The following is a 56,767-nucleotide window of genomic DNA, read 5'->3' as shown; positions in this document are numbered from 1 at the left end:
AGGCAATGACGCCAAGCTTGGCGAAGCGCGGTATGTCGGCGGCGGTGACCACCTCGATATGCTCGACCCGGTGCCGGCTGTCACGCTTGCCGTTTTGTTTCTGCGCCGCCTCGTAGCCGTCGAGCACGGCGCGCACGGCGCCGTCGCCAATCGAGTGCACCGCCATCTGCAGCCCGCGCCTGTCGACGGCCACGGCAATGTCGATGAATTGCTGCGGCGTGAACAGCGGCTCGCCCAGCCAATCCGGACGGTCCGCATAGGGCTCGACCATCACCGCAGTCCAAGAATCGAGCACCCCGTCGTAAAACACCTTGACCATGCCCGACGACAGCCATTCGCCATTGTAGCGCTCAGCCATATCAGAGGCTTTGTCGAGCATGTCGAGCGTCATGAAATTCTTGTAGTGAAACGGCACCTGCACCCGGCACAGCAAGTCGCCCTCGGCTTCGATCTCGGACAGGAGTTCGAGCTGGTGCAGATTGCCGTCCATGTTCTGGATCGAGGTGATGCCGTGCCTGGCGCACCATTCCAGACCGCGGCGCATGATCGCCCGGTCGGAGGCCTGCTCCGCCGGCGTCGGCTTCGGGTCCGGCTCGCCGCCGGTGGCCAGGCCGAGCCGCACACGCTCCTCGCCGGCCAGAGCGATCAGCGGCCCAAAAGCCTCGCCCTCGCGCAATTCGCCACCGGCCAACCCGTCGTCGCCCATGACGATCTCATTGCCGGGACCAAGCCGCTTGCCTCTCAGCAGGCCGGCCAGTTCCAGCGCCTTGGTGTTCGCCCACATGGTGTGGTGGTCGGGAGCCGCCATGACGAAGGGCCGGTCCGGCAGGATGCGGTCGAGGTGATGGCGGCTGACCCGCTCCGTCGCCGACAGATGGTATAGTCGGCGCCTTGCGCCTGCAGGACGGACAGGTCCGGCCGCTTTGCGGCATAGTTGCGCACAGCATCGCAAAGCGCATCGAAACCGTGGACGCCCATCAGTTGGAGGTGATCGAGCTCGGCCGCGCCGGCGAAAAGATGCATATGCGCTTCGTTGAAACCAGGCACGACCGAGCCGCGCTCGGCGTCGATGACGCGCGTGCCGGGTCCCTTGTGCTCCAGCACGGTCGCGCGATCTGCGATGGCAATGATTTCGCCGTCCTTGATGGCTATGGCTTCGGCGCGGGGAGTATCGGGATCCATCGTCAATATGCTGGCGTTCTCGACGATCAGATCGGCCGATGGCGGCATAATTTTCTCCCGTTTGAGCTTAGGCTAGCAGAGTATTGGCGTCTGGCAAGCCGCCGCTGCCACTCGCAACAACGATCCGGGAAAGCCACTTGGCGGCGCTGAAACTCTCTGCCACAAAGCAATCCGTCAATGACGGATACGCAACCCGCAGAGCGAGCCGGCCGCCAAAATGAAGACTGTCTTCTCCCCTCTTCACGCCGGTCATGCCGGCAATTTCGAGCTGATTTCGGGGGCTATCGTGCCGGCCTTCGAGAAGCCCTCGCGCGCCGAGTTCATCAAGGCGAGGGTGGAGAGCGAAAAACTCGGCCCGGTGCTGCCGCCCGACACGCACGACCTCGCTGCCGCCAGGCAGGTGCATACCAGCGACTTCATCGATTTCCTGCCGACTGCATGGCCGCTCTGGGAAGCGTCGGGCCGGACGGGCTCGGCCCTCCCCTTCACCTGGCCGACGCGCGGCCTGCGCGGCGATGTGCGGCCCCAAACCATCGATGCGCTGCTTGGCTTTTACTCCTTCGACGGCGGCGCCACCTTCGTCAAAGGCACCTGGGAGGCGATCAAGTCGTCCTATGACGTGGCGCTGACCGCAGCCGCCCTGGTCAAGGACGGCGAGATATCAGCCTTCGCGCTCTGCCGCCCGCCCGGCCATCATGCCGGAGCTGCGTTCATGGGCGGCTATTGCTACATCAACAACGCCGCGGTTGCCGCGCAATGGTTACGCGACCAGGGCGCCAGGCGTGTCTCTATCCTGGATGTCGATTACCATCACGGCAACGGCACGCAGGAGATCTTTTACAGCCGCAGCGACGTGCAGGTGCTGAACTTGCATGGCGACCCGATGACCGAATATCCGTTCTTCCTCGGCCATGCCGACGAGCGCGGCGCCGGACCCGGCGAAGGCTTCAATGTCAACTACCCCATGCCGTTCGGCACCGCATGGGATGCCTGGAATGCTTCGCTGGAGGATGCCTGCGGAAAACTTGTGGCTTACGCTCCCGAAGTCGTTGTCGTCTCGCTCGGCGTCGACACGTTCGAGAAGGACCCGATCAGCAAGTTCAAGCTGAAAACCGCCGACTATCCCAGGATTGGCCGCCGCATTGCCAAGCTCGGCCTGCCGACGCTTTTCGTCATGGAAGGCGGCTATGCCGTCGAGGAAATCGGCATCAACGCCGTCGGCGTGCTGACCGGATTTGAAGATCGGTAATGCATGTCGCCCAAAGGCTGGCCCGGGCGTTCGAGCCGAAGAGCGCAGCGGTGATGGCAGCTACGCCCCTTGGCCGATCGTCTGGAGCGCGCTTCCCGGGCCCTCTCATTTCGACAAGCCTGGTTGACGCGAAAGAGTGGATCGATCGTCATTGTCTGCTCTCCGGCGCGTAATGGAGGATGACAACACCTGACTTGAGCGTCTTCGTCTCGAGATGCTTCAGGGGTATCCGGTTCGGGCCGCCCTTGAAGAGCGGCGTGCCTCTCCCGAGAATGACCGGGTTGATCCCGAGGTGATACTCGTCGATCAGGCCGTGCTCCATCAGGGTCGCCGTGAGGTCGGCGCTACCGAATACGAAGATGTCTCCGCCGTCCCTGGTCTTCAGTTTGGAGACTTCTTCTGCGACATTGCCGTTGAAGAGCTTCGTGTTGTTCCAGTCGGCGCTTTTCAGCGTGCGCGAGAAGACCACCTTCTCGATGTTGTTCATGAAATCCGCGATCCAGCCTTGCTCGGACGGCCAATAGGCCGCCATGAGCTCGTAGGTCACGCGGCCGAAGATCAGCGTGTCGGCGTTTTCCTGGGTCTCACGAATGTAGTTCTCGAGCTCTTCTTCGAAGACGAACCAGCTGATGTCCCTGTCAGGACCTTCGAAGAAGCCGTCGACGGTCACCATGTCCCATATGATCAGTTTTCTCATAGAACCCTCCTCTTCGTGTATCCCTTTATGAATTCTCGGCCTATCCAGCGAAGCGGAAGCGCATGTTCTGCCCCGCTTCGGAGACCTCGGTCTTCTCCAACCTGACCGGCTCATCCCTCTGGCTGAAGCGGCCGATGCCGTCGCCGATGAGGATGGGCGCGACATGACGAGGACCTCGTCCACAGGCCCCGATTCGGGCCGACGGGAAGTCGCAGCATTTCAGCGGGACGCGACGAAGCGTTCCAGTTTGCCGAGAGTTTGCAGTCCCAGTTCCACGGCACCGAAGCCCTTCGCCTCCTGGAACTCGGCAGCCGTGCTGAATACCATGCCCAGCGTTACCTTCGTTGCCCCGTCCTGATCCTCGAACGAGGCCCAGGCGTCGGCATGTTTCGGCCCGTTTTCGCCCCAATGCAGCGTATAGCCGATCCTCTCCTCGGGCCGGACCTCGTTATATCGATGGTGGTTCGGGTAGACCGTGCCGTCGGGCCCGACCATGTCGAATACCCACTCGCCGCCCGCTCGCAAGTCGATCCTCTTGGTTCGACAGGAAAAACCTTCCGGCCCCCACCATTGCGGCAGCGTCTCGGGGTTCATCCAGCTGTGCCAGACGGCGGTTCGCGGCGCCTGTATGACCCGCTGCAGCACCATGGTTCGTTCGGCAACTCCGGCGAGATTGTTCAGTCCTGCATCGAAGCCCGCCCGATAGCCGGCCGCCATATCCTGCGCCAGCGAGGAAAGTTGCACCGTTACGACCAACCGGCTGCGCTTGTCGGTGCCTGACAACTCAGCCGTCACCAGCGCCGCTGATTGCGTCATACCACCGGAGGAGACCACCTCGTAGTTCACGCTGCGGACACCCGGCTGCAACGCCAGCCAGCCGCACTCGCAGCGGATGTCCGGATGGCCCTCTAGCTTGCAAAGGGAAACCTCGCGCCCACCCACTTTGGTGTCGACCTCCAGGAACTCCACGGTGACCGAGGTCGATGGCGCAGCCCAGATCGCCCGCGCGGCCGGGGCCGTCCATGCCTGCCACAGCACGGCCAATGGCGCGGCCACGTCCCGTTCGAAGGTGAGCGTCGCAAAGCGGTCCTTCCTGTCATCAGGCGTCGTACGGGCCGTGCTGCTTGAATCCAGGTTCAGTGTCATTCTGCGCGTTCCTTCATCACATTCATCACAAATGCATCCAACCGGTCGAGGCGGGCTTCCCAGATGGCCCGCTGCTCATCGAGCCACGTCCGCACCGGATCCAGGGCCTCGGGCACGATGGCGCAGGTGCGTATCCGCCCGTCCTTGGACGTGGTGATCAACCCTGCCTCCTCCAGCACGGAAAGGTGCCGCATCACCGTGGGCAGCCGCAGCCCAGTCGGCCCAGCCAGATCCGTTACCCGCGCAGGTGTTTCGGCAAGCCGGGTCAGGATCGACCGGCGGGTCGGATCAGCGAGCGCGTGGAAGAGCAGCGAGAGAGCAGGATCATGCTTAGCCATATCGCTAACTATCCCCCAATTTCCCGGTGGCGCAAGCGAAAACTTCGTCAAGTTGCTAAGTATTTTTTTGCCCAACCGCCGAGTTCCTGGAGCCAGCGGCTTCTGTCGCGCTTGCAGGAATGGCCGCTGACCTGTTCCAGCTACCGCTATCTCTTTGTTGGACCATGATCTTCTTTGAAAAGGCGTTCGCCCTTTGCGAAGTCATGCTCTACTTCTAAGAGACCGCATGAGGGCACCGATTCTGGAAAACCGTAGCATTTGAAGTCGGGGAAGCATCCATGATCGACGACGAGCCGGACAGCGAACGCGTCTCGGCGCTGGCGCCGTTTCGGCACGGCATTTTCCGCGCCGTATGGTCCGCGAGCCTGGTTTCGAATTTCGGTGGCTTGATCCAGGGCGTCGGCGCCGCCTGGATGATGACCACGATCGCCACTTCGTCCTATCAGGTTGCGCTGGTCCAGGCGTCGACCACTTTGCCGATCATGCTGTTTGCGCTCGTTGCCGGCGCGATCGCCGACAGCTTCAACCGGCGCAAGGTCATGCTGATTGCCCAGATCTTCATGCTGGTCGTCTCGGTTCTGCTGACCGTGTTCACCTATCTTGGCTTGATGACACCGTGGACGCTGCTCGCCTTCGCCTTCCTGATCAACAGCGGCACGGCGCTTTACAACCCGTCATGGCAGGCTTCTGTCGGCGACATGGTGCCGCGCGCCAAACTGCCGGCTGCCGTCGCACTCAACTCGTTGGGCTTCAACCTGACGCGCAGCATCGGTCCGGCGATCGGCGGCATCATCGTTGCCGCCGCAGGTGCTGCAGCGGCCTTTGCCGCCAACGCATTGAGCTATGCCGGGCTGATCATCGTGCTGGCCCGCTGGAAGCCGGAATTGCCGGCCTCGACACTGCCGCGCGAGACGCTTGGCGCGGCGATGGGGGCTGGCCTGCGCTATGTCGCCATGTCGCCCAATATCGGCAAGGTGCTGGTAAGGGGTGCGGCTTTCGGCTTCAGCGCCGGTGCGGTCCTGGCGCTGCTGCCACTGGTGGCGCGCGATGTCGTCAAGGGCGATGCCTTGACCTACGGCATCATGCTCGGCGCTTTTGGCATCGGTGCCGTCGGCGGCGCGCTGATCAGCGTCCGGCTGAGGCAGATCCTGTCAAGCGAGGCGATGGTGCGCATGGCATTCGCCGGTTTCGCGCTCTGCGCCTTCAATGCCGCCGTCAGCGATCAGGCCTGGCAAACGTCGCTCGGACTGCTCATCGGCGGCGCCTGCTGGGTGGTCGCGCTCTCGCATTTCAACGTCACGGTGCAGATGTCGACGCCGCGCTGGGTGGTCGGCCGGGTGCTCTCGGTCTATCAGACGGCGACTTTCGGCGGCATCGCGCTCGGCAGCTGGGTCTGGGGTGTCGTCGCTGATGCGCAAGGCGCCGAGTTCGCGCTGACTGCGGCCGCCGTCACGATGCTGGCGGGCGGCGCGATCGGCCTGTTGCTGCCCTTGCCGCAGCAGGCGGTGGTCAACCTCGATCCGCTGAACCGTTTCAAGGAGCCGCATCTTGCGCTCGACCTGAAACTGCGCAGCGGCCCGATCGCCATCATGATCGAGTACATCATCCGCGAGGAGGACGTGCCGGAATTCCTCGCCACCATGGCCGAACGCGGCCGCATCCGCCGCCGTGACGGCGCCCGCAACTGGACGCTGGCGCGCGATCTCGAAAATCCCGCAATATGGATCGAGCACTATCACACGCCGACATGGCTCGAATACATCCGCCACAACAAGCGGGCCACCCATGCCGACGCCGTTGTCGGCGAGCGCCTGCGGGCACTGCACAGCGGTGACGAGCCGCCGCGCGTCCGCCGCATGATCGAGCGTCCGACAACCGCCGGCACCGCGATCGTCATGCCAAAAGGACCAATCGAGCATTAATGCATGTCGCGCGTAATCAACCTAAAGTTGCACAGAGAAGCGGACGCGGTCGCCTGAAGCATTGCAGAGCTATTTCACCTTGATGACAACCTTGCCCTTGGCGCGGCCCTGCTCGATGTAGGCCAAGGCCTCATTGGTCTGCTCAAACGGAAAGACACGATCTACCACCGGGCGGATGACGCCCGTTTCGATGAGCGACGTGATTTTTGTCAACTGCTCGCCATTGGCCGCCATGAACAGGAACGAATATCGGACATCTGCGCGTTTTGCCCGTCTCCTGATGCCTGCGCTCAAAATGCGCATGATCAGGTTCAACACCCAGCTCAGCCCCTTCTCGCTGGCAAACCCAGGATCGGGCGGACCGGAGATCGAAACGGCGACGCCACCTGGCTTCAACACACACAGGGACTTTTCGAGGGTTTTGTTGCCCTGGCTGTTCAGGACGACGTCGTAGCCCGAAAGGACTTTCTCGAAGTCATCCTTCTTGTAGTCGACAATGACATCGGCGCCCAGCTTCCTGACCATATCCATGTTCGACGCGCTTGTTGTCGTGGCGACCGTCGCGCCGAGGTGCTTTGCCAATTGAATGGCGAATGTCCCCACTCCGCCGGAGCCGGCCTGAATAAAGACCTTCTGTCCTTTCTTCAGCTTCGCCCTTTCAACCAGCGCCTGCCAGGCGGTCAGCCCCACCAGGGGAATCGACGCAGCCTCTTCCATGCTGAGGTTTTTCGGCTTCAGGGCCAAATCCGCATCATTAATGGCGATGTACTCGGCGAACGCTCCGATCCGACCGTCGCGCGCTCGCGCATAGACCTCGTCGCCCGGTTTGAACTGTCGGACTTTCGCGCCGACGCGAATGACCGTTCCGGCCACGTCATGGCCTGCAACGAAGGGCCGGCGATAGGGCAGGATGAGTTTGAACTCTCCATCCCTGATCTTGGAGTCCAGCAGATTGACGCTGGCGGCCTGGATCTGCACCAGCACGTCATTTTGCCCGACTTCCGGCTCCGGAGCCTCTCCAAGCCGAAGAGGAGCTTTCTTTGCATATCGATCGACGATGAAGGCCTTCATTGTAGCTTTCCCAAATTGAGGAGACCTGGAGCGCCCGATCGATATCTCCGATGCCTCGCCCTATTGCATTATGATCGTTTAGTGATAGTATGATCATAATGCAATAGCTGATTGAAGGAGAAAAACATGCGCTACGAGAAAGGCAGGAGGGAAGCATCCCGGCAGCGGATCATCGATGTGGCGACCGAACGGTTTCGCTCCGACGGCATCGCCGCATCAGGACTCGCCGGCATCATGGGCGAGGCGGGACTGACCAATGGAGCTTTCTATCCCCATTTTCCGTCCAAGGCGGCGCTTGTGCGCGAGAGTTTGGCGGCCGCCCTGGACGTTCAGGCGACCCAGATCCAGGAACTGTTGGCCGCCGGCGGCCCGTCACTGGCCATCGATGCGTATTTGTCGGCGGAACACCGAGACAATCCAGGCAATGGTTGCGCTTCAGCCGCGCTGTTGCCCGAAATTGCGCGTGAGCCGGTCGAGACGCGCCAAGTTTACGCCGAACACCTGCTCAAGCTCGTACGCCAGGTGGCGGCCGGGCTTACGCCCGACGTCCGCGACCCCGAGACAGTCGCGTTCGGTGTCTTCGCGACCCTGATAGGCACGCTTGAGCTGTCCCGGGCGGTGAACGGAACCGAACTGTCCGATCGCATTCTTGAGGCTGGCGCGGTGGCGGCGAAGGCGCTGCTCCAGCCCAGCCACAACGACAAGCCAGAAGAAAGAAAACCATCATGAACGTGCATCATCTGTCGCGAACTGCCGCGATCGTCAAACACAGGGACGTGCCGACGAAAACCGTCGACGTCGGCGGTACGGAATTCGCCTATCGGGAACTCGGACCCGCAACCGGGGTACCGGTGATCTTTCTTACCCATCTAAGTGCGGTTCTCGACAATTGGGATCCCCGGGTCGTCGATGGTATCGCCGCAAAACGGCGTGTTATCACCTTCGACAACCGTGGTGTTGGTGCATCAGGCGGCTCCACTCCCAACACGGTGGAGGCGATGGCCCGCGACGCGATCGCCTTCATCCGGGCTCTCGGCTTCGAGCAGGTCGACCTGCTCGGCCTATCTCTTGGCGGCTTCATCGCCCAGGCGATTGTTCAGCTGGAGCCTGATCTGGTTCGCAAGATCATCCTTGCGGGAACCGGCCCAGCCGGGGGTACCGGCATCGACAGGGTGACGTTCGTCACCATCTTCGACATGATCCGCGCCGCGTTGACCATCAAGGACCCAAAGAACTACCTCTTCTTCACCCAAAGCCCCAACGGCAAAAAGGCGGCGCGCGAGTTTCTGCAGCGCTTGAAGGAACGGACCAATGACCGCGACAAGCCCATCGCGCTCGGCGCTTTCAGCCAGCAGCTCAAGGCAGTCCGGGCCTTTGGCCTTGAGCGCCCTGCCGACCTATCGCGTATCCGGCACCCGGTCCTCGTGGTGAATGGCGATCACGACAGAATGGTGCCCACCAGCAACTCCGTCGACCTGGCACGGCGCTTTCCCAATGCCGAACTGGTCCTGTACGAAGACGGCGGGCATACGGCAATTTTCCAGTATCACGGCGCCTTTGTGGAAAAGGCCCTGGACTTCCTCAATGCCTGATCAGGCGGTGCCAGTGTGTCGAGTTGGCGAGCAAATGACACTTCGATCCATGCGCTAACCTGACGGGCAACACCGTACACTAGATCGGGGAAGCCCTGAGGAAGGAAGCGCACGCAAGCCAGTTCGCCGAGTCTGCGTTACCTCGACAACGGACCTTCAGTCTGTTCCCGTAGCAAACAAGACTGCGAAGTGTAGACACCCGCGCGTCAGGATGCGGCGCGCAGGCTCGTACGCACGCGCCGCCTGCTTGTGGCACGGGACTTCTCCGCCACGACACCGGTGATCTCGACCACGCCGTTCTCATGTGGCTTGGCGTTTGTCACCTTGTGGAGGCGCTCATAGGGCAAAAGTTCCTTGACCCGGGCATCGAGCAACGCGACTTCGGCTCGCAGATCCTCGCATTCCTGCCTCTGGACATCGAGCTGTATCTGTTCGGACGCCTGCTGCAGAGAAAGCTGCGAAAAATTCGCGCTCACGGTCGAGAGGTGGATCTTGTCGTTCTCGTTCTCCTTTCTGAGAACGGACAACCTTTCCTCCGCAATTTGCTTTTCGGCGACCGCGTCGCTCCATTGAGCCTTGAGATTGGCGATCTCGCTCGCGGCTTGATTGTTCTCGTTCGAGGCGGCTTCCAATCGTGATTGGAGGTTGCGAATTTCAGAACGCAGGCCGCCGATCTCCGTGAAACTACGCGCACGCTCGGCTTCCCTGTCACCTTCCAAGATACGGGCCGCTTCCGTCATTTCCGACAGCTTCGCTTGCGCGATATCGAGCGATTTCTGCAGCCGCATCTCCTCTTGTTCGCTCTTGCCGAGCGCAGCCAGCAGTTCCGAAACTCGCGCCGCGTCGCTGGCATGAATCGTCGAGAGCTCGTCCAGCCTGTGCCGCGCCTCAGCTTCGCGTTTCAGCGCCTTGTCGAAGTCGATCGACAGGCTGACATGCTTTTCCCGCAGTATCTCGTTCTCGCGCGCGCATCGGTTGGCCTCGGCCGTTCTGGCCGAAAGCGTTTTGACGAGGTCGCCGAACTCCGCTTCGCGTTCTGCGCTCGCATTGCCTGCCACGACGAGTTCCAGCCTTGCCGCAGCCAGCGCACTGCGAAGTGCCTCCTTGTCCTCGGTCAGGCTTATCTCGCGCTGCTGCAGGGCCTCGACGGCGCTTTCACGCTCGCGCTGCTTTCTGGTCGCATCGTGGAACTGCTCCGACAGCACTCTTTGCTGCGTGGTCAGGCTGACATTTGCCAGTTCCAGTTCGTTGGCGCGAAGAATGTCCCCGTGAAGCAGCTTTAGGAATTCGCCTGTCAGGTGATGCGAGGTCGCGATCTCCGACAGTTTCGTGTTGATCTCATCCAGATACTCGCGCGCATCGTCAAACAGCCCCTCAACGGCATCCAGCGCAGCCAGGCGGGTTTGTGTGTGGGAGGTCAGCCGCCGTGCGATCTCGGGAGAGTCGGCATCGTCCTCGGGCTGAGAGTTGTCATTCCTTGCCGCGAGATTCTCGTCCGCAACGTCATCCAACGGCGATTGCTCGTCCAAGTTGAGGCACTCTTCGAACGCTTCCGCCAAATCGGCTTCAAGTTCCTTGAATGCCCTGTCCACCGTCTCGGCACGCTTGATCAGACTTCTGATTTTCATGACTGAACATCCCCTACTGTAACGCCATCTGGGGTCTCGATCCTCGCCTCCCGGATACGGGTTATCCCCTTCCCCCTGATCGCGCGGTGGCGCATGAGGCGAGCCCACGCTAGGGACAGGCCTGGCCACTGTCCTCGTCTGTTTGAATGATGCAGACCTTGTAACTGCCCTGATTGCCGCCGGCTTTCGGGCAAACAACCACCGTCGGAACGTCTGCCGGAGACCTTGCACCGACAGCTACTGACCGCACGTCAGCGATGATCGTCGTGCCGCTATCGGGAGAGGACGCGAATGCGGCTCTGAAACTCACCCCGATCGACATAGCATCCCCGCAGATGTCTCAGCCCCGTGTTTGGGTTGAACGATTGGCGGCCGTGAAGCACCCGACGATTGTCGAAGACCGCCATTTCGCCGGCCTTGAGGCGGTAGGCTATGTGAAAACGCGAGCTGCGGATCATCATCATCAGCTTGCGATAAGCAGCATAGAAGGGGGTGCATATCTCGGAGGGAAGGTCAATGACATCGACAAGATGGGCGTTGAACCGCAACTCTGTCACGTCTCCATTGCGTCGAGTTGCGATCACAGGAAACCGACCGCGCAGATCGTAGTTTTCGTCGTGAAAACGATAGGGGATTTTGACCTCGCACAAGAGACGGTAGGCTTCCGGATCTTGCGCCTGTAATGCGGCCACGACCGCAAATCCGTCGGCAAATACCGATCCACCGCCTTCAGCTTCATTCGCGATACAATGCAGGAATTGATAGCCGGGCGGCACCTCCTGGTTCGCGAGATCGGTGTGTAACGGCAGGGCGACAGGCGTGTAGGCCAAGTTGTTCGGCTTCGGCATCGACACGACTTCGAACATAGTGCCGAAATTTGTCTGGCGCAGGAATCCTACCCGCTCGGCCGCACGCCGCCCGGCGTCGGGATCATCGCCAAGCCCCTCGACGATGGAGAGCCCATATGCAGCCGTCGCCCTCAGCCAGGCAAGCAGATCGGCATCGCTCTGAAAGAGGCCCCCGGCAGAGTGACGCGGTATGGTTTCAAGATCGATCGAGCCGTCCCAGAGTTTCGGAGCGATCTCAGCCGGATCGTCCCGCTTTCTGCCTGGGCGGTAGGATTCAAAAAAATGGCCCGGGATTTCCTCCTCAGCCTGGTCGTTCGGCCAGACAATGCTCACAGCGCCGCGTCTGTTCTGGACGTTGAGGGGCCTGAGCGAGGCGTCGACGCTGGTCAGGTCGAATATTCGCTCTTCGGTCTGGGGGTGAAACGCCGACGGTGCATTGTCCTTTAGCCAAAGCCAGGGATAGCAGACTGTTTCGCCTGACGAGAACGTCACGGCAAGCGCTGTCTCCCGGGCTTCCACGGAAAGCATGGTATTCATCATTATGTCTCTCTGAACACGAAAATTAATTTCAGATTGGATCGGGCCCGCAGGCCATCAACCCAGAGGTGGTGGCCACCACAAGCTCGGCTTCCCGTAACGATGGGATCCGGGATTTCTGTTCGGTTCTTCGAGCACTCGATCTCCAGGTGAAACCTGATTCAAGCCACATGGCGATGGTAGCGGTCATTTGCCGGCAGTGTCTAGCTGATCCGGCAGTGTTTACTGATTTAGAATGCAATGGGGTCTCGGTCCTGCCCAACGCGACCCTGACCATCCGCGACGACCTATTCTGGCCGGGCGTGGCGGTGTTGGCAGTCGGGAGCCAATCGAACCGCCTAGCCCCGACCATCGCACATCGACAGCGCAGCTTCACTGCGGCGATAAAACCCATCATCATATCGGGGAACCGCGTTGACGTAAACGTCAACCCGAAGCTATATGCGCCGGCGACCTTGATCGCGAAATGGGCAAGACGGCGACTTCGGTCTGATCAAAGTGCCCCAGACCGAAGTGCCCCCCGACCGAAGTGCCAATGGGGTGCGACAAACGCAACGAAACGAGGAGAACGGCCATGGGCGTTCAGGAAATTGCCGACAAGATCAGCGCGCGCGTGGCGAGTGCCGGGTTCGATCGTTCCGTGAAATTCGATACCGGTGACGACGGCGTCATCGTTATCAACGGCGCTGCCGTCTCGACCACCGATGCGCCGGCCGACTGTACGATAAAGCTTTCGCTCGACGATCTGGAATCGCTGATATCAGGCGATCTCAATCCGACCATGGCGTTCATGTCCGGCAAGATAAAGGTCGAAGGCGACATGAGCGTCGCCATGGCGCTGAGCCAGTTGATCGGCTGATCCACTCCAATCCTGAATGGAAACAAGCCGCCACCCAATGGCAGCGGCTTGTTTCCGATCGTCAGGCAGCGAGCGGCAGCCGCTGTGCCTTCAGCTTGCGCCCCGCCGCCTTCAGCGTACCCTGCGCGCCGGCGAGCACGCCTTCCACCAGCTCCAGCGCCAGCAGGCGGTGCCGCTCATACGGCCCCGGCATGGCCAGCGAGCCGGTTTTTTCGGCCGAGAACCCGAAGCGCTGGTAATAGGGCGCATCGCCGACCAGCAGGATCGCCGCATGGCCGAGGCGCGCGGCTTCAGCGATTGCATGGCGCATCAGCGCCGAGCCGATGCCGGCATTCTTGATTGTCGGATCGACGGCGAGCGGGCCAAGCAGAAGGGCTGACCGACCGCCCTCGCCCAGCACGACATCCCAGAGCCGCACGGTGCCGGTGACAGCGCCCGACGCGTCGCGTGCGACCAAGGCCAGGCCTTCCGAAGGCCGGCGGCCGCGCCGCAGCTTTTCCGACGATTTTCTCCGGCGCTTCGGCCCCATGGCGCGATCGAGCAGAGCCTCGCGCGCCGGGACGTCGGCAGCGGTTTCGGCGGTGATGACGAAAGCGCGGGCACTCTCCCCCCTTGAGGGGGAGATGGCCGCGAAGCGGCCAGAGGGGGTCGGCTCGGCTGCCGCGACCTCTCTTGGGCTGTGTGAGGCCGGCGCTTGACGCGCGGCGACCCCCTCTGTCGCCTTCGGCGACATCTCCCCGTCAAGGGGGGAGATTCCCGCAGCGCCCTCAACAATGAAATCCACAATTTCCATTTCCGCGATCCTTCACGAGCGGATTGTTCCACAGGCGAGCCCGGGCGGGCGACTGGCGCCCACCAAGGATGATCTGACCGGCTCTTGCGAGCCGTCAGATCACGTAGGATCGGAGAGGCTCGAAGCCGTTGAAGGCGACCGAGGCGTAGGTCGTCGTGTAGGCGCCGGTGCCCTCGATCAGCACCTCGTCGCCGATGGTCAGCGACAGGGGCAGCGGATACGGCGTCTTCTCGTACATCACGTCGGCCGAATCGCAGGTGGGGCCGGCGAGCACGCACGGCGCGGTCTCGGTGCCGTCATGCGCGGTGACAATCGGGTAACGGATTGCTTCGTCCATCGTCTCGGCGAGACCGCCGAACTTGCCGATGTCGAGGAACACCCAGCGCACATTGTCGTTGTCGGCCTTCTTCGAGATCAGCACGACTTCCGACTTGATGACGCCGGCATTGCCGACCATGCCGCGGCCCGGCTCGATGATGGTTTCGGGAATCGCGTTGCCGAAATGCTTGCGCAGCGCCGAGAAGATCGCCTGGCCATAGGCCTGCGCCACCGGCACATCCCTGAGGTAACGGGTCGGAAAACCGCCGCCCATATTGACCATCTTGAGCACAATGCCCTCTTCAGCGAGCGTAGCGAACACCTTTTTGGCATCGCCGAGCGCGCGGTCCCAGGCAGTCAGGTCGGTCTGCTGCGAGCCGACATGGAACGACACGCCATAGGCGTCGAGCCCGAGCGCCCTGGCATGGCGCAGCACGTCGACCGCCATCGCCGGCACGCAGCCGAACTTGCGCGACAGCGGCCATTCGGCGCCTTCGCCGTCGGTCAGCACGCGGCAGAACACACGGGCGCCGGGTGCAACGCGGGCGATCTTCTCGACCTCCTCGACGCAGTCCACCGCGAACAGCCGGATGCCGAGCTGATAGGCGCGCTGGATGTCGCGCTCCTTCTTGATGGTGTTGCCGAAGGAGATGCGGTCCGCCGGCGCACCGGCGTCCATCGCCATCTCGACTTCGGCAACGGAAGCGGTGTCGAAGGACGAGCCCATCGCAGCAAGCAGGCGCAGGATTTCCGGCGCCGGATTTGCTTTCACCGCATAGTAGATTTTCGAATCGGGAAGCGCCTTCTCGAAGGCGCGGAAATTGTCGCGCACGACGTCGAGATCGACGACGAGGCAAGGGCCGTTCGGACGTCGGGTGGCGAGGAAGTCAAGGATGCGCTGGGTGGCCATCGGGGTCTCTCCATAGCGCCTTTCGGGCGCGCACAAAGGCTGCGGGACGCGGGTCATCGACCTCGCGAACACGCGGTGGACAAAGGCGGGACGTCAATCCATGGAACCAGCCGGTGGAGACCCCGGAACCATGAAGCGCCGTCTCGCGGCGGTGAACCTTGGCCTTGCCCGGCCTCGGTTCGCTTTGTCTGCCTTGGCTTGGATTGGGAGAACCCGTTCCGCACTGCCGGCAATGAAGGTGTGCCTCTTCAGTAACCCCGGTCTTTGGACGACCGGCAGAACACCAGAAAGGCCCGCACCGTCGTTGCTTCAAGGTGTCCTCGGTCTGGCGGTTGGCCGCTAAACCGACTGGAGGGGTTAGCTCCAGTTACCTTACCGATATCCCTCACCATTTTGAGGATCGGCGGACACCCACAGGCACGTGCGACTTTGGGCAAGCGCGATATAAGGTCGATGGATTTCACAATCAATAAAAATCGTACGCCAGTTGTAAAATTCCTGGCGTCGAACAATGTTGCAACAACTGTATCCGGATATCGAACGCATGACAGGCACTCGCGGCCCTCTGAACGCTTTTCTCGACCTCGACGGTATACCTGTATCCAATGCGCAATCCGGTCCGCTTGCCGGCCTGCGGCTGGCCGTCAAGGATATTTACGACGTCGCCGGCTACCGCACCGGCTGCGGCAATCCGCAGAAATATCACGAGGCTTCGCCCGCCTCGGCGACAGCGCCGGCCGTCCAGGCGCTGCTTGATTCGGGTGCGCGCTTCGTCGGCAAGACGCAGACCGACGATTTGGCCTTCTCGCTGATGGGGCTGAACGCGCATTTCCCGTCGCCCGTCAATCCGGCAGCACCTGATCGCGTCACCGGCGGCTCGTCCTCCGGTTCCGCCGCCGCGGTCGCGGGCGGGCTGGCCGACATCGCCATCGGATCCGATACCGGCGGCTCGATCCGCGCCCCGGCAAGCTTTTGTGGGCTGATCGGCCTGAGGACCACGCATGGCCGCATCTCGCTCGAAGGCGCCATGCCGCTGGCCCCTTCACTGGATACGTTCGGCTGGTTCGCCAGCGACATGGTCACCTACGAAAAGGTCGGCGCGGTGCTGCTCGGCGACGATCTGCACCACCACGAGTTGCAGCGCCCCCTCGCCATGGATGCGCTGGACGGGCTCGTGCTCGGCCCGCAGGAAGCCAACGAGTATCGCGCCATGGTCCGCGCTATCGCATCGGTGCTGGGCGCGCCGCGCACCGTCGCCCCGCTGTCGCATTCCACCGACGATCTCTACTGGTGCTTCCGCAAGCTGCAGGGGTACGAGGCCTGGCAAAATCACGGTGCCTGGATCGCCGGCAGCGATCGGATGCTCGGCCCCGGTGTCAAGCAGCGCTTCGAGCATGGCGCAACCATCGATACGGCAACCGCACAATTTGAAACGGAACGTCGCGTTTCATTTCGTATTGAGCTTGCCGAGCTGCTTGGCGAGGACGGTGTCCTTGTGCTTCCCACCGCTCCAGGTGCCGCCCCGCTCAAGGCCGCCTCATTCGACGATTTGCAGACCTATCGCGAACGCGCGCTGAGACTGTTGTGTCTTTCCGGCCTGTCCGGTTTTCCGCAGATCACCCTGCCGCTGGGCCTGGTTGACGGCGCCCCCTTCGGCCTCTCGCTGCTCGGACCGAAAAGCAGCGACCGGCAGCTGATGGCGCTCGCCGCGCGCATCCTTTCAGCCCACCAAAAGGAGCGCATGACATGGATACGCTGACGCGTATGCGCGCCTTCATCGACGTCGTCGAGGCCGAAGGTTTTTCGGCAGCGGCGCGCAAGATCGGCCGCTCCAAGGCGCTGCTGTCGAAATATGTGCGCGAGTTGGAGGACGAGCTCGGCGCGCTGCTGCTCAACCGCACCACCCGGCAGTTCTCGCTGACCGAGGCCGGCCACACCTATTACCGCCGTGCCTCGGAAATCGTCCGCGAGGTCGACAGCCTGGCCGATGCGGTGCGCGAATCCTCCGGCGACGTGCGCGGCAGGATCAAGCTGTCGGCGCCGCGCACCTTTGCCGATGCGCCGATCGGCCAATCGTTGATCGACTTCGCCAAGCAGCATCCCGACATCGTGCTCGACATTCATCTCGATGACCGCTTCGTCGATCTGGTCGAGGAGGGTTTCGATCTCGCCGTGCGCATTTCGCGGCTGGAAAGCTCCTCGCTGATCGCCAGGCGTCTGGCGCCATTCTCGGTGCGGCTGTGCGCATCTCCCGAGCTGATCGCCAGGCACGGCATGCCGGCGCGGCCACAGGACCTTGGCCGCATGCCCTGCATCATCGACACCAATGGCCGCTGGCTGACCAACTGGCCGTTCAAGGGCGACAGCGGCGACACGATGAGCGTTTCGGTCTCCGGTCCGATCGAGGTCAACAGTCCGATGGCGGCAAGGGCCGCCGCCGTGGCGGGATTGGGATTTTCCGTCCTGCCGGATTTCATCGCCGCGCCCGATATCGAAAGTGGCCGGCTGGTGACCGCGCTGGATGACCGCATCCTGCCGGGTGGCGGCATTTTCGCCGTCTATCCGCACCGGCGCTATTTGCCTGCGAAAGTTCGCGTCTTTGTCGATTTCCTGGTGCAGTGGTTCAAGACGATTGACAATGCCTGAGCTTTTAGCCGCCCCGGGGTCCCATTTTCGCCCGCTTTCTGGTAACTCTCGACAGTCACCCTAGTCGATGGAATCACCACCCAGAATGCACCTGAAACGGCAAGCAATCATGACGGCTTCGGCCATGGCGGCGACATTTGCCACGGTCGGGCCAGCCGACGTGCATCCCCACGTCTTCGCCGAGGCTCGTCTCGAAGTGATCCTCAGCCCGGATCACCAAAGTGTGAAGGCCTTGCGCCATGTCTGGCGCTTCGACGATTTGTTTTCGAGCACGGTGATGATGGAGTTCGACAAGAATTCCGACCTGAAGCTCGACGACAAGGAGCTGAAGGAAGTCGCCGACACCGTTCATGCTTCGCTGGCGGAGTTCAATTATTTCCAGCTCGTCACCGTCGACGGCAAGGATGAGGCGATGAGCCCGCCGCCGCAGCTGATGGCGAATTTCGACAACGACCAGCTCATCATCCTGTTCGAATCCGAACCCAAGGCGCCGACCAGGCTGGCCGGCAAGATCGATATCGGCGTCTATGACCCGACCTTCTACACGGCGATCGATTTCACCGAGGATGCCAATCTGCAGGTCGCCGGCTTGCCGTCGACATGCACGAGCAAGGTCGTTCGTCCGAACCCCGACGAGGCGATCGCCGAGAACCAGAAGACCCTGACGGACGCCTTCTTCAATGATCCGACAGGCACCGATATGAGCAAGATCTTTGCGACCAAGCTTGAACTGAACTGTCGGCCAGAAGGATGATCCGGTGACGAAACCGTCCCTGCGTTTGGCTTTCGGTCTTTTGGCCGCCGCCCTTGTGATGACGCACCTCCTCGGCGCCGCCCACGCCCAGAGCTCGCTCGGCATCGGCACCAATGACGGGATGGCGCCCAGCACCGGCCCGTTCGCCCAAATCCTGATGTGGATCAATCTGCGTCAGCAGGAATTCTACCGCGCGCTTGCCGGTGCGATGAAGGCGATGCGCGAGGACGGCAGCAAGCTGTGGCTGCTTATCGGCCTGTCCTTCGCCTACGGTATTTTCCATGCCGCCGGCCCCGGTCACGGCAAGGCGGTGATCTCGTCCTACATGGTCGCGAACGAAGTCGCGCTCAGGCGCGGCATCATGCTGTCCTTCGTCTCGGCCCTGCTGCAGGCGCTGACTGCGATCCTTGTGATGATGCTCGCCTACTTCGTCCTGCGCGGCACCACCTTATCGATGACCGACGCGGCATGGGTCCTCGAAGTCACGAGTTTTGTCTTCGTCACCCTGTTCGGCGCCTGGCTTTTGTGGCGCAAGGCCGGCCCTGCCATCCTTCGCCTGTTCGGCGCCAACCCTGCCTACAGCCTTTCGGCGGCCCATGCCGGCCATTCGCAAACGGGCCATCCTGCACATGCGCATTCAGTGCATGCGCTTCACGCACATGGCCATGACGGCCACAATAATCATGATCATGGCGCACACGACCATCACCATGACCATGGGGGGCACGATGACCATGGCGGGCACCATCACCATGTGGCGGGCGAAGTCTGCGAGACGTGCGGACATTCACACGCGCCCGACCCGGCGCTGCTTGGCGACCGCTTCGACTGGCGCACCGCCTGGTCGGCGGTGGCCGCGGTCGGCATCCGGCCGTGCTCGGGCGCGCTGATCGTGCTGAGCTTTGCCGCGCTCAACGGGCTGTGGTTCGGCGGCATCCTGTCGGTGCTGGCGATGGCGCTCGGCACCGCGATCACCGTCTCGATCCTGGCGACGCTGGCGGTGACGGCCAAGAACTGGGCGGTGTATTTCGCTGGCGACGGCCGCATGGGCAACCGCATCCACTCGATGGTCGAGATCGGCGGCGCAGCCTTCGTGTTTTTGTTCGGGTTGCTGTTGTTGTCGGCGAGCCTGACGGCTGGCGGATGACGCCTCGATCGGATCTACTGATGACCAATTGTCGATCTTGGCGCCGCCCCTCATCGCCCTGCCGGGCACTTCTCCCCGTATAGGGACGGGGAGAAGAACGCCCTCATCGACGGTTTCGCCAATTTTCAGTGTTGCACAAAGAGGCGCCAGCGTTGCGGCCAGCTTCTTTCTCCCCGTTAACGGGGAGAAATGCCCGGCAGGGCAATGAGGGGCAGCGCCGACGCCGACAAGTCAGATCTTCCCGCCCAGCTCATCCTCGATATGGGCGCGGATGATGTCGTCGAAGCTGGTTTCGGCGGCAAAGCCCAGTTCCCTCGACCGCCGCGCCTCGAACCGTGTCGGCCAGCCCTTGACGATCGCCCAGATCGTGTCGTCGGGCTCCTCGCGTATCAGGTTCACCGCCGTGGCGCCGGCAATGCGTTCCAGGGCCTCGATCTGCTCGCCGACCGTGACCGCGACGCCGGGCATCGTCAGATTGCGGCGCGGCCCGACGGCGCTGCCGTCGATCCCTGCTGCGTGGATCAAAAAATTCACCGCCGAGCGCGGGCTGGCGTGGGTGTGCACGACGGAGCGCGGCACCGGCAATATTGCTTCCTGGCCGTTCAATGGCTCGCGGATGATGCCGGAGAAAAAGCCCGAAGCCGCCTTGTTGGGCTTGCCCGGCCTGACGCAGATGGTCGGCAGCCTGATGCCGATGCCGTCGAAGAAGCCGCGCCGCGTATAATCGGCGAGCAATGCTTCTCCCATCAGCTTCTGCGTGCCGTAGGAGGTCAGCGGCGTCGGGTGGAATTCGTCTGATATAACGTCCGGAAATGGCGCGCCGAACACGGCGATCGACGAGGTGAAGACGACGCGCGGCGCAAATCCCGCCAGTCTTACGGCATCGAACAGCGCCCTTGTGCCATCGAGATTGACGCGATAGCCGAGATCGAAATTGGCCTCCGCCTCGCCCGACACGACGCCGGCGAGATGGAAGATCACGTCTGGGCGCGACGCGACGAGCCGTTCCATCGCGCTCGCCGCGGCGAGATCGCCGGTATGGATGGTGACGTCGACGCCTTCCATGACAGGCGGCTGCGGCGACAGAATATCGTGAAGATCGAGCGCAGCGATCTTGCGGCCGCTGAGCGCTCCATCCTTCGCCAGCCGGGCGATGAGCTTGCGGCCGACCATGCCTGCCGCGCCGGTAATCAAAACACGCATATCAATGATCCTTATTTTTGCGTTGACTGCGGCCACGCAGCCAAAACACGACGAAAATGGCCACCATGAAGACAGCGGCAATAAGTGCGGCAAGAATGGTCGAGACGCGGCCAACCGCCAGCATCACGGTTGGCAGATAGTAGGCAGCGATGCCGAACAGCAGCAGCACCCATAGGGCGCCTATCGCCGCATTGCGCGTGTCGCGATCCATCACGCGGCCTTGACGCGGCGGGAATTCATCAACTTCGTTACCAATGCCATGGAACTCCTGGGGTCAGTGATAGTGGCGATTCTGCGGAGCCGCATCATGCGCATGGTCGTGCTCGCCATCGTGCTTATCATCGGCGCAATGGCCGAATTCCGGCTCTACGGTTGCGTGGGCAATGCCATGCGCGGCAAGCCGCTTCTTGATGGCGCTGACCGCCTTGTGGGCATCGACGCCATCGTTGAGGCAAGCATGCAAGGTCGCCATGTTGCTCGACCCGTCAAGCGACCAGACATGCATGTGATGCACCTCGCGCACGCCGTTCACCGTTCCTTCTATGTCCCTGGCGATCAGGTCGCGATCGAGGCTCGCCGGCACGCCTTCGAGCAGGACATGGGCTGCTTCGCGCATCAGCGACCAGGCGGTGGACAGGATCAGCAGCGAGACAAGGACGGACAGGATCGGATCGATAGGCGTCCAGCCTGTCGCCAGGATGATCAGCGCAGCCGTGATCGCCGCAGCCGAGCCGAGCAGATCGCCGAGCACGTGCAGAATGGCGCCGCGCATGTTGAGGCTGTCGCGGTCGCCGCCATGCAGCACGAAGAAGCAGCCGATATTGACCAGCAGGCCGGCAATCGCAACGATCAGCATCGGCCCGCCGAGCACGGGCGCAGGCATCAGCAGGCGTTCCCAGGCCTCATAGATGATCCACAGCGCAATGGCGAAGATGGCGATGCCGTTGGTATAGGCGACCAGCGTTTTGACCCGGCCGAAACCGTAGGTGAGGCGAACCGTGGCCGGCCGGCCGGCCAGATGAAAAGCATACCAGGCAAGGCCGAGGGCGATACAGTCGGCGAGCATGTGGCCGGCATCCGCCAGCAGCGCCAGCGATCCCGTCAAGAGACCGCCAAGCGCTTCCACGACCATGAAGCCGGCGGTCAGGCAGGCGGCGATCAGCACGCGCTTCTCGTCCGTCGAGCCGTGCACATGACCGGCGCCATGGCTGTGACCATGCCCTTGCGAACCATGCGCCATCTGCGAACTCCTGTCAGAGCTGATCCATCCCGGCAAAATCCGGTGGGAGGCTCTGTCTTCCTTTTGACCACGATCTTGCCCGAAAACTCGACCTTCACTTTTCCGGATCGTGGTCCTGGATCACGGTCAGGCGCCGAACTCGGCGCGGAAGTCTTCGAGCCGTCGCTTCTGCTGGTCATCGCCGTCGAAATTGCCCGGATCGAGCCATGCCTCATAGGCGCTACGCAGGGCCGGCCACTCCTTGTCGATGATCGAGTACCACGCGGTATCGCGGTTTTCGCCCTTGACCACAAGATGCTGGCGGAAAATGCCCTCGAACTTGAAGCCGAAACGCTCCGCAGCGCGCTTCGACGGCTCGTTGCGGTTATTGCATTTCCATTCGTAGCGGCGATAGCCGAGCTCGTCGAAGATGTATTTCATGAACAGGAATTGCGCTTCCGTCGCCGCCGGCTTGCGCGAGATCAGCGGCCCCCAATAGATGTTGCCGATCTCGATAACGCCATAGGTCGGATCGATGCGCATCAGCGTCTGGCGTCCGGCGACCTTGCCGCTGGCCTTGTCGATGACGGTGAAGAACAGCGGGTCCTCGCTGGCTTCGGCCTTGTCCAGCCACGGCTGCAAGGCGGCGCGGGTCTGCGGCGGATAATCGGGCAGCCAAGCGAAGCGGCCGTCGACATCAGCCACCGACGACGCCTCGAACAGGCCATCGCCATGCTTTTCGGCGCTCAGCGGCTCAAGCCTGACAGTGCGCCCCTCCAGCACCTTGCGCTCCGGCCGCGGGCGCGGTTGCCAATTCCTCAGATTTTCCGACACCCAATGCTCCAATCCGTTTGACTTTTGTGAGCGGACGCTCACAAAAACGCTCGCTCGGTGAAAGAACCACAGGGACGGGAAAAATGCTCCACACGATTTCGGCCTTCGATCGTCTCGGCGAGGAAAATGCCTTCGCGGTGCTGGCTCGTGCCACCGCGCTCGCCCATCAGGGCCGCGATATCGTCAATCTCGGCATCGGCCAGCCCGACTTCAAGACGCCGCAGCACATCGTCGAGGCGGCAATCAAGGCGCTGCGCGACGGCCACCACGGCTATACGCCGGCCAACGGCCTGCTGGCGACACGCGAAGCGGTGGTGCGCCGCACGCTGACCACCACCGGCGTCGAGGTTTCGCCCGAGGCGGTGATGATCCTGCCCGGCGGCAAGCCGACCATGTTCGCAGCGATCCTGATGTTCGGCGAACCGGGCGCGGAGATCCTTTATCCCGATCCCGGCTTCCCGATCTATCGCTCGATGATCGAGTTCACCGGCGCTGCTCCGGTGCCGGTGCCGATGCGCGAAGAGAACGGCTTTGCCTTCTCGGCGCAGGAGACGCTGTCGCTGATCACGCCGAAGACCAGGCTGCTCATCCTCAACTCGCCGGCCAACCCGACCGGCGGGGTCACCCCCCGCGGCGAAATCGAGAAGCTGGTCAAGGGGCTGGAAGCGCATCCGGACGTCGCCATCCTCTCCGACGAGATCTACGACGTGATGACCTATGACGGCGAGACGCATTGCTCGCTGCTCAACTTTCCCGAAATCCGCGACCGGCTGATCGTGCTCAACGGCTGGTCGAAGACCTGGGCAATGACCGGCTGGCGCATGGGCTGGTCGATCTGGCCAAACGGCGACAAGGGTGCCCACCTCTACGACAAGGTGCGCAAGCTGGCGGTCAACTGCTGGTCCTGCGTCAATGCGCCGAGCCAGCATGCCGGCATCGCCGCCATCGACGGCCCGCAGGACGACGTCGACAAGATGATGCGCGCCTTCGACCGCCGCCGGAAGGTCGTGGTCGAAGGCTTGAACGCCTTGCCGGGCGTTTCCTGCATCACGCCGAAGGGCGCGTTCTATGCCTTCCCCAATGTCTCAAAAACCGTCTGGAAGGCCAAGAAGCTGGCGTCTGCCCTGCTTGAAGATGCCGGCGTGGCGCTGATCGGCGGACCTGATTTCGGCATTCTCGGCGAAGGCTATATCAGGCTGTCCTACGCCAATTCCGAAGAGAACATCCTGCGCGCGCTGGAGCGGATCGAGGCGTTTCTGGCGAAGTGAGGCTCAGCGCGCGCTGTCGAGATAGGCTCTTGCGATCGACCGCAACTCGTTCTGGCCGATCGGCTCACCATGTCCACAGTATGCCCGGTTGAGCTCGATCTGCAAAAGCCGCTGCATTGTTTTTCGATAGGCCTGCACGTCCGAGCCCGGTAGATCGTCGATCAGCTGCCCACGATAGATCGCATCGCCGGCGAAGAAGTCGCCGTTCCTTTCATCGAGAAGCCCGATCGAACCCCGCGAATGACCCGGCAGATGCAGGACGCGAAACGACCTGTCGCCGGTCTCGATCATATCGCCTTCGTCCAGAATCCGGGCCAGTGCCGCCGGCCTGATCCGGAAACGCTGCGGCGACCATGCCCCGTTCGGTGACCTGCCGACTGCCTCCGGCTGCGCACGAAAGAGATGAGCCAATGTATGTTCATCCGCCATGTCTTCGAAAAAAGCAGCCTCTTCGCGGTGGCCGACTCTCGTCTCGAACTCGCTCAAGGCGCCGACATGGTCGACATGGATGTGCGTTGCAACGGCCACGACCGGCTTGGCGCGTGGCAGGTTCAGCACCGGCCTGAGAGGCACGAGTCCCATGCCGGCGTCGATGACGAGATCGACGTCCCGCCCGCGAACGTTAAAGATATTGCTTCTGAAATAGGGATGGACGTGCGGCTCCCATATCCGCGTGATGTCCTGCCCCACGATCTCGTGTGAAAACCAGTCGGAAGCCTGGGCGGGCGCAGTTGCCGACATCAGCTATGGCCCCGCGCAAGCATGCGCTCGATCTTCATCTGGAAGACGGTAAGAACCGAAACCATCGACATGTAGTAGACCAGTGCTGCGCCATACCATTCCAGGAAACGAAAACTAGTGGCGATCGCGAACTGTGTGACGGTCATAAGCTCCTTCAAGGAGATGACAGTCGCCAGCGAGGTTGCCTTCAGCAACGAAATGAACTCGTTGACCAGGGACGGCAGCGCGACGCGAAGCGCCTGGGGCAAGACGACCAAGAAGAATATCTGGCCCCGATGCAGGCCAAGGGCCGCGGCACCCTCGGATTGTCCCTTGCCGATGGATGCGTAGGAACTGCGAAGGATCTCGGTCAGGTAGGCAATCTGGATCAGCGTCAGGGCGAGAAACGCCGCGACGAACGGCGTGAACCAGCTCGACCGGAAGACCGCCGAGATCTGCGGTAGGCCATTCCAGATGAACAGCAGCACGAGCAGCGCCGGCGCACCGCGAAACAGCCAGACAAAGGCGGCGATCAGAAGGCGGATCCATCGCCGCTTCGACGTGGCCAGTGCCGCCGTTGCCAAGGATATCGCCAGGGCGACGGCCATTACGAGAACCGAAAGGATCAGGGTCAGCAAAGCTCCCTTGGCTAAGGGCCAGGCGAACAGTGCCGTCAGGAAGAGCTTGTTGTCGAACACGGCCGCCCATCCCCTCAATCGGTCGTGTGCTTGACGTCCGTAGCAGTCTCAGGAAGATTCCACTTCTGCAGCAGCGCCTTCATCTCGCCGTTGGTCTGCAACGTCTCGATGGCCTTCACCAATGCCTCGCGGTTGTCATTGCCCTTTCGCAGGTAGATTCCGTAGGTTTCGCCGTCGCCATAGTTGTAAGGTACCTGCAATCGGCCTGGCATCTGCTTGATGCGGAATGCTGCCGTTGTGTCCTGGGTAATCGTCGCCGCAGCTCGGCCGACCAGAATCTGCTCGATGACGGCGGAGGCGGAAGGATAGGTCTGTATCTGCGCTGGCGCCTTGCCGGCTTTTGCCAGCTCGACATTCAGGTCCGCGGCTGTCTTTTCATAGGTGGTACCCGCCTCGATCGCCAGCACTTTGCCGCTCAGGTCGAGCGGCGACATGGTCTCGGAATCCGAGGCCGCCGTCACCATGACGACGTTCGAGACAAAATAAGGAACGGCGTCGTAAGCTTTGAGACGTTCCTTGGTCACCATGATGCCGCTTGCAACGAGATCACAGCGCTCGGCACCCAGGGATGGCAACAGTCCCTTGAAATCGCCGACCACGTAGTTGGTGGCGCCACTCCATTGCTTGGCGATAGCATCGACGACATCGACTTCGAAACCGACAAGCTTCTCGTCTCCGGGATTGGCGTAATACTGCATCGGTGGGAAGTCGCCGCCGGTGCAGACATTGAGCACGCCGTTGCGCACGAGACCTGAATCGGCGGCCTGCGCCATCGGCGTGGCGACGGAAAGCATCGTGCGATCATGCCACCAAGCGCGAGTCTGGCTGCGGCGGAAACCGGCGTGTGAAGCATATCTAGTCCCCTTTGTTTTTCATGGCTGACCTGGATGGCAGCGCCGGAGACGTTAGGTTGCAGGTTTTTCGCAAACAAGCTAAATCTTCAAATGAGATTGAAAGCAGAATTTCTAAACTGTTGGCACCTGATGGCTCTCCCGTCGCTTCATTCGCTTCGCGCCTTCGAAAGCGTTTCACGGCTGGGTAACATTGCTGCAGCGGCAGCGGAACTGCATGTGACGTCGGGCGCCATCAGCCAGCAACTGCGCGCCTTACAACTGTCGCTCGGCCTCGAACTGTTCGAGAAACGTGGCCGCCGCCTTGTGCTGACGGACCGCGGGGCCGCGCTGCAGAAGAGCGTTGGCATGGCCATGCAGCAGATATCGGAATCGATCCGCGAAATATCGGCGGATGCTTACAGTACGGCCGCCAAGGCGACCCTGACGGTGTCGGTGCCTTCGGTTTTTGGAACGACGTGGCTTGCGGCACGGATTTTTCTGTTTCTCGATGCAAACCCAGATATTCGCATGTGGATGCGCACGGCGGTGGACTTCGAGGAGGTGGACTGGCGAGAGGTCGATGTCGCCATCGTCTACGGAAAGCCGCCCTGGACCGGATTCTGGTGGCGGATACTGCACAGTATCTATGCGTCTCCGGTGTGCAGCCCGCAATTGCTGCGAGGGCAAAAAGGCATTCGCGAGCCGCGCGACGTGCTGCATCACCGCCTGCTCCACGAAGACGATGGCGACCAGTGGAGGCGCTGGTTAACGGAGGCGCGTTTGCCCCATTCGGTAAAGTCCGACATCTATTTCGACAACTTTGCCATGGTGCTTCAGGCAGCGCGCGATGGTCATGGCGTTGCGCTCACGAACGACATCATTTCGTTCAGGGACCTCGATGAAGGGCGTCTTGTTCAACCCCTGACGCTTGGTGTTGCGACTACCCGAAGCTATTACTGCATATGCCATGAGGAGGGCCTAGCAAATCCGGTCATCGCCCGGTTTGTCGACTGGTTGGTCGACCAAGCGTCGCGACCGTCAGGCTGACACTGATATGCTATGCAGATCATCGGTTCTTGTTCATCGCCGGAGAAAGGGTGACGTCAGATGTTCTACGCAATTCTCGCCTACCACGTGGAAGGAGCCATCACGGCGCTGACGCCGGAAGAGGATGCGGCGCTGATGACCGACCTGCTCCAGATCCACGAACGGCTTTACCGGGACGGCAGCCTCGGCCCGGCAGCGCGGCTCGGAGCGACACAAGACGCGTGTACCTTGCGCGGGCCGGGGGACGGAATGGTCATCGACGGCCCTTTCGCCGAGACCAAGGAGCAATTGCTGGGGCTCTACGTCGTCGACTGCGCCACGCGCGACGCCGCAATCGCGATTGCGCGCGACTTTCGCCGCGTCAATCCGACCGCCGTCTACGAAATCCGCCCTATTTCGCTGTATCTTCCCGGCGTGCCGCTTTCAGTCACCCAGTCCTAGCGAAAATCGAGCACCGCCCGGCCGGGTCCCCGCTGCTGCGCAGTGTCCCGGCGTTCGTTGGCCTTTCATCGTGCCCACTGGCACGATGAATTCCGCTTACGCGAACCGGCCGCTCACCCTCGCCCGACATACGGCATCTTCGTCGCCATCACGGTCATGAACAGCACATTGGCGTCGAGCGGCAGGCTGGCCATATGGACGACGGCGTCGGCGACATGCTGGACATCCATCACCGCTTCGGCGGCGATGGAGCCATTGGCTTGCGGCACGCCGACCGTCATCGCCTGCGCCATGTCGGTCAAGGCGTTGCCGATGTCGATCTGGCCGCAGGCGATGTCATAAGGCCGGCCGTCCAGCGCCAGCGTCTTGGTCAGCCCGGTAATGGCGTGCTTGGTCGCGGTGTAGGGCACTGAGCCCGGGCGCGGCGCGTAGGCAGACACCGAGCCATTGTTGATGATGCGGCCGCCCATCGGCCTCTGCCTGCGCATGGCGCCGAAGGCGGCGCGGGCGCACAGGAACGAGCCGGTGAGATTGACCCCGACAATGTCGTTCCACACCTCGACGGGGATCTCGTCGATCAAAGTCGACTTGTAGCCCGTGCCGGCATTGTTGAAGAGCAGGTCGACACGGCCGAAAGCCGCCGCCACCGTCTCGAACAGATCGTCGACCTGGTCGGCCCTGCTGATGTCGCAGGCGACCGCCAGCGCCTTGGCTTGTGTCGATCCGGCCTCAGCGATCGCCTGGTCCAGCACCGGCTTGCGGCGTCCGCAGAACACCGTGTTCCAGCCAGACCTGAGCAGCGCCGTGGCGACGCTCTTGCCAATACCCGTGCCGGCACCGGTGACGATGGCTGTTTTGTAGTCTGTCATAACTGTCCTCCTGCAGCGCCGCATGCCCGCAAGGACGCTATAGCACCATGGTTTTGAGCAATTTTGAATTTGCGCATGATCGCTCCCAAAAATCGATTCCGATTTCGGGTGACGCGCTAACCGGCTTCGTCAAAAAGGGCGGCCATTGGCGGCCGCCCTGATCTGAACCGGCTTGGGAGGAGGAAAGCCGATCCGACTGCTTAAAATCATGCGCTTCCTGGGTAAACGAGGTATTAACGCGCAAGTACGTCAGATTGCCGCTCTGCGCGGCCCTAAAGCCTACCAGCGCGAACTGGCGGTTGCCTTGCCCGATGACTCCGGCACCGCTGATTCCGGCACATTTGGCGCCGGCACTTTTGCCGCCGACACCGTCGCCTCGACATGGTCGAGCAGGGCATCGGGCAAGCTGAGGCGGCCGGCGAGCAGATCGAGATAGCCGCGTTCGGCACGTGTATTCGGATCGATGGCGAGGCGCGAGGCGGTGTAGAGCTCGAGCTTCTGGGCGTCGGTTTTGGCGCCTGCAACCAGCGTATCCAGATCGAGCGGCCTTTCCAGTTCCGACAACAGGAATTTCTCCGCGTCGGAGTCGATGCCCGCGAGGCTGAGCTTGCCGGCGATCTTTTGCCGTTCCTCGTCGTCGATATGGCCGTCGGCCTTTGCCGCCGAAATCATCGCGCGCACCAGCGTCAGCGTGAATTCGTCCTCGCCTTGCGGCGCTTGCGAGGGATGAAAGCTGGTGTCGGCGGGCGGCGGCAGCAATTCCGGTTCACCGGCAACTTGCGTTTCAGCCGGCGCCTTGCCGTTCTTGTAGTTCTGGTAGGCCTTGTAGGCGAGGCCGCCGACCACGGCCAGGCCGCCGAGCTTCACCGCCGTGCCGGTGACCTGACGGCCAGCGCCGGTTCCCAGCAGCACCGCGGCCAGCGCGCCAGCGGCCAGCGGATTGTCCTTGGCCATCTGCACCGCCTGACCCCCTTTGCCGCGCACGGTCGACCCGGTTCCGGGAATCTGCGAGCCGAGCAGATCGTTGAGGAGCTTCTTGGGATCGAACATCAATGCCTCCAGAATTGGCCGGCCGAAAGCGCCGGGCAGGTTTTCGGACGTTGAACAGGTAGGCCCCACATATGGACATTACAATGACGGATGGGCGCTTTGCCGGTGATGGCACAAACGAGATGGCAGGATCTGCCTTGGCCAACGCATTGGGCCGAAAATCGAAACCAACTTTCGGAAAGCACGATGCGTAGATCCAACGTGTCAGCGTCCAGTTTGTGGGTCATAAAAACAATAACTCAAGGCGGGTCGCATGAATCCATTCAGCCGCGACGCGCTTCAACGTCCGATGTGCGGAGCCCTGCCTTGCGCTTCTGCAAGCTCGACCTGGCGCTGGCGCTCGGCGTAGCGGGCGCGATCCTCGTCGGAACGGGCATCGTAGCAGTGCGGGCATGAGATGCCGGCGGCGTATTTCGACGACAGCAGGTCCGGCCCGGTCAGCGGATGCCGGCAGGCGCGGCAAAGTTCGGCCTCACCCTCGACCAGGCCGTGCGACACCGAGACGCGCTCGTCGAAGACGAAGCACTCGCCCTGCCAGAGGCTTTGCTCGGCGGGCACCTCTTCGAGATATTTCAGGATACCGCCCTTGAGATGGAACACATCCTCTAAGCCGAGCGACTTCGCATAGGCCGTTGCCTTCTCGCAGCGTATGCCGCCGGTGCAGAACATGGCCACCTTCCGGCCGACGAGTTCGGCCCGGTGCTGCTCGACCCAGGCCGGGAATTCGCGAAAGCTCGTTGTCGCAGGGTCGACCGCTCCCTTGAAAGTGCCGATCGATACTTCGTAGGCGTTGCGCGTGTCGATGACGATCGTGTCCACATCCGATATCAGCGCGTTCCAGTCGGCCGGTGCGACATAGGTGCCGGCGCTTGCCGCCGGATCGAGGTCGCTAACGCCCATGGTGACGATCTCGCGCTTCAGCCGCACCTTCATGCGGTGAAACGGCATCTGCGCGGCGCTGCTGTACTTGACCTCGAGACCGGCGAGACCCTCGATGGATTCGAGATGATCGATGAGGGCAGCAATGTCAGCTTCGCTGCCGGCGACCGTGCCGTTGATGCCCTCATGCGCCAGCAGCAGCGTGCCCTTGATACCGCGTCCGCAGCAAAAGGCTGCGAGCGGCGCGCGCAACGCCTCAAAGTCGTCGAGCCGGGCAAACCTGTAGAGCGCGGCAACGCGCAGGGGTTGATTGGGCAATGTCATCGCCGAAGCCACTAAACGCTCATGAAAGCCGATTCAAGGCCGACGCGCGGAGCAGCTTCTCCCTGGTGGCTTTGGCGGCCGGTCTGACGGACTTGTGGGCAGCGCGTGACATCACGACACGCTTCGCTTCGTGGACAGAAAAACGGCCTTCTGCTAACCGATTGAACGGATCAATACCGGAGAGACGACAAATGCCCAGCAAGACCGAAAAGCTCCTGTCGCTCCTCAACGGCCAACCGGTTATCCCGGTGCTGAAGATCGCCAACCTCACTGACGCCGTGCCACTGGCGCGCGCGCTGGCGCGCGGCGGCCTGCCGGCGATCGAGATCACGCTGCGCACCGCTGATGCGCTCAAGGCGATCCGGCTCGTGGCAAACGAGGTGGAAGACGCCATCGTCGGCGCCGGCACCATTCTGGACATCAGCCAGTTCGGCGAGGCGGCGGCCGCCGGATCGAAGTTCATCGTCAGCCCCGGCATCACCCGCGAGCTTCTGGCGGCGGCGAAGGACAGCGACGTCCCTCTGCTGCCCGGCGCCATCACACCCGGTGAGATCATGGCCGCCCGCGAGGCAGGCCTGCGCTTCCTGAAGTTCTTCCCGGCAGAACAGTCGGGCGGCATCGCCTCGCTCAAGGCATTCGCCTCGCCGCTCGCCGATGTCAAATTCTGCCCGACCGGCGGCATCACCGACAAGAACGCCGGCGACTATCTGCGCCTGCCCAACGTCATCTGCGTCGGCGGCTCCTGGGTGGCGCCGGACGATTTGGTCAAGGCCGGCAAATGGGACGAAATCGAAGCCCTGGCGCGGGCCGCGAGCAAGCTCGGGCGATAGTTCCTCTGCACAAAGGATTTGGTTCTTTGACTGCGCCTGAAGGAGGCTGTGATCGCGCCCTAGGAGTCCAACGCTGGCGGTTACATCCCACCACGCCTTCGTCATCCCAGGGCAAGCAAGGAGCGGAGCGACGCGGCGCAGACCCTAGGATGACGAAGGGAGGGATGTCTCGGCCAATCCTACAGGCTTGCGATTTGTCACTGAAATTGGCTGCGAGGAATTGTCGACGGTCGCTGCCGATCGGCCCGACCGGCCTGACCCGAGTGGCGCGCAGCGGTTTTGCGATAACCACATCATAAAAAAAGCCGCGCGGGTTACCGGCGCGGCTTTTTGTTGGTTGGTCGATCCGCTACTCGGTCCTGAAGCGGGCGACCGACAGGAACTTGACGGCATTGCCGGTGAACCGGTTGGCGTCGGCCAGCTGATCGTCCGCCTGGAAGCCCACGGTATAGACTTCGGTTGGCGGCGTGTGCACGATATTATAGGCGTAGCGCGGTGCCGTCGTTGCGCTGGAGACGGTGGCGACATTCTCGCCGCTGTTCAATGCCCAGCGCGCCGCCTTCGGTTCGGCGGCGACCACCACGGACTTGGGACCAGGCTTCAGGTCGCGGGCGGTTGCCCTCGCTGCCTTGCGGGTGGTCTTCACACCGGTGCCGATCGCCGCGGCCGGATCGGAGCCAGCCGGGCGGGCAAAGACAGCATCGCGCGGCGATGCGGCGTTGCCCTTGGCCGGCTCACCGAAGACCGAGCTTGGCTGGGAGAGCGAAGCGACCTGGTATTCGTCGGTTGCGCTGACCCGTTCGAGCACTGCTTTGACCGCGTCAGACTGGACCGCGGCAGGCTGGACCCGGTCAGGCTGGACCAGCTCGGGCTGGGCCAAGTCAGCCCGCGCCAAGTCATGCTGGGCCAAGTCATGCTGGGCCAGATCGGGCCGAGCCGACGGTAGCACCGAGAACACATCAGTAGCGGTCTTGCCGTCCCCGGCCGTATCCGCCAGCGCCAGAAGCACAGCCTTGTCCTGCGGCGCAAGGTCGGCCGCTGCAAGGTCGGCCGGCAGCGAGTGATTGGGACGCCAGGTTGGCAACGGAATGTTGTTGGCCGCAACCTGCACCGCATTGGCGACGACGGACGGTTTGGCCGTGCCTAAGGGAGCGTTTGCCGGCGCTTGCGCGGTCGTCACCGCCTGTTCTGTGGTGGCGGTGGCATCCGCCACGCCGAACGGAACGTTTTCAGGCGGCTGAGCGACATCGGCCTTCGGACGCGGGGCGAAATCAGGCAGCGGCACGCTGCGCGCCGGCAGCGCCGCGATGATCGTTTCCGGCGTGCCCTCCTCCGGTTCCGCAGCAGGCGCATCGGCGATTTGCGGAATCTCGGCGCGCTTCGCATTCTCAGGCGACACGATGGCAATGCCCGGAAGCTTGCTGTTCCTGGCGGCCGGCGCCGGCTTTGCGGTCGCCAGCTTCACGTTCGCCGGCTTCACGGTTGACTTCGGCGTTGGCGCGACTGCCACATCGGCGCTGTCATCGGCCTCGTCTTCACCGCCGCCGAAGAAAGCCGCCAGCAGACCGCCGGATCTTTTGGCGCCGCCGCCTGCGCTGGCCATTTCGATGGCGGGAGCGCCGGCGCCCTTGCGCGCCTTGTAGGAGGCGAGCGCCTGTGAATAGCCGGGCAGCGGCTTGCCGTCGCTCGGCACATGCAGCGTCTTGCCGTTGGGGAACACGCGCGCCAGTTCCTGGCGGCTGATGCCAGGCCAGTGCCGCACATTGCCGACATCCATGTGGACGAAGGGCGAGCCGGACCTCGGATAATACCCGACGCCGCCGCCCTGCATCCGCAGACCGATGTCGCGCAGTTTCTTCAGCGGCACGCCAGGAATGTAGAAGTCCATGGCCCTGCCGAGCGTATGCTGGCTTTTCTTGGCGACGCCCCTGCTGCGACTGCGCAGCATCGAGTTCGTCGATGACGAGCGATAACCACACACGACCTGGATGTAGTCGGTGGCGCCGCTCTGCCGGTAAGCCTCCCAGACCAGGTCGAGCAGGCGCGGATCCATCTTGGTCGGCTCGTTGCGGCGCCAGTCGCGCAGGATGACGTTGATCTTTTTCAGACCCGCCTGGTCGTAGCGGCCGCCGCGCTTGAAGACGATCTCCGCCTTCTCCTTGGTGTGCAGGTTGTAGAGTTTCAGCGAACGTGTCTGGGCGCTGGCGCCAGTCGCAGCCGCTGTAAGGAAGCCCAAGGCGAAAATCACCGCTGCCAGCCATCTCGGCCAGGCGCTCATGTGATCGTGCCGCCCGTTTGTGTGTCGTTCGACTTTGTTCAAATCAAAAGGCCTTGCAGGCTGCCGTTTGTCCCCGGATTTGACCAACGGATGCGGTGGTGTTCGAATCCGAATATCGATCCTAATGGTTAATCATCGCTTATTGAAGCCGAAATGCGGTAATACCGTGGCGATATCCCGTCAAAAATATTGCACGGGGTTTCTTGGTAAACTGCTGGTTTAGATCATGTTTCGGGCTTTGCGTGGAACACGATCCGTTACCAACCGCCTCAATGCGTGAACACTGCCGACAAGCGCGTCACTGGTGACGCGCGTCACGCCCAATCGACGACTGGCAACCGTTCTGATGCCAGGCTGGCAAGCTGGTCCGGGCTTGCCTTGTCAGGAAGGACTGGCCTTGTCAGGAAGAACTGGCCTTGTCAGGAAGCAAGCCGGTCGATACGGCCTGTTTCCGGATCGATGCCGTATTCCTTGAGCTTCCTGTACAGCGTCGAGCGGCCGATGCCGAGGCGGCGGGCAACTTCGCTCATCTGGCCATTATAATGGTCGATGGCGAGCTTGATCATTTCAAGTTCGACATCGGCCAGCGCCCGCACATTGCCGCGTTCGTCCAGCGCCCGCAGCGTGCCGAAGCGAGACTCCGGCCTGGCTGGCGGATCGAGCTCGGCTGCAGCGATGCCGTTATTGGCGTGCGCGTCCTCGCCAAGCGGCTCTGCGACCAAAGGCGACGCGGGCAACACGCCATGCGCATCGAGGTTGACGGTGCCCTCGACCTGCGCCCGGATCTGCGGAAACTCCTCTTCGGTAAGCACATCGCCTTCGCAAAGCACCGAGGCCCGGAAGACGGCGTTTTCAAGCTGGCGGATATTTCCCGGCCAGTCGTAGGCCTGCAGCATGGCGAGCGCCGCAGCCGAAATGCCGTGCAGGCGATGACGTGGATCGGTGGGCGCAACCTTGTCCAGAAAATGCTCGACCAAATACGGAATGTCGTCGCGACGGTCGCGCAGCGGCGGCACGAAGATCGGATAGACGTTCAGGCGGTAGAACAGATCCTCGCGGAACTTGCCGTCCTTGACCTGCTGCAGAAGATTGCGGTGTGTCGCCGAGATCAGCCTGATGTCGACGCTGACGGTCGACCGCCCTCCGACCGGATCGACCTCACCGTCCTGCACGGCGCGCAGCAGCTTGACCTGCACGTCGAGCGGCAGGTCGCCGATTTCGTCGAGGAAGAGCGTGCCCGAATGCGCCTCGACGAACTTGCCGGTGTGTTTTTCGGTGGCGCCGGTGAACGAGCCCTTCTCGTGGCCGAACAGGATCGATTCGACCAGATTGTCGGGGATGGCGCCGCAATTGACGGTAACGAACGGTTTTGAGCGGCGATCGCCGCTGCCCTGGATGGCGCGCGCCACCAGCTCCTTGCCGACACCGGATTCGCCTTCGATAAGAATCGGGATGTTGGAGGCGGCCGCCTTCTGGCCGAGACGGATCACCCGGTCCATCGCCGGGCTGTGCGTAATCATGTCCTTGAAGGTCAGGTGGCCGCCGCGCCGTCGCGACGTGCGCTTCACTTCCCCCTCGACCGCCTCGACTTTCAGCGCATTGCCGATCGATGCCTGCAGCCTGTCGGGAGACGCCGGCTTGACGACGAAATCGAAAGCACCGTGACGCATGGCCGAAACGACGGTCTCGATACCACCCTGCGCGGTTTGCACGATGACCGGAATCTGGATGCCGCGCTCACGCATCGCCTTCAGCACGCCGATGCCGTCGAGGCCCGGCATGACGAGGTCGAGGATGACCACCGACACGCTGCGCGCATTGGGCCCGTCGAGCGCGTCGAGACCGGCCTCGCCGCCATCCGTGATGATTGCGCTGTGGCCGAATTTCGTCACCGCCGCCTCGAGCAGCCTGCGCTGCACGGGATCGTCATCGACTATGAGTATGGAACCTGTCATGACTGGTTCAACGATGCTCGCCCAATATGCCCACCCACTATCCCACCCAATGGGGAATCCACCCTATGGATCATCCTGGCACAGGGTTCTAAATAACCTTTCAAAAAACCCGGTGAACGAATTGCTTAGGATTTGACCGGCTTTCTCATCCCCTTGAATCTTTGGCCCTTTGAATCTTTGGGCTGACCGCTTGCAATCTGGAAAGTATCGGCAATGAGCATGGTTTTTGGTCGGCAGCGTGAGGCGGCGGCGTCCGGTCAGGGCGCGGCGGAGCTTGGTGATCTGCCGGAATGGGATCTCGCCGATCTCTATTCGGGCATGGACGCCCCCGAGCTGAAACGCGACATTTCCAAGGCGATCGCCGATGCCATCAGCTTCGAGAGCCGCTGGAAAGGCACGCTCGCCGCCGAGGCGGAGCGCGCCGGCAGCGGCAGGCTGGGCGAGGCGCTTGCCGCCTATGAGGCGCTGGAGGAACTGATCGGCCGGATCGTCTCCTATGCCGGACTGATCTATGCCGGCAACACCGCGGATCCGCAGCGCGCCAAGCTCTATGGCGACATTCAGGAGAAGATGACCGACGCCAGCGCGCATCTTCTGTTTTTCGCGCTCGAACTGAATCTTGTCGACGATGCCGCGATCGAAACCGCGCTTGCTGCCGATCCCGCCTTCGCTCACTACCGGCCGTGGGTGCTTGATTTGCGCAAGGACAAACCCTACCAGCTCGAAGACCGGGTCGAGCAGCTTCTCCATGAGAAGTCGATTACCGGACGCGGCGCCTGGAACCGCTTGTTCGACGAGACGATGACCGATCTGCGCTTCGACATCGACGGCGAAGAGGTGACTCTGGAGCCGGCGCTGAACCGCCTCCAGCACGCCGATGGCGAGGTGCGCCGCCAGGCTTCTGAAGCGCTGGCCGCAACCTTCCGCAAGAATCTGCGCACGTTCACGCTGATCACCAACACGCTGGCCAAGGACAAGGAGATTTCCGACCGCTGGCGCGGCTTCGAGGACATCGCCGATTCGCGTCATCTCGCCAACCGGGTCGAGCGCAGCGTGGTGGATGCACTGGCCTCAGCCGTTCGTGACGCTTACCCGCGCCTGTCACACCGCTACTACGCGATGAAGGCGCGCTGGCTCGGCATGGAAGTGATGAACCACTGGGACCGCAACGCGCCGTTGCCGGAGACCCCGCAAGCGATCATCGGCTGGGACGAGGCCAAGGACACGGTGCTTTCCGCCTACCAGCGATTTTCACCTGACATGGCGGAGATTGCCCGGGTTTTCTTCGACCGCAACTGGATCGACGCTCCGGTAAGGCCTGGCAAGTCGCCGGGCGCCTTCGCGCATCCAACCGTGCCGTCGGCGCATCCCTATGTTCTGCTCAACTACATGGGCAAGCCGCGCGACGTGATGACGCTGGCGCATGAGCTCGGCCACGGCGTGCATCAGGTGCTCGCCGCAGGCCAGGGCGCGCTGATGGCCTCGACGCCGCTCACGCTGGCCGAGACGGCGTCCGTCTTCGGCGAGATGCTGACCTTCCGCTCGCTGCTGGACCAGACCGCCGACAAGCGCGAGCGCAAGGCCATGCTTGCCCAGAAGGTCGAGGACATGATCAACACGGTCGTGCGCCAGATCGCATTCTACGAGTTCGAGCGCAAGGTGCATGCCGAGCGCAAAAACGGCGAGTTGACATCCGACAGGCTCGGCGAGTTCTGGCTGGAGGTGCAGGCGGAAAGCCTCGGGCCGGCGATCAAGCTGCGCGAGGGTTACGAGGTCTTCTGGAGCTATATTCCACACTTCATCCATTCGCCTTTCTACGTGTACGCCTATGCGTTCGGCGACTGCCTGGTGAATTCGCTCTATGCGGTCTATCAGAATGCCGAGCGTGGCTTTCAGGACAAATATTTTACCATGCTGCGCGCCGGCGGCACCAAGCATCATTCCGAGCTCCTGGCACCCTTCGGTCTCGATGCCACCGATCCTGCCTTCTGGCAGATCGGACTTGGCGTGATCGGCGGGCTGATCGACGAGCTCGAAGCTTTGGACAATTGACGCACAGCGCTGAACATCGAGGTTCGACAGAACAGTTTAGCCGCAATGCATATTGAGGCCATTCTATTCTTTCTGGAAATATCTGTTCTTGAATAACTCTTTGTTGGATTTTCCCGTTAGATTTCCGGAAGCTGTATGATAGCGTCCCGGCTCAAGCTCAGTCGGGCGCGGGGCTTAGGCCAAATCTTCGGTCGGTTCACGCGCTTCCGACGATTGCGACAGCCGGCAGATGGATTGGACTGGAGGAGAGACAATGAGCACTTTTTTCTACATGCTCCTGGCGTTCCTGGCAGGTATGTTGGTTGGCTGGTTCGCCTGGGGACGCCCGCGTGGCGAGCGCGATAGCCTGCGCGGTGACATGGACCGCACCCGCAGCGAGCGAAACAGGCTGCGCGCCGACACCGACCGTCTGACCCGTGAGCTGGAAGCATGTCGCGGCGCCCGCGCCGACCTGGAGCGCCAGTTGGGCGAGGCACAAGGCAGCAAGACCGGTGCGACAAAGGCGGCAATCCCGGCACCGTCAGCATTGATGGCGACATCCGCGCCGGCCAACACGACGCCCGCCAAGACCGGGCCAGCAAAGTCAGGGCCAGCAAAGACGACGCCCGCCAAGACTGGGCCAGCAAAGACCACGTCCAAGAAACCGGCGGCCGCGAAGGCGGCAGCCGCGCCGAAGGCCAGTGCGTCGAAAGCGAGTGCGTCGAAAGCAAGTGCGTCGAAAACGGGCGCGTCGCCGGCAAGTGCGCCAACACCTCCCGCATCGAAGGCTGCACCAAAGAGTGCTGCGCCAGCGGCAAAGAAAGCCGCGACAACAAAGGCGGCGGTGGGCGAAGCCAGCAATCTGCGCCGCCTGATCGGCATCGGTCCGGCCAACGAGCGACTGCTCCACGGGCTCGGAGTGACGACCTATGCGCAAATCGCCGCCTGGACGGCCGACGACGTCAAGCGGATCGAGGAGACGTTGAACTTCGACGGCCGCATCGAGCGTGAGCGCTGGATCGAGCAGGCGAAACTGCTTGCCGCCGGCGATGAGGAGGAATTCGCGCGCCGCTTTCCGACCGCGGGGACCGGCAGCAACACCTGAATTGCCTGCCGGCATCGAGCACATATACGAGACCGGCGACGTCAGCGAGGTGCCGCCGGTTTGCTTTTTCACAAGCTGCGTTTACGTCTTGAGACGCCGGTCTCTCGATTGCGCGCGATCGAGCCGCCATATAGAGCGATAGCTGGCGTCATCGATCGCAGCATCCGAGTCCCATGCCCCTGCCCTCTGCAATTTTTCGAAATGACGAGCGCGCCCATCAGCTCGTCTTCGACCGGCCGGCCGACATCATCGTGGCGCATGAGGCGGCGGATTTCCTGCCGGCGCTGGACACTGCGCAGGCCGCGCATGACGCCGGCAAATGGCTGGCCGGCTATTTCTCCTACGAGGCCGGCTACCTGCTCGAGCCTAAGCTCGTTCCGCTGCTGCCGGGCGGACGCCGCGCCCCGCTCGTCTGCCTGGGGATCTTCGACGCGCCGCCTGTCGAACAGCCGGTCCTGCCCGGCAACGCGCCGGCGACCAACGGCCCGATCTTCAACGCCAGGGCCGCCTGGTCCTCAGAAGATTACGCAAAACGCTTTGCGCGGCTCCACAATCACATTCGCAAGGGTGATTGCTATCAGGGCAATCTGACCTTTCCGGTTCATGCGCAGTGGTCGGGCGATCCGCTGGCCGCCTTCGATGCGCTGACGGAGCGCCAGCCGGTGAAATACGGCGCGCTGATCGCGCTCGGCGATCCGGTGGTCTTGTCGCGCTCGCCGGAACTGTTCTTCGAGATCGACGCCGCAGGCATGATCGAGACGCATCCGATGAAGGGCACCGCCCCGCGCGGCGCGACCAAGGCGGAGGACAAGCGGCTGAAGGCGTTCTTGCTCAATGACGAGAAGAACCAGGCTGAGAACCGGATGATCGTCGATCTGCTGCGCAACGACATTTCGCTGATCAGCGAAGTCGGCACGCTGGAGGTGCCGGAGCTTTTCCGCATCGAGAGCTACCCGACCGTGCACCAGATGGTGAGCCGCGTGCGGGCCAAGCTGTTGCCCGACCTCACCATCCGCCGGATATTCGCTGCGCTGTTTCCATGCGGATCGATCACCGGCGCCCCGAAAATCCGCGCCATGGAAATCCTGCACGATCTGGAAGGCACGCCGCGCGACGTCTATTGCGGCGCCATCGGCTGGATCGCGCCCGGCGGCACGATGCGCTTTTCGGTGGCGATCCGCACCATATCGCTCTTTTCCAACGGCGAGGCGGTCTACAATGTCGGCGGCGGCGTCGTCTTCGATTCGACGGCCGAGGAGGAGTATCAAGAGTGCCTGCTGAAAGCGCGCTACGCGACGGGAACACCGCCGATTTCGAGCTGATCGAAACCATGCGCTGGCAGCCGGGCCAGGGCTTTCTGCGTTTCGACCGCCATTTGGCACGCCTTTATGGCTCGGCGGCCGAACTGGGTTTTGCCTGCGATCCGCAGAAGGTCGGCGAGATGCTCAGGAACGCCGTCGACCGGCCTGACATCGCCTTGCGCACACGCCTGGTCCTGTCGCGCAGCGGCAAGGTGACGGTCTCGGCGCTGCCCTATGAGCCGCACGCAGCCGACAAGGCCTGGAGGCTGCAACTGGCGCGGGTGCGGCTTCAATCAAGCGACACGCTGCTGCGCCACAAGACGAGCCGCCGAGACATCTATCAGCGGGCGCGCGCCGAATATCTGATCAGCCGGGCCGACGAGGTTCTCCTGGCCAACGAGCGTGGCGAGATCTGTGAGGGCACGATCACCAATCTGTTTGCCGATTTCGGCGATGGCGTGCTGGCAACGCCGCGGCTCGATTGCGGCCTGCTGCCTGGCGTCTTGCGCGGCGAATTGCTGGATGAAGGCCGCGCCCGCGAAGCGATCTTCAGCCTGGACGATCTGAAGTCGGCCAAAGCGCTGTTCGTCGGCAATTCACTGCGCGGACTGATCCCGGCGCGGCTGGGTTGAAACGCAATCGGAGCCACCGGACGACACTATCTTTGGTTGCGCTACCTTAAGTTGTAAAAGATGCGTCCGGCCCGAGAAGAATGGGCCGGACGCGTGGCAGCCGCTTGGGAGGAGCGACTATTCGCCTTCGTGGGTCTGACCGGAGCCGCCGACGGAAACGACGTTGAAGGGCTTGCCTTCGACGGCAATGTCGCCGGTTTTCTCGAACGACGTCGCGTCAACGAGATGCAGCACGCCTTGCAGGGGATCAGTGACCACGATCCTGTCGCCGGCGACCGCGACACGCGGCCTCGGATCGCTCCAGTGACCGTCCATCGAATAGGGGTCGGTCAGCTTGAGCGAGTTTGCGATCTCCCCCTTCACCACGTCGAGCTGGTGAAGCTGCCCGTCCTCGGTGAAGACGTAGGCGAACTTGGCACGAACAGGGTCGACCGCGAAATGCACGCGGCGCGTTGGCAGGCTGATCAGCCGGAATGCATCGCTCTCGATCGTCGGATCGATCAGCACAACCTTGTCGACGCCGTAGTTGCCGAGGAAATATTGCAGGCCTCTGCCGCCGATCAGCGTCGTCGTTTTGCCTTCCGGCAGGCTGTCGGCGTAGGGCAGGTGACGGACCGCCGGGCTGCCGTCGCCATGGCTGACGACAAGCAGGCCGGTCGCGCAAGCGAAAGCCAGGATGTCGCCGGAAGACGCCTCGCCGTGGAGGTCTGGGCAGGCGTGGATGCCGCCGATCGGCGCGCCGGTTTTGTCAGCGACCCTGATGCCGACCGGGAGCTCGTCCGGCTTCTCCCGGTTCGGCTCCGACAGCAGGACATGCGAGCCATAGGCGACTGCGACGCCGTGCTGCGGCGCGTCCGTCTTCACTTCCCTGAAATCCGGCTTGCCTTCCAGGACCGACTTCTCGTCGATGATGCGGGCGACACCTTCGCCGTCGAAAAAAGCGGCGAAGTCTCCGTTATGCTCGACGAAATGCGACGGCTTCTTGCCTGTGATCTCGATGCCGGCAAGTTTTGGCGCTTCGACGTCGATGTCGCCATGCTCGCCGTGGTCCTCGAAGGAAATGCCGCTCGCGATCCCGGTAACGACCCCGGCCGTGCCCTGCACGGCAAACACGGTCCTGCCGCTTTCGCTGCGATGGAGAGACGCTGGCCCTTTGATCTCGAAGGTGTCGAGCTTTTCGCCATCGATCGCATCGATCACGGTCACCTTCGGGTCCGCGTGATCCGAGATGAAGAGGCGCCATGCGGTCACCTCCTCGGCACGGGCAGCACTTGTTGAAAGGGACACAAGCAGCGCGATGGCCGTGGCCGAATTTGTCCTCACGGTATCCTCCTTGAATGTTATTACATAACTCTTGGTGGTCGACGAAGAGGCGGATTGCTCCGCCTTTCCATCACAGGGCTGGCGGTCAGCTTCCGAGGATCGCGCCTTTGATCGTCGTGATGTTGTGCCGCATCATCTCGAGATAGGTCGCAGCCGAACCGTCCTTGTCCGACAGGGCGTCGGAGTAGAGCTCACCGCCGACTTTCAGGCCCGTCTCGCTGGCGATCTGCTCGATCAGGCGCGGATTGGTGACGTTCTCCACGAAGATTGCCGAAGCTTTGTCTTGCCTGATCTGTTTGATCAGGGCCGCGACGTCGGAGGCTGACGCCTCGGATTCGGTGGAGACGCCCTCCGGTGCCAGGAATTTTATGCCGTATTCGTGTTCGAAATAGCCAAAGGCATCGTGGGAGGTGATGATCGTGCGCTTGTCCTCGGGGATCTCAGCTACGGCAGCTTTGATCTCCGCTTCCAGTGCGTCGAGCTGCTGGCCGTATGATTCGGCATTGGCCCGATAAGTGTCACAGCCGGCTGCATCGGCGGCACAGAAGGCGTCGGCGATGTTCTTCACATAGAGTTCGGCATTGTGCACGGACTGCCATGCATGGGGATCGTACTCGCCGTGATGATGGTGCCCTTCCTCATGGCCCTCTTCCGCCGCGGCGTGCCCTCCCCCGCCCTCGGCGGCTTTTTCCTGGTCGTGGTGACCTTCTTCCTCGCTGTTGCGCAACACCTCGCCACCTTTGGATAATTCCACGATCGGCGCCTTCGTGGCGCTCGCCTCGACGAGACGCTGGAGGAAACCCTCGAACTGGAGGCCGTTGACCAGCACCACGTCGGCCGAACCGACGGTTGCCGCGTCGGCCGGTTTCGGTTCGTAAACATGGGCGTCGCCATTCGGGCCGACCAGCGTGACGATGTCGACACGATCGCCGCCGACATTCTTGGCGAAATCGGCGATGATCGAGAAACTGGCGACCACCTTGAGGTTCTCGGCAGCAGCCACCGACGGAGCCATTGGCAACGATGTTATGGCGCCTATCACGGCGGCGAGCTTCAGCGTCCTGGACATTCGATCGACTCCTTTGTTCAAGCGGTTCTGTGGCAGATGCGCCGGACGCGTGGCGAGCAGCCGCGCGTCCGGCAGAAATAGAAGGCAAAGTGGTTCGTGCCCGCCGACAATGATCGCCGGGCCGTTCCCCATCGAGGCGCGCTGTTGTGGCCCAGCGTCAGGTCTTGAAGCGTCAGGTCTTGAAAGATCACACGGGCAGCCATTCGATCCATCTCCGCGGGAGCCATCAAAGTCAGCCCCGCTCTTGACGATCCGTTATGTTATGTTATCACGCTCGTCAATTCAAAATGTTATACTATTACTGACGCTGGCGATTGTGCTCAAACTGCCTGGAACAAACTGCCTGGAATACGGGGGAACAGCGGATGCCCGGACGCAACCAGCAACTGGTACTCGACGCCCTGGCGCGCTCCGAGAGGCCGATGGGGGCCTATGAACTGCTTGGACTTCTTCGCCAGCAAGGGCTCCGCTCACCGCTACAGATCTATCGCGCTTTGGGTCGGCTCGTCGAGCAGGGCCTGGTTCACCGGATCGAGAGCCTGAGCGCGTTTGCGCTCTGCGTCCACAGCGAATGCGGCACCCATGGGCGCGCCGCCTTTGCAATCTGCGCGAATTGCGGGCGGGCAAGTGAAGTTCATGACCCGGCATTGGAGCGGGTGCTGCGCCGGATTGCCCGACGGCAGGGCTTCCAAACCAACTCGGCCACGGTGGAGCTTTCGGGTCTATGCGAGGCTTGCGCGCATTGAACAGACGCCGGCCTTCCGTTTACGGGCGATCCAGTTGGCTGGCGCCTGACCCAGCTGAAATCCGCAAACCAACATTCGGAGACGACCATGCCGCTTGAAGCCTCCCAGAAAACGCCCGTCACAGTTCTTACCGGTTACCTTGGCGCCGGCAAGACGACGCTGCTCAACCGCATCCTGTCCGAACAGCACGGCAAGCGATACGCCGTGATCGTCAACGAGTTTGGCGAGATTGGCATCGACAACGACCTCATCGTCGATACCGACGAAGAAGTCTTCGAGATGAACAACGGCTGCATCTGCTGCACGGTGCGCGGCGACCTGATCCGTATCATTGAGAGCTTGATGCAGCGCAGAGACCGTTTCGACGCCATTCTGATCGAGACGACCGGCCTTGCTGATCCCGCCCCCGTCGCCCAGACCTTCTTCGTCGACGACGATGTGAGGCAGAAGACGAAACTCGACGCGATCATCACCGTCACCGATGCCAAGCATCTCATCGGCGAACTGGATCATGCGCACGAGGCGCAGGAGCAACTCGCCTTCGCCGATATCGTCATACTGAACAAGACCGACCTGGTGGCGCCGACCGAACTCAAGGCAGTGGAGGCGCGCATTCGCAGGATCAACCCGACGGCTGCGATCAAGCATTCCATACGTTGCGTCGTTCCACTCGACGAGGTTCTGGATCGCGACGCGTTCGATCTGAACCGTGTCCTCGAAGTCGAGCCGGACTTTCTCGACGCGGCCCACGCCCATGTGCATGACGATCACGTCACCAGCTTCTCTCTCGTCACGGAAGCTTCGATCGATCCGCGCAAGTTCTTGCCGTGGATCCAGATGATCACACAGAAATTCGGCATCGACATGCTGCGCATGAAAGGCATCCTGGCGTTCAAGGGCGATGAACACCGCTTTGTCGTTCAGGCCGTCCACATGCTGCTCGAAGGCGACCACCAGCGCCCCTGGAAAGAGGGGGAGAAGCGCGTCAGCCGCCTGGTATTTATCGGCCGCAACCTGCCTAAGGACCTGATTGAAGACGGCTTCCTCAAATGCCGTGTCGAAATGGACTCCCTAGCGGCGCTGAATGCATAGGTTCGGCAAGGCCGACGGCAGCGCGCGTCCTTTATCCCATTAGTCTGCCCGAGCGCCTTCGTCTTCGGAACGGGAGTGTATATGAACCGTCTCGCGAACCCACTCGCCCCGCGCGGCCTTGTCCTTCCGGAGAAGACCAGACTGATCAAGGTCTGGGTTCGCAGGACTTGCGGGCTCGATGACGATATCGTCGTGTCCGTCACGGAGCTGGCATGCCGCAAAGATGGCTGTCCCGACATCGAAACGGTGATCGGCATAATGCGTCCCGGCGAGAAAATCGAGACGATCCGGGTCAACAAGGCAATCGCCGATGTGACCTCGCACGATTTGCGGCGAGGGTGAATGGATTGGATATCCGCAGGGTGTTCGGCCTCTCGACCGAAGCTGTTGCGCTTACCGAGTGTCACCGGAATGTGACCGAGATCGGGAACCATCGACGAGAGCTGGTGCTCGCTGCATCTTTCGCCGCGCCATTGCTGCGCTCGACTTCGCCCAACTCGACTACAAGGGCCAAACTCGATCACGGGGAATGATGGCCGACCGTCAGCGGCTGGTCGTCCCCTCCTTAACCACATGACGAATGCGGCGTAGCTCGCGGCTTTTCGCTGGTTTATGACAATGATCTGTGGTTGTAGCGCGTGGCGGTCGGGCAAAAAAATGCTCCGCTTTGCGTCTGTCTGCCCTGCTTTTCAGCCTGTTTGAGGGAGTAATCGATAAAATGGCGAATGAAAACTGGCCCGTTTACGGTGAGATCACCGGCCCTGTCGTGATGATCGGCTTCGGCTCGATCGGACGGGGAACGCTGCCGCTGATCGAGCGCCATTTCAAATTCGACAAGTCGCGCATGACGGTCATCGACCCACTCGATACCGATCGCAAGCTGCTCGACGAGCGCGACATCACCTTCATGCAGGATGCGGTGACCAGCAAGAACTATAAGAAGCTTTTGACGCCGCTGCTGACCAAAGGTGGTGGCCAGGGCTTTTGCGTCAACCTGTCGGTCGACACCGGCTCGGTGGATCTGATGCGGCTCTGTCGCAAGCTAGGTGTGCTTTATATCGACACCGTCGTCGAGCCATGGCTCGGCTTCTATTTCGACACCAAGGCCGACCCTGGCAGCCGCACCAATTATGCGCTGCGCGAATCCATGCTCGAAGAAAAGCGCGCGCACCCCGGCGGGGCGACCGCAATCTCCACCTGCGGCGCCAACCCAGGCATGGTCTCGTGGTTCGTCAAGCAGGCGCTGGTCAACCTCGCCACCGATCTTGGCCTCGAGTTCTCGGAGCCCGCGCAGCACGATCGCGACGGCTGGGCCAGGCTGATGAAGAAGGCCGGCGTCAAGGGTATCCACATCGCCGAGCGCGACACGCAGCGCACCAAGAAGCCGAAGCCGATGAACGTGTTCTGGAATACCTGGTCCGTCGAAGGCTTCATCTCAGAAGGGCTGCAACCAGCCGAGCTCGGCTGGGGCACGCATGAGAAATGGATGCCGAAGAACGGCAAGAAGCACAAGCATGGCTCGAAGGCCGCAATCTATCTGGAGCAGCCGGGCGCCAACACGCGCGTGCGCAGCTGGTGCCCGACGCCGGGCCCGCAATATGGCTTCCTGGTGACGCACAACGAGTCGATCTCGATCGCCGACTTCTTCACCCTGCGCGGCAAGAAGGGCAAGGTCCAATATCGCCCGACCTGTCACTATGCCTACCATCCCTGCAACGACGCCGTGCTGTCGCTGCACGAGATGTTCGGCGCCGCCGGCAAGGCCCAGCCGGTGCATCACGTGCTCGATGAAAACGAACTCGTCGACGGTGTCGACGAGCTCGGCGTGCTGCTCTACGGCCACGACAAGAACGCCTATTGGTACGGCTCGCAGCTGTCGCTGGCGGAGGCGCGCAAGCTGGCGCCTTATCAGAACGCCACCGGCATGCAGGTCACGTCGGCAGTGCTGGCGGGCATGGTCTGGGCGCTGGGAAACCCCGACGCCGGCATCGTCGAGGCGGACGAGATGGATTACAGGCGCTGCCTGGAAGTGCAGTCGCCCTATCTCGGGCCGATCAAGGGCTACTACACCGACTGGACGCCGCTCGACAACCGTCCTGGGCTGTTCCCGGAAGACCTCGACGAAAACGACCCATGGCAATTCCGCAACATCCTCGTTCGATAGTGCAGCATCCTCGTTCGATAGCAATATCTCACTGCCTTGCAATCGTCTGGAAATCGGGCGATTGAAGGAAGGCGGCCTGGAGCGAACGTGCATCCGTCTGGACGCACAAAGTATGCTCTGGCGCCTTGAGTGTACGCATCGTGCTTTCCGAAAAATCGCATCGATTTTCGGGCCAATGCGAGAGGAGAGGATCTTGATGATGACGATTGCGCGCAAATTGCTTTCGGCCGGCATTGTCGCGGCCGCTGCAGCCTTGGCGGCGTGTACCACAGCCGGCCCGGGCGGGCCGCCATTGGCCACGCGGAGTCCGGTCGAAGGCTCATGGATCGACGCCCAGGGCACGGGCCTGTCGACCTTCGCCGGCGGCAGCTTCAAGACCGTCGCCACCGACACCGGCCAGAAGCTTGCCGACGGCAGCTACGCCATGACCGGCGGCACCTCGGTCCAAATCCAGGGCACTTCGCTGATCCGCCAGACGCCGATCAGCTTCAACTGCTTGCTGATCTCCACCTCGCAGCTTAATTGCACCAGCGTGAGCGGGCAGAACTTTGTGCTGACGCGACGCACCTGAGCCAGTAGTGAACCGGCTTTTGCAAAGGACGGAGGCTTGAGGCCGCCGTCCTTTTTGCGCCGGCAAAGCTGGTCCCGATTCCGCTTGCATCGGCTAAAACGCGATGTGAACATGGGCGAAAAGCCGGCAGTCGAGCATGGCGTTAAACAGGTCATCCGGGAGACGAAGATGAAGAAGATCGCCGCCATCGCCGCCCTGTCGGCGTCTACGCTCGGCCTGTCGACCGGCGTGTCCCTTGCCGACTACACGCTGAACATCCTGCACATCAACGACTGGCACAGCCGCATCGAAAGCAACAACAAATATGAATCGACCTGCTCGGCCGAAGAGGAGACCAAGGGCGAGTGCACCGGCGGCGCGGCGCGGCTGATCACGGCGATCTCCCAGGAGCGCAAGAAGCTGGAAGGCCAGAACGTGCTGCTGCTCAGCGCCGGCGACAATTTCCAGGGTTCGCTGTTCTACACGACCTACAAGGGCAAGACCGAAGGCGAATTCCTCAACCAGATGAAATTCGACGCCATGGCGGTCGGCAATCACGAGTTCGACGACGGCGAGGCGGCCTTGGCGCCGTTCCTGGATATGATCAAGTTTCCGGTGCTCGGCGCCAATGTGAAGGCCAACGCGCAATCCAAGCTCGGTGACCGCGTGAAGCCGTCTGTTGTGATCGAGGTCGGCGGCCAGAAGATCGGCGTCGTCGGCGCGGTCACCAACGACACGCCGGAACTCGCTTCGCCAGGACCTAACGTCACGATCGAGGACGACGTCAAGTCGATCACATCAGAGGTCGAGAGGCTGAAGGGAGAAGGCGTCAACAAGATCATCGCAGTCACCCATATTGGTTACAAGCGCGAGCGTGACGTCATCGCCAAGATTCCGGGTGTCGACGTAGTGGTTGGCGGCCACAGCCATTCGCTGCTGTCCAACACCGACCCCAAGGCCGAGGGCCCCTACCCGACCATGGTCGACAATCCGGGCGGCTACAAGGTGCCGGTCGTCCAGGCGGCGTCCTATTCGAAATATCTCGGCGAGTTCAAGGTCGTGTTCGACGATAACGGCGTCGTCAAGCAAGCCAGCGGCGACCCGATCTACCTCGACAAATCGATCACGCCGGACCCCGCCGTGCTTGCCCGCATCAAGGAACTCGGGGCGCCGATCGAGGCGTTGAAGAACCAGGAGGTCGCCGAAACCACCAAGGCGATCGACGGCAGCCGTGAGAACTGCCGCACCCGCGAGTGCGAGATGGGCAATCTTGTCTCCGATGCCGTCCTCGACCGCGTCAAGGACCAGGGTGTCGAGATCGTCATCACGAATGGCGGCGGTCTGCGCGCTTCGATCGACCAGGGCACCGTCACCATGGGCGAAGTGCTGAACGTGCTGCCGTTCCAGAACACAGTGGCGACCTTCCAGATTTCCGGCAAGGATCTGATCGCCGGGCTCGAGAACGGTCTCAGCCAGATCGAGCACGGCGCCGGACGCTTCCCGCAGGTTGCCGGCCTAAAGTATTCATTCGACAAATCGGCCGCCGCAAATGCCGGGCGCGTCAAGTCGGTCCAGGTCATGCAAGGCGGCGCGTGGACGCCGATCGATCCGGACAAGGACTACCTGGTCGCCACCAACAACTATGTCCGCCAGGGCGGCGACGGCTACAAGGTGTTCGCCGACAAGGCCAAGAATGCCTACGATTACGGTCCGGGCCTCGAACAGGTGGTTGCCGATTATCTCGGCGCGAATCGGCCCTATACGCCGAAGCTCGATGGCCGCATCACCGAAATCACGGCCGCCGCCGCGGCGGAATCGGCCCAGCAAACGGCCCAGGAATCGGCCCAGGAGCCGGCCCAGGAGCCGGCGAAGCCGGCCGAGGCTCCCGCTCCGGCCGAGCCGGCAAAACCAGCTGAAACGGCTCCAGCCGCGACTGCGGAGCCGGCGATGCCCGAACCGCCGGCCGGTTCGGACGATATTGCCACGACACCGCCAGCCGTGCCGGCGGAACCCGCCCCGGCAACGCCGGCACCTGCCGAGCCGGCGAAGCCAGCCGAGGCGGCACCGGCGCCTGCGGCGGAACCGGCCAAACCAGCCGAGGCAACACCGGCCGAAAGCAGCCATGTGATCGTTGCCGGCGACACCTATTGGGATTTGGCGGAAAAGGCCTATGGCGATGGCGCCAGGTGGAAAATGATCTCCGACGCCAACAAGGACTACGAGCCGCGCCGCCTTCCCGTCGGCGCAACCTTGACCATCCCGGCCGCAAACTGAATTCTTCTGTCATTGTTGGAAAACCCGTCCGGCTAACCGGGCGGGTTTTTCTGCTTTCGCTGATAAGGTGCGGCCAGACGCTGCATTGAAAACCGGCGCGGCATCGCTAGTTTCGCGCGGTGTGCGGAGATCCCTTATGACGCCTTCCAACCCTGCCGATCCCAAGGCCGCGAAGGTCCTCGGCCCGCTGCCGGCAGGACAGCCGCCGGTCGGGGCGGGCAGGATCGGAGTCATGCTGGTCAATCTCGGCACGCCCGACGGCACGGAATTCAAGCCGATGTGGCGCTATCTCAGGGAATTCCTGTCCGATCCGCGCGTCATCGAGCTCAACAAGGCGATCTGGTACCCGATCCTCTACGGGCTGGTTCTCACCACACGGCCGAAGAAGTCGGGCGCCAACTATGCCAGGATCTGGAACCGGCAGCGTGACGAGTCGCCGCTACGCACCTACACCCGCGCTCAGAGCGAAAAGCTGACCGAGGCGCTGCGCGACCTGCCAGGCATCACCGTCGACTGGGCCATGCGTTACGGCAATCCGTCGACTGAGAGCGTCGCCAAACGGTTGGTCGCGCAAGGCTGCGACCGCATTCTGACTTTTCCGCTTTATCCGCAATATTCCGCGACCACCACCGCGACCGCCAACGACCAGCTGTTTCGCGCGCTGATGAAGATGCGCCGCGCCCCGGCGATCCGCAGCGTGCCGCCCTACTATGCCGAACCGGTCTATATCGAGGCGCTTGCCCGTTCGATCGAGCGCCATCTGGCGAGCCTCGATTTCGAGCCGGAAATGATCATCGCCTCCTATCACGGCATTCCAAAACCCTATTCCGACAAGGGCGACCCCTATCAGGCGCATTGCCTGGAGACGACCCGGCTGCTGCGTGAAAAGCTCGGCTGGGACGAGAAGAAGCTGATCACCACGTTCCAGTCGCGCTTCGGTGCGCAGGAATGGCTGCAGCCTTACACCGACAAGACGGTCGAGAAACTGCCCGCAGAAGGCGTGAGATCGATCGCCATCGTCAACCCGGGTTTTTCTGTCGACTGCATCGAGACGCTGGACGAGATCGGCAGGGAGGCGGCCGAGACTTTTCATCATGCCGGCGGCGAGAAGTTCGCGCACATCCCCTGCCTCAACGACAGTGCCGAGGGCATGGCGGTGATCGAGGCGATGGTGCGGCGCGAACTGTCTGGCTGGATCTGAAGCGGAAGTACAATCGAACGCCGCGAGCCGGCTTTCAATGCACCGTTAGTCCACTATCACCTGATTGTAACGTTCCTGAAACACAATTAAGTGTTTGGTGAAGTCGGTCGCGTTGAAACATTTGCGTGGCCGGCATCTGAGGGAGAGCCAAATGGATTTCAGTGGTTTCGATATCGCGCTTCTTGTTCTTGTCGCCCTTGTCGTGCTCGTGCTTTTCAAAGGCATCCGGACAATACCGCAAGGCTACAATTATACCGTCGAACGCTTTGGCCGTTATACCAAGACATTGAGCCCCGGCCTCAACCTCATCGTGCCGTTCATCGACCGCATCGGCTCCAGATTGAACATGATGGAGCAGGTGCTCGACGTCCCGACCCAGGAGATCATCACCCGCGACAACGCCACCGTCGCCGTCGACGGCGTCGCCTTCTACCAGGTGCTCAACGCCGCCCAGGCCGCCTACCAGGTCGCCGGGCTGGAGAACGCCATCCTCAACCTGACGATGACCAACATCCGCACCGTGATGGGCTCGATGGATCTCGACGAGCTTTTGTCGAACCGCGACGCCATCAACGAACGCCTGCTGCGCGTCGTCGACGAGGCGGCGCATCCCTGGGGCATCAAGATCACCCGCGTCGAGATCAAGGACATCAATCCACCGGCCAATCTCGTCGAATCGATGGGGCGCCAGATGATGGCCGAACGCAACAAGCGCGCGCAGATCCTCGACGCCGAAGGCCTCAAGCAGTCGCAGATCCTGGAAGCCGAGGGTCGCAAGGAAGCCGCCTTCCGCGACGCCGAGGCGCGCGAACGCTCAGCCGAGGCCGAGGCCCGCGCCACGCAGGTGGTGTCGGAAGCGATCGCCAAGGGCGACGTGCAGGCGCTCAACTACTTCGTTGCGCTGAAATACACCGAAGCACTGACCAGGATCGGCTCCGCCACAAACAGCAAGGTCGTGCTGATGCCTATGGAAGCTTCATCATTGATCGGCACCCTCGGCGGCATCGGCGCGATCGCCAAGGAAGTCTTCGGCGCAGAGGGCACTGCCGGCACCACGCGGCAAGCTGCACGCCCGCCCGTGGTTCGTCCCAGCGAGACCTGAGCCCATGTTCGAACGCATCATTTCCGAACTCGGCCCCTGGGTTTGGATGGTTCTCGGCTTCGTCCTCCTGGTGATGGAGGTCATCGCACCGGGCATATTCATGCTGTGGATCGGCATCGCCGCGCTGCTGATCGGCGTGGTTTCCCTGCTCATCTGGGACGCGGACTTCTGGACCTGGCAAATCCAGGTTCTCGCCTTCCTGGCGATGTCGTTGGTTTCAACCTATGTCGGCAAGAGACTGGCGGGCGGACGCCATGACCCGACAGACCAGCCGCTGCTGAACCGCCGCGGCGAACAAATGATCGGCAGGATGGCCACGCTGGCCGAGCCGATCAAGGACGGCCGCGGTCGCATAAAGCTGGGCGACACGCTATGGCGCGTCTCCGGCCCCGATCTCCCGGCCGGCACGCAGGTGCGCGTGACGGGCGCGGCCGACACTGATCTGGAACTGACGGTCGAGGCGGTCCTGGACTGATCCCACCATCTCGGCGGTGCGACTTCAAACGGACCTGAGCTCTGTCAGAGACTGTTTGGAAATTCTCTCTGACGAGCTCAGGCCGCGCCGATGCGCAGCAGGTCGTGCAGATGGACAAGTCCGACCGGCCGTCTGCCTTCGACAACCATCAGGCTGGAGATGGTCGAACTGTTGATCGTCTGCAGCGCAGTCGCCACCAGCGTATCCGGTCCGGCCGTCTTCGGCTCCTTGGTCATGACCTGGTCGACGCTCATCGCCAGAAGATTGCTGCCGATGTGGCGCCTGATGTCGCCGTCGGTGATGATGCCGATCAGCGTACCATCCGCAGCGGTTATCGCCACGCAGCCAAACCCCTTGCGCGACAATTCGAGGATCGCTTCGTGCATTCCAGTGCCGGAAGGCACCAGCGGCAGCCTGTCGCCGACATGCATGATGTCGCGGATCTGCGTCAGATTGGCGCCAAGTTGCCCACCGGGATGGAAGGTGCGGAAATGATCCGGCGTAAAACCGCGCGCTTCGAGCAGCGCGATGGCCAGTGCATCGCCGATCACCAGTTGCAGCAGCGTCGATGTCGTCGGCGCCAGGCCGTGCGGGCAGGCTTCCGGCGCACGCGGCAGCAAAAGCACCACATCGGCCGCCCGCGCCAGCGCCGAACGCTCTCCGGCGGTGACTGCGATCAGCGGAATCGAGAAGCGCCTGGAATAGGCGATGATGCCCTTGAGCTCGCGGCTCTCGCCCGACCACGATATGGCGATGATGGCGTCGTCCCTGGCGATCATGCCGAGGTCGCCATGATTGGCTTCGGCAGAATGGACGAAGAAAGCCGGCGTGCCGGTCGAGGCGAGCGTCGCCGCGATCTTTGAGCCGATATGGCCGCTCTTGCCGACGCCGGTGACGATGACGCGGCCGGCGATATGCGACACCAGATCGACGGCGCGCGCGAACGGTTCGGTCAATCCGTTTTCGAGCGCGGCCGCCAGCGCCGCGACTCCGGCCTGCTCGGTCGCTACCGTTCTAAGCGCCGAGGCGATCGAAGCCTGCCCATCTAGCCGCTTCTTGTCTGGGGATCCCGCATGCATGGCTGATGCGATTAGCGCTTTGCCGCGCGCCTGTCCAACGGAATTGCCATCCGGTAGCTAATCCAATGGGCTTTGATCGACCGCCGCCTCAACCCTGCGTTAACCATCCCCGTTTACGGTTCGGTAAGTATGGCGCGCGTGCGCCGCGCAAGCAGTGGTAGCAATGTCCGGGACCAAGCCTGAAAAGAAAGAAAGACGAAACGGCAAGGCGGTCTGCGCCTTGCTGCTGGCGACCAGCGTCTTCGCCTTGCTGCGGCCTGCGCAACCCTATGCCCAGGTTACCGAGCTGCGCGGCGAGGTTTCGGAATCAGCGATTCTGGATGACCAGCAGCGCAAAACCAGGCAATTGAGCATCGCCCAGGATCAGACGGCGCAGGCAGGGGCAACCACCCAGAGCACTGCGCCGACGCCTCCCTATCAGCCGGCCAGCCCGGGCGCCGTGCAGGACGACGACACGGCACCGGCGACCGGCAGCATTTTTGATCCGCCGGAAGCAACCGACGATCCGTTTGCGGACACCCCCGCTCCCGTCCCGCCGCGCCGGCCATCGAGCACAACGCAGGGCGCCGCCGATCAGGAGGAGGCCGCCCAGACACAGGCCGCCGCGACGACGGCCACGACCGATGACGAGGACACCGCCGAGACCGACCAGGACCCAATCAATTCCCGTGCCGTGACCATCGATTCCGCCGACAGGCAGCAGCTCGATCCGGGCGCCGAGCGCGTCGAAGCCATCGAAGGCCGGGACAGGAGGGCCGAGGACGACCCGTTCGCCGCCACCGGCATCAAACTCGGCTCCTTCGTGATCAGGCCGACGCTCGAGCAAGGCCTGAGGGCCTCATCGAATGCCGATTCAAGCAGCGAAGGCAAGCCGGCCCTGCTGTCGGAAACGACGCTGCGCTTCAATGCCATCTCCGACTGGCGGGAGAATTCGGCTACCGTCGACGGCTACGGCACGTTTCTCAAGACCATATCGGGCGACGAGGTTGAGGAGGCGCGCGGCCGTGTCGAAGGCATGCTCAATGTCGACTTCGACAACGATCTGCGCGCTATCGCCAGGCTCGGCTACGAGGCGGCGCCGGAATCGGCTTCCTCGCCGGTCGTCATCGAAGGCACAGTCGAGCAGCCGGTGCGCCAGACCATTGACGGCAGCCTGGCAGTCGAGAAGGATGCCGGCAAGATGCGCTTCGCCCTGACCGGCGCAGTCGAACACGACATCTACGGCGACGCCAAGCTTTCGACGGGCGGAACGCTGTCGCAGAAAGACCGAGATTCGACGCTCTATACCGCCACCTTGCGCACCGGCTATGAGATTTCGCCCGCCATCACCCCCTTCACCGAGGTCGAAATCGGCCGCCGGGTCTATGATTTGCGCGTCGACAGCAATGGTTTCGAACGATCCTCGACGCGGCTTGGAGTTCGGGCCGGCGCCGAGCTGGACCTCGGCGAGAAGCTTGCCGGCGAGTTCTCGGCCGGCTGGCTGCGCGAGGCGATCGACGACGACCGCCTGCGTGCAATTTCGGGCGCCACGGTGAATGCCGACCTCAGATGGTCGCCGGAACGCGGCACCACGATCGGCCTCACCGGACAGACGATCGTCGAGGGCACGACAACCGCCAACGAAAGTGGCACCATCCTTTACTCCGGCCGCCTCACCGCCGAGCGGGAAATCCGTGCCAACCTGACCAGCAACGCAGCTCTCGGCGTTGCCTGGCGCGACTACATCGGATCGGACGGCCATGATCTGACGCTGAGCGCCGAGGCCGGACTGACATGGTGGCTGAACCGATATGCCGGACTGACCACCCGCGCCAGAACTGAAAAACAGACCAGCAACCTCGAGGGCCGCGACTACACCGCCCACAGCATCTTTGTCGGGGTGACGCTGCAGCCGTAAACCGGGCCGTTGCAGGTTTGGGGCATGTCGAGATTCAAGTCGGGCCGTGGCGGGAACGGTGGTCTCGAGAAGCTTTGCATCGCAAAACCGCTGCGCACCCTCGGTTCAGGCCCGAGGGCATGCTTTTGCGCGCATGCATTGGCCCAGGGGTTAAAACGCCGCGCCGCGCTGCTCTGACGGTTTCATCTCGTCGAGAAGCTTGCTGATAACGCCCGCCATGCGTCCGTTTATGTCGCTGCGCCACAGCGCGAAGGCGACATTGGCCTCGACAAAGCCTTCCGGCGATCCGCAATCGAAGGTGCGCCCCCGGTAGTGGCAGCCATAGAAGGGCTGCTGCTTCTCCAGCTTCAGCATCGCATCGGTGAGTTGTATCTCATTGCCGGCGCCTTTCTCCTGGCCTTCAAGTATCCCAAATATCTCCGGCTGCAGGATGTAGCGCCCGTTGATGTATAGATTGGAGGGTGCCGTGCCGGCTTTCGGCTTCTCCACCATGCCGGTAATGCGGAAACCATGATGCGTATCCTCGCCGCGGCCGACGATGCCGTATTTATGCGCCTCGGCGGGGTCGCATTCCTGAACCGCGACGATGTTGTTGCCGGTCTCGGCATAAAGCTCGACCATCTCCTTCATGCAGCTTTTTT

Annotated in this window: 51 protein-coding genes and 1 pseudogene (2 of these 52 running past the window's edge); 27 read left to right on the top strand and 25 right to left on the bottom strand. The window is 62.4% G+C overall.

Going from position 1 to position 56,767, the window contains the following annotated elements; all coding sequences use genetic code 11:
• Positions 1 to 1,230: pseudogene (locus JG739_RS08740) on the bottom strand (amidohydrolase) (it extends 437 nt beyond the left edge of the window).
• Between the two features lie 169 nt (positions 1,231 to 1,399).
• Between JG739_RS08740 and JG739_RS08735 the strand changes: the two are divergent.
• Positions 1,400 to 2,431: a histone deacetylase family protein gene (locus tag JG739_RS08735; RefSeq protein ID WP_202366114.1), complete on the top strand. Its 1,032-nt coding sequence runs from the start codon at positions 1,400 to 1,402 to the stop codon at positions 2,429 to 2,431.
• 148 nt (positions 2,432 to 2,579) lie between these two features.
• Here the strand turns inward: JG739_RS08735 and JG739_RS08730 are convergent, their stop codons facing one another.
• The 3 genes from JG739_RS08730 to JG739_RS08720 form a co-directional block, all read right to left on the bottom strand.
• A complete protein-coding gene (locus tag JG739_RS08730; RefSeq protein ID WP_202366113.1) occupies positions 2,580 to 3,128 on the bottom strand; it encodes a dihydrofolate reductase family protein in 549 nt (182 codons plus the stop codon).
• A gap of 219 nt (positions 3,129 to 3,347) precedes the next feature.
• Entirely contained in the window at positions 3,348 to 4,274 is a 927-nt protein-coding gene (locus JG739_RS08725; protein ID WP_202366112.1) for an SRPBCC family protein, read from the bottom strand.
• Positions 4,271 to 4,612 (bottom strand): ArsR/SmtB family transcription factor, encoded by a 342-nt coding sequence (locus JG739_RS08720; RefSeq protein WP_202366111.1) that lies wholly within the window; start codon positions 4,610 to 4,612, stop codon positions 4,271 to 4,273. The genes JG739_RS08725 and JG739_RS08720 overlap by 4 nt, the downstream gene beginning before the upstream one ends.
• A 278-nt stretch (positions 4,613 to 4,890) precedes the next feature.
• Between JG739_RS08720 and JG739_RS08715 the strand changes: the two genes are divergently transcribed.
• Positions 4,891 to 6,534 carry an MFS transporter gene (locus JG739_RS08715; protein ID WP_202366110.1) on the top strand — a complete coding sequence of 548 codons (1,644 nt, stop codon included), beginning with the start codon at positions 4,891 to 4,893 and terminating at the stop codon, positions 6,532 to 6,534.
• Positions 6,535 to 6,603: 69 nt separating this feature from the next.
• Here JG739_RS08715 and JG739_RS08710 read toward each other — a convergent pair whose 3' ends face one another.
• Positions 6,604 to 7,605 carry an NADP-dependent oxidoreductase gene (locus JG739_RS08710; RefSeq protein WP_202366109.1) on the bottom strand — a complete coding sequence of 334 codons (1,002 nt, stop codon included), beginning with the start codon at positions 7,603 to 7,605 and terminating at the stop codon, positions 6,604 to 6,606.
• Between the two features lie 126 nt (positions 7,606 to 7,731).
• On the opposite strand from JG739_RS08710, the gene JG739_RS08705 reads away from it, so the two are divergent.
• Both JG739_RS08705 and JG739_RS08700 read left to right on the top strand, forming a co-directional pair.
• Entirely contained in the window at positions 7,732 to 8,334 is a 603-nt protein-coding gene (locus JG739_RS08705) for a TetR/AcrR family transcriptional regulator (RefSeq protein ID WP_202366108.1), read from the top strand.
• Entirely contained in the window at positions 8,331 to 9,197 is an 867-nt protein-coding gene (locus JG739_RS08700) for an alpha/beta fold hydrolase (protein ID WP_202366107.1), read from the top strand. Before JG739_RS08705 ends, JG739_RS08700 begins: the two co-directional genes overlap by 4 nt.
• 206 nt (positions 9,198 to 9,403) lie before the next feature.
• On the opposite strand, the gene JG739_RS08695 is transcribed toward JG739_RS08700, so the two are convergent.
• Entirely contained in the window at positions 9,404 to 10,825 is a 1,422-nt protein-coding gene (locus JG739_RS08695; protein ID WP_202367382.1) for a hypothetical protein, read from the bottom strand.
• Positions 10,826 to 11,097: 272 nt separating this feature from the next.
• Positions 11,098 to 12,201: a TauD/TfdA family dioxygenase gene (locus tag JG739_RS08690; protein ID WP_244749932.1), complete on the bottom strand. Its 1,104-nt coding sequence runs from the start codon at positions 12,199 to 12,201 to the stop codon at positions 11,098 to 11,100.
• 583 nt (positions 12,202 to 12,784) lie between these two features.
• Here JG739_RS08690 and JG739_RS08685 point away from each other — a divergent pair.
• Positions 12,785 to 13,069, top strand: coding sequence for an SCP2 sterol-binding domain-containing protein (locus JG739_RS08685; protein ID WP_202366106.1), 285 nt, complete (start codon positions 12,785 to 12,787; stop codon positions 13,067 to 13,069).
• Between the two features lie 61 nt (positions 13,070 to 13,130).
• On the opposite strand, the gene JG739_RS08680 is transcribed toward JG739_RS08685, so the two are convergent.
• Both JG739_RS08680 and odc2 read right to left on the bottom strand, forming a co-directional pair.
• Entirely contained in the window at positions 13,131 to 13,802 is a 672-nt protein-coding gene (locus tag JG739_RS08680) for a GNAT family N-acetyltransferase (RefSeq protein WP_202367380.1), read from the bottom strand.
• A gap of 154 nt (positions 13,803 to 13,956) precedes the next feature.
• Entirely contained in the window at positions 13,957 to 15,090 is a 1,134-nt protein-coding gene (gene odc2 / locus JG739_RS08675; RefSeq protein ID WP_077380324.1) for an ornithine/lysine decarboxylase, read from the bottom strand.
• Between the two features lie 544 nt (positions 15,091 to 15,634).
• Here odc2 and JG739_RS08670 point away from each other — a divergent pair.
• From JG739_RS08670 to JG739_RS08655, 4 genes are all read left to right on the top strand, one after another.
• On the top strand, positions 15,635 to 16,849 hold the full coding sequence (locus JG739_RS08670; RefSeq protein WP_202366105.1) for an amidase: 1,215 nt from the start codon (positions 15,635 to 15,637) through the stop codon (positions 16,847 to 16,849).
• On the top strand, positions 16,837 to 17,736 hold the full coding sequence (locus tag JG739_RS08665) for a LysR family transcriptional regulator (protein ID WP_202366104.1): 900 nt from the start codon (positions 16,837 to 16,839) through the stop codon (positions 17,734 to 17,736). The genes JG739_RS08670 and JG739_RS08665 overlap by 13 nt, the downstream gene beginning before the upstream one ends.
• 85 nt (positions 17,737 to 17,821) lie before the next feature.
• Positions 17,822 to 18,490, top strand: a complete 669-nt coding sequence (locus JG739_RS08660) for a DUF1007 family protein (protein WP_202366103.1) — start codon at positions 17,822 to 17,824, stop codon at positions 18,488 to 18,490.
• A 4-nt stretch (positions 18,491 to 18,494) separates the two neighbouring features.
• Positions 18,495 to 19,637: a nickel/cobalt transporter gene (locus tag JG739_RS08655; RefSeq protein WP_446720543.1), complete on the top strand. Its 1,143-nt coding sequence runs from the start codon at positions 18,495 to 18,497 to the stop codon at positions 19,635 to 19,637.
• A 231-nt stretch (positions 19,638 to 19,868) separates the two neighbouring features.
• Here the strand turns inward: JG739_RS08655 and denD are convergent, their stop codons facing one another.
• From denD to JG739_RS08635, 4 genes are all read right to left on the bottom strand, one after another.
• Positions 19,869 to 20,840 (bottom strand): D-erythronate dehydrogenase, encoded by a 972-nt coding sequence (gene denD, locus JG739_RS08650; RefSeq protein ID WP_202366102.1) that lies wholly within the window; start codon positions 20,838 to 20,840, stop codon positions 19,869 to 19,871.
• Position 20,841: 1 nt separating this feature from the next.
• Positions 20,842 to 21,051 carry a phage holin family protein gene (locus JG739_RS08645; RefSeq protein WP_202366101.1) on the bottom strand — a complete coding sequence of 70 codons (210 nt, stop codon included), beginning with the start codon at positions 21,049 to 21,051 and terminating at the stop codon, positions 20,842 to 20,844.
• 63 nt (positions 21,052 to 21,114) lie between these two features.
• Positions 21,115 to 22,080 (bottom strand): cation diffusion facilitator family transporter, encoded by a 966-nt coding sequence (locus tag JG739_RS08640; protein ID WP_202366100.1) that lies wholly within the window; start codon positions 22,078 to 22,080, stop codon positions 21,115 to 21,117.
• A gap of 126 nt (positions 22,081 to 22,206) precedes the next feature.
• The gene (locus tag JG739_RS08635; protein WP_202366099.1) at positions 22,207 to 22,893 is read right to left on the bottom strand and encodes a GNAT family N-acetyltransferase; all 687 of its coding nucleotides are present in this window, start codon (positions 22,891 to 22,893) and stop codon (positions 22,207 to 22,209) included.
• Between the two features lie 83 nt (positions 22,894 to 22,976).
• Between JG739_RS08635 and JG739_RS08630 the strand changes: the two genes are divergently transcribed.
• Positions 22,977 to 24,161: a pyridoxal phosphate-dependent aminotransferase gene (locus JG739_RS08630; protein ID WP_202366098.1), complete on the top strand. Its 1,185-nt coding sequence runs from the start codon at positions 22,977 to 22,979 to the stop codon at positions 24,159 to 24,161.
• Positions 24,162 to 24,164: 3 nt separating this feature from the next.
• On the opposite strand, the gene JG739_RS08625 is transcribed toward JG739_RS08630, so the two are convergent.
• Genes JG739_RS08625 through JG739_RS08615 form a run of 3 tightly spaced genes read right to left on the bottom strand, consistent with a single transcriptional unit; the run spans position 24,165 to position 26,352 of the window.
• Positions 24,165 to 24,902 carry an MBL fold metallo-hydrolase gene (locus JG739_RS08625; protein WP_202366097.1) on the bottom strand — a complete coding sequence of 246 codons (738 nt, stop codon included), beginning with the start codon at positions 24,900 to 24,902 and terminating at the stop codon, positions 24,165 to 24,167.
• Entirely contained in the window at positions 24,902 to 25,579 is a 678-nt protein-coding gene (locus JG739_RS08620) for an amino acid ABC transporter permease (protein WP_202366096.1), read from the bottom strand. Before JG739_RS08620 ends, JG739_RS08625 begins: the two co-directional genes overlap by 1 nt.
• A gap of 14 nt (positions 25,580 to 25,593) precedes the next feature.
• Positions 25,594 to 26,352, bottom strand: a complete 759-nt coding sequence (locus tag JG739_RS08615) for a transporter substrate-binding domain-containing protein (RefSeq protein WP_244749750.1) — start codon at positions 26,350 to 26,352, stop codon at positions 25,594 to 25,596.
• Positions 26,353 to 26,466: 114 nt separating this feature from the next.
• Between JG739_RS08615 and JG739_RS08610 the strand changes: the two genes are divergently transcribed.
• A complete protein-coding gene (locus tag JG739_RS08610) occupies positions 26,467 to 27,459 on the top strand; it encodes a LysR substrate-binding domain-containing protein (protein WP_244749748.1) in 993 nt (330 codons plus the stop codon).
• Between the two features lie 60 nt (positions 27,460 to 27,519).
• Positions 27,520 to 27,900, top strand: coding sequence for a YciI family protein (locus JG739_RS08605; RefSeq protein ID WP_202366094.1), 381 nt, complete (start codon positions 27,520 to 27,522; stop codon positions 27,898 to 27,900).
• Positions 27,901 to 28,013: 113 nt separating this feature from the next.
• On the opposite strand, the gene JG739_RS08600 is transcribed toward JG739_RS08605, so the two are convergent.
• The 3 genes from JG739_RS08600 to trhO form a co-directional block, all read right to left on the bottom strand.
• Positions 28,014 to 28,769, bottom strand: a complete 756-nt coding sequence (locus JG739_RS08600; RefSeq protein WP_202366093.1) for an SDR family oxidoreductase — start codon at positions 28,767 to 28,769, stop codon at positions 28,014 to 28,016.
• A gap of 279 nt (positions 28,770 to 29,048) precedes the next feature.
• Positions 29,049 to 29,819 carry a tellurite resistance TerB family protein gene (locus tag JG739_RS08595; protein WP_202366092.1) on the bottom strand — a complete coding sequence of 257 codons (771 nt, stop codon included), beginning with the start codon at positions 29,817 to 29,819 and terminating at the stop codon, positions 29,049 to 29,051.
• 279 nt (positions 29,820 to 30,098) lie between these two features.
• Positions 30,099 to 31,022 (bottom strand): oxygen-dependent tRNA uridine(34) hydroxylase TrhO, encoded by a 924-nt coding sequence (trhO, locus tag JG739_RS08590; RefSeq protein ID WP_202366091.1) that lies wholly within the window; start codon positions 31,020 to 31,022, stop codon positions 30,099 to 30,101.
• A gap of 191 nt (positions 31,023 to 31,213) precedes the next feature.
• Between trhO and JG739_RS08585 the strand changes: the two genes are divergently transcribed.
• Entirely contained in the window at positions 31,214 to 31,852 is a 639-nt protein-coding gene (locus tag JG739_RS08585) for a 2-dehydro-3-deoxy-phosphogluconate aldolase (protein ID WP_202366090.1), read from the top strand.
• A 349-nt stretch (positions 31,853 to 32,201) separates the two neighbouring features.
• Here JG739_RS08585 and JG739_RS08580 read toward each other — a convergent pair whose 3' ends face one another.
• Positions 32,202 to 34,130, bottom strand: a complete 1,929-nt coding sequence (locus JG739_RS08580) for a DUF882 domain-containing protein (protein WP_202366089.1) — start codon at positions 34,128 to 34,130, stop codon at positions 32,202 to 32,204.
• A 419-nt stretch (positions 34,131 to 34,549) separates the two neighbouring features.
• Entirely contained in the window at positions 34,550 to 36,085 is a 1,536-nt protein-coding gene (locus JG739_RS08575) for a sigma-54-dependent transcriptional regulator (RefSeq protein ID WP_202366088.1), read from the bottom strand.
• Between the two features lie 213 nt (positions 36,086 to 36,298).
• Between JG739_RS08575 and JG739_RS08570 the strand changes: the two genes are divergently transcribed.
• The 4 genes from JG739_RS08570 (at position 36,299) to JG739_RS08555 (ending at position 41,154) form a co-directional block, all read left to right on the top strand.
• Positions 36,299 to 38,137, top strand: coding sequence for a M3 family oligoendopeptidase (locus JG739_RS08570; RefSeq protein WP_202366087.1), 1,839 nt, complete (start codon positions 36,299 to 36,301; stop codon positions 38,135 to 38,137).
• A 253-nt stretch (positions 38,138 to 38,390) separates the two neighbouring features.
• Positions 38,391 to 39,221: a proton-conducting membrane transporter gene (locus JG739_RS08565; protein ID WP_202366086.1), complete on the top strand. Its 831-nt coding sequence runs from the start codon at positions 38,391 to 38,393 to the stop codon at positions 39,219 to 39,221.
• A 173-nt stretch (positions 39,222 to 39,394) separates the two neighbouring features.
• Positions 39,395 to 40,543, top strand: a complete 1,149-nt coding sequence (locus tag JG739_RS08560; RefSeq protein ID WP_202366085.1) for an aminodeoxychorismate synthase component I — start codon at positions 39,395 to 39,397, stop codon at positions 40,541 to 40,543.
• Positions 40,492 to 41,154, top strand: coding sequence for an aminotransferase class IV family protein (locus tag JG739_RS08555; protein ID WP_202366084.1), 663 nt, complete (start codon positions 40,492 to 40,494; stop codon positions 41,152 to 41,154). Before JG739_RS08560 ends, JG739_RS08555 begins: the two co-directional genes overlap by 52 nt.
• A 117-nt stretch (positions 41,155 to 41,271) precedes the next feature.
• Here the strand turns inward: JG739_RS08555 and aztD are convergent, their stop codons facing one another.
• Positions 41,272 to 42,477, bottom strand: a complete 1,206-nt coding sequence (gene aztD, locus JG739_RS08550; RefSeq protein WP_244749746.1) for a zinc metallochaperone AztD — start codon at positions 42,475 to 42,477, stop codon at positions 41,272 to 41,274.
• Between the two features lie 85 nt (positions 42,478 to 42,562).
• The gene (gene aztC / locus JG739_RS08545; RefSeq protein WP_202366083.1) at positions 42,563 to 43,546 is read right to left on the bottom strand and encodes a zinc ABC transporter substrate-binding protein AztC; all 984 of its coding nucleotides are present in this window, start codon (positions 43,544 to 43,546) and stop codon (positions 42,563 to 42,565) included.
• Positions 43,547 to 43,911: 365 nt separating this feature from the next.
• Here aztC and JG739_RS08540 point away from each other — a divergent pair, with 365 nt between their 5' ends.
• The 9 genes from JG739_RS08540 to JG739_RS08500 all read left to right on the top strand — a co-directional run bounded on the left by JG739_RS08540 (position 43,912) and on the right by JG739_RS08500 (position 53,150).
• A complete protein-coding gene (locus JG739_RS08540) occupies positions 43,912 to 44,292 on the top strand; it encodes a Fur family transcriptional regulator (RefSeq protein WP_202366082.1) in 381 nt (126 codons plus the stop codon).
• A gap of 87 nt (positions 44,293 to 44,379) precedes the next feature.
• On the top strand, positions 44,380 to 45,384 hold the full coding sequence (locus JG739_RS08535; RefSeq protein ID WP_202366081.1) for a CobW family GTP-binding protein: 1,005 nt from the start codon (positions 44,380 to 44,382) through the stop codon (positions 45,382 to 45,384).
• Positions 45,385 to 45,465: 81 nt separating this feature from the next.
• Entirely contained in the window at positions 45,466 to 45,726 is a 261-nt protein-coding gene (locus tag JG739_RS08530; protein ID WP_202366080.1) for a nitrate reductase, read from the top strand.
• A 376-nt stretch (positions 45,727 to 46,102) separates the two neighbouring features.
• Positions 46,103 to 47,548 carry a homospermidine synthase gene (locus tag JG739_RS08525; RefSeq protein ID WP_202366079.1) on the top strand — a complete coding sequence of 482 codons (1,446 nt, stop codon included), beginning with the start codon at positions 46,103 to 46,105 and terminating at the stop codon, positions 47,546 to 47,548.
• 199 nt (positions 47,549 to 47,747) lie between these two features.
• Positions 47,748 to 48,119 (top strand): hypothetical protein, encoded by a 372-nt coding sequence (locus tag JG739_RS08520; RefSeq protein WP_077380452.1) that lies wholly within the window; start codon positions 47,748 to 47,750, stop codon positions 48,117 to 48,119.
• Positions 48,120 to 48,287: 168 nt separating this feature from the next.
• A complete protein-coding gene (locus JG739_RS08515; protein WP_202366078.1) occupies positions 48,288 to 50,372 on the top strand; it encodes a bifunctional metallophosphatase/5'-nucleotidase in 2,085 nt (694 codons plus the stop codon).
• Between the two features lie 136 nt (positions 50,373 to 50,508).
• A complete protein-coding gene (gene hemH / locus JG739_RS08510; RefSeq protein WP_202366077.1) occupies positions 50,509 to 51,573 on the top strand; it encodes a ferrochelatase in 1,065 nt (354 codons plus the stop codon).
• A gap of 151 nt (positions 51,574 to 51,724) precedes the next feature.
• Positions 51,725 to 52,675, top strand: coding sequence for an SPFH domain-containing protein (locus JG739_RS08505; protein ID WP_202366076.1), 951 nt, complete (start codon positions 51,725 to 51,727; stop codon positions 52,673 to 52,675).
• Between the two features lie 4 nt (positions 52,676 to 52,679).
• A complete protein-coding gene (locus JG739_RS08500; protein WP_202366075.1) occupies positions 52,680 to 53,150 on the top strand; it encodes an NfeD family protein in 471 nt (156 codons plus the stop codon).
• Positions 53,151 to 53,227: 77 nt separating this feature from the next.
• Here JG739_RS08500 and JG739_RS08495 read toward each other — a convergent pair whose 3' ends face one another.
• The gene (locus JG739_RS08495; protein ID WP_202366074.1) at positions 53,228 to 54,229 is read right to left on the bottom strand and encodes a KpsF/GutQ family sugar-phosphate isomerase; all 1,002 of its coding nucleotides are present in this window, start codon (positions 54,227 to 54,229) and stop codon (positions 53,228 to 53,230) included.
• 163 nt (positions 54,230 to 54,392) lie between these two features.
• On the opposite strand from JG739_RS08495, the gene JG739_RS08490 reads away from it, so the two are divergent.
• A complete protein-coding gene (locus tag JG739_RS08490) occupies positions 54,393 to 56,126 on the top strand; it encodes an outer membrane beta-barrel protein (protein WP_202366073.1) in 1,734 nt (577 codons plus the stop codon).
• A 150-nt stretch (positions 56,127 to 56,276) separates the two neighbouring features.
• Here the strand turns inward: JG739_RS08490 and galU are convergent, their stop codons facing one another.
• Positions 56,277 to 56,767 carry the 3' portion of a UTP--glucose-1-phosphate uridylyltransferase GalU gene (gene galU / locus JG739_RS08485; protein ID WP_202366072.1) on the bottom strand. 415 nt of this gene lie beyond the right edge of the window, so 491 of the gene's 906 nt are visible here — the last part of the coding sequence; the start codon falls outside the window, past its right edge; its stop codon occupies positions 56,277 to 56,279.

The organism is Mesorhizobium sp. L-2-11 (genome assembly GCF_016756595.1).
In the GTDB taxonomy this organism is placed as follows: domain Bacteria; phylum Pseudomonadota; class Alphaproteobacteria; order Rhizobiales; family Rhizobiaceae; genus Mesorhizobium.
This window is presented reverse-complemented; position numbering and strand designations above follow the sequence as displayed.

Bases quoted from the DNA above. Each gene is read 5' to 3' on its own strand.
- JG739_RS08570 (WP_202366087.1), top strand. From the start codon at position 36,299: ATGAGCATGGTTTTTGGTCGGCAGCGTGAGGCGGCGGCGTCCGGTCAG.
- JG739_RS08575 (WP_202366088.1), bottom strand. From the start codon at position 36,085: ATGACAGGTTCCATACTCATAGTCGATGACGATCCCGTGCAGCGCAGG.
- JG739_RS08600 (WP_202366093.1), bottom strand. From the start codon at position 28,769: ATGACAGACTACAAAACAGCCATCGTCACCGGTGCCGGCACGGGTATT.
- JG739_RS08730 (WP_202366113.1), bottom strand. From the start codon at position 3,128: ATGAGAAAACTGATCATATGGGACATGGTGACCGTCGACGGCTTCTTC.
- JG739_RS08500 (WP_202366075.1), top strand. From the start codon at position 52,680: ATGTTCGAACGCATCATTTCCGAACTCGGCCCCTGGGTTTGGATGGTT.
- JG739_RS08565 (WP_202366086.1), top strand. From the start codon at position 38,391: ATGAGCACTTTTTTCTACATGCTCCTGGCGTTCCTGGCAGGTATGTTG.
- aztC (WP_202366083.1), bottom strand. From the start codon at position 43,546: ATGTCCAGGACGCTGAAGCTCGCCGCCGTGATAGGCGCCATAACATCG.
- JG739_RS08560 (WP_202366085.1), top strand. From the start codon at position 39,395: ATGCCCCTGCCCTCTGCAATTTTTCGAAATGACGAGCGCGCCCATCAG.
- JG739_RS08710 (WP_202366109.1), bottom strand. From the start codon at position 7,605: ATGAAGGCCTTCATCGTCGATCGATATGCAAAGAAAGCTCCTCTTCGG.
- JG739_RS08580 (WP_202366089.1), bottom strand. From the start codon at position 34,130: ATGAGCGCCTGGCCGAGATGGCTGGCAGCGGTGATTTTCGCCTTGGGC.
- JG739_RS08530 (WP_202366080.1), top strand. From the start codon at position 45,466: ATGAACCGTCTCGCGAACCCACTCGCCCCGCGCGGCCTTGTCCTTCCG.
- JG739_RS08625 (WP_202366097.1), bottom strand. From the start codon at position 24,902: ATGTCGGCAACTGCGCCCGCCCAGGCTTCCGACTGGTTTTCACACGAG.
- denD (WP_202366102.1), bottom strand. From the start codon at position 20,840: ATGCGTGTTTTGATTACCGGCGCGGCAGGCATGGTCGGCCGCAAGCTC.
- odc2 (WP_077380324.1), bottom strand. From the start codon at position 15,090: ATGGCCACCCAGCGCATCCTTGACTTCCTCGCCACCCGACGTCCGAAC.
- JG739_RS08665 (WP_202366104.1), top strand. From the start codon at position 16,837: ATGGATACGCTGACGCGTATGCGCGCCTTCATCGACGTCGTCGAGGCC.
- JG739_RS08670 (WP_202366105.1), top strand. From the start codon at position 15,635: ATGACAGGCACTCGCGGCCCTCTGAACGCTTTTCTCGACCTCGACGGT.
- JG739_RS08525 (WP_202366079.1), top strand. From the start codon at position 46,103: ATGGCGAATGAAAACTGGCCCGTTTACGGTGAGATCACCGGCCCTGTC.
- JG739_RS08605 (WP_202366094.1), top strand. From the start codon at position 27,520: ATGTTCTACGCAATTCTCGCCTACCACGTGGAAGGAGCCATCACGGCG.
- JG739_RS08735 (WP_202366114.1), top strand. From the start codon at position 1,400: ATGAAGACTGTCTTCTCCCCTCTTCACGCCGGTCATGCCGGCAATTTC.
- JG739_RS08615 (WP_244749750.1), bottom strand. From the start codon at position 26,352: ATGGCGCAGGCCGCCGATTCAGGTCTCGTGCGCAACGGCGTGCTCAAT.
- JG739_RS08645 (WP_202366101.1), bottom strand. From the start codon at position 21,051: ATGGATCGCGACACGCGCAATGCGGCGATAGGCGCCCTATGGGTGCTG.
- JG739_RS08595 (WP_202366092.1), bottom strand. From the start codon at position 29,819: ATGTTCGATCCCAAGAAGCTCCTCAACGATCTGCTCGGCTCGCAGATT.
- JG739_RS08660 (WP_202366103.1), top strand. From the start codon at position 17,822: ATGCACCTGAAACGGCAAGCAATCATGACGGCTTCGGCCATGGCGGCG.
- JG739_RS08515 (WP_202366078.1), top strand. From the start codon at position 48,288: ATGAAGAAGATCGCCGCCATCGCCGCCCTGTCGGCGTCTACGCTCGGC.
- JG739_RS08630 (WP_202366098.1), top strand. From the start codon at position 22,977: ATGCTCCACACGATTTCGGCCTTCGATCGTCTCGGCGAGGAAAATGCC.
- JG739_RS08715 (WP_202366110.1), top strand. From the start codon at position 4,891: ATGATCGACGACGAGCCGGACAGCGAACGCGTCTCGGCGCTGGCGCCG.
- JG739_RS08505 (WP_202366076.1), top strand. From the start codon at position 51,725: ATGGATTTCAGTGGTTTCGATATCGCGCTTCTTGTTCTTGTCGCCCTT.
- JG739_RS08520 (WP_077380452.1), top strand. From the start codon at position 47,748: ATGACGATTGCGCGCAAATTGCTTTCGGCCGGCATTGTCGCGGCCGCT.
- JG739_RS08640 (WP_202366100.1), bottom strand. From the start codon at position 22,080: ATGGCGCATGGTTCGCAAGGGCATGGTCACAGCCATGGCGCCGGTCAT.
- hemH (WP_202366077.1), top strand. From the start codon at position 50,509: ATGACGCCTTCCAACCCTGCCGATCCCAAGGCCGCGAAGGTCCTCGGC.
- JG739_RS08540 (WP_202366082.1), top strand. From the start codon at position 43,912: ATGCCCGGACGCAACCAGCAACTGGTACTCGACGCCCTGGCGCGCTCC.
- JG739_RS08610 (WP_244749748.1), top strand. From the start codon at position 26,467: ATGGCAGCGCCGGAGACGTTAGGTTGCAGGTTTTTCGCAAACAAGCTA.
- JG739_RS08495 (WP_202366074.1), bottom strand. From the start codon at position 54,229: ATGCATGCGGGATCCCCAGACAAGAAGCGGCTAGATGGGCAGGCTTCG.
- JG739_RS08690 (WP_244749932.1), bottom strand. From the start codon at position 12,201: ATGCTTTCCGTGGAAGCCCGGGAGACAGCGCTTGCCGTGACGTTCTCG.
- trhO (WP_202366091.1), bottom strand. From the start codon at position 31,022: ATGACATTGCCCAATCAACCCCTGCGCGTTGCCGCGCTCTACAGGTTT.
- JG739_RS08700 (WP_202366107.1), top strand. From the start codon at position 8,331: ATGAACGTGCATCATCTGTCGCGAACTGCCGCGATCGTCAAACACAGG.
- JG739_RS08680 (WP_202367380.1), bottom strand. From the start codon at position 13,802: ATGTCGCCGAAGGCGACAGAGGGGGTCGCCGCGCGTCAAGCGCCGGCC.
- JG739_RS08725 (WP_202366112.1), bottom strand. From the start codon at position 4,274: ATGACACTGAACCTGGATTCAAGCAGCACGGCCCGTACGACGCCTGAT.
- JG739_RS08695 (WP_202367382.1), bottom strand. From the start codon at position 10,825: ATGAAAATCAGAAGTCTGATCAAGCGTGCCGAGACGGTGGACAGGGCA.
- JG739_RS08585 (WP_202366090.1), top strand. From the start codon at position 31,214: ATGCCCAGCAAGACCGAAAAGCTCCTGTCGCTCCTCAACGGCCAACCG.
- JG739_RS08720 (WP_202366111.1), bottom strand. From the start codon at position 4,612: ATGGCTAAGCATGATCCTGCTCTCTCGCTGCTCTTCCACGCGCTCGCT.
- JG739_RS08490 (WP_202366073.1), top strand. From the start codon at position 54,393: ATGTCCGGGACCAAGCCTGAAAAGAAAGAAAGACGAAACGGCAAGGCG.
- JG739_RS08705 (WP_202366108.1), top strand. From the start codon at position 7,732: ATGCGCTACGAGAAAGGCAGGAGGGAAGCATCCCGGCAGCGGATCATC.
- JG739_RS08685 (WP_202366106.1), top strand. From the start codon at position 12,785: ATGGGCGTTCAGGAAATTGCCGACAAGATCAGCGCGCGCGTGGCGAGT.
- JG739_RS08535 (WP_202366081.1), top strand. From the start codon at position 44,380: ATGCCGCTTGAAGCCTCCCAGAAAACGCCCGTCACAGTTCTTACCGGT.